The organism is Pandoraea pneumonica (assembly GCF_902459645.1).
GTDB lineage: Bacteria > Pseudomonadota > Gammaproteobacteria > Burkholderiales > Burkholderiaceae > Pandoraea > Pandoraea pneumonica.
In genome coordinates this window covers 56,914-113,035 of sequence record NZ_CABPSK010000001.1, presented here as the reverse complement: position 1 = coordinate 113,035, position 56,122 = coordinate 56,914, and the positions used below count along the sequence as shown (strand labels likewise).

At 62.7% G+C, this 56,122-nt stretch carries 53 protein-coding genes, 1 tRNA gene and 2 pseudogenes (2 of these 56 running past the window's edge); 22 read left to right on the top strand and 34 right to left on the bottom strand.

From position 1 onward, the window contains the following. The 6 genes from PPN31114_RS00545 to PPN31114_RS00520 form a co-directional block, all read right to left on the bottom strand. Window positions 1-49, bottom strand: the beginning of a protein-coding gene (locus PPN31114_RS00545; protein WP_150677586.1) for a type II and III secretion system protein family protein. It extends 1,343 nt beyond the left edge of the window; the window shows 49 of its 1,392 coding nt (coding positions 1-49); its start codon is at window positions 47-49; its stop codon lies beyond the left edge, outside the window. 89 nt (window positions 50-138) lie between these two features. Then, window positions 139-1,158, bottom strand: a complete 1,020-nt coding sequence (cpaB, locus tag PPN31114_RS00540; protein WP_150677585.1) for a Flp pilus assembly protein CpaB — start codon at window positions 1,156-1,158, stop codon at window positions 139-141. Between the two features lie 93 nt (window positions 1,159-1,251). Further along, window positions 1,252-1,710, bottom strand: coding sequence for a TadE/TadG family type IV pilus assembly protein (locus PPN31114_RS00535; RefSeq protein ID WP_281350960.1), 459 nt, complete (start codon window positions 1,708-1,710; stop codon window positions 1,252-1,254). A gap of 169 nt (window positions 1,711-1,879) precedes the next feature. Then, complete coding sequence (locus PPN31114_RS00530) at window positions 1,880-2,359, bottom strand: A24 family peptidase (RefSeq protein ID WP_150677583.1); 480 nt, start codon at window positions 2,357-2,359, stop codon at window positions 1,880-1,882. A gap of 13 nt (window positions 2,360-2,372) precedes the next feature. Beyond that, complete coding sequence (locus tag PPN31114_RS00525; RefSeq protein ID WP_246182349.1) at window positions 2,373-2,513, bottom strand: Flp family type IVb pilin; 141 nt, start codon at window positions 2,511-2,513, stop codon at window positions 2,373-2,375. A gap of 95 nt (window positions 2,514-2,608) precedes the next feature. Then, entirely contained in the window at window positions 2,609-2,794 is a 186-nt protein-coding gene (locus tag PPN31114_RS00520) for a Flp family type IVb pilin (RefSeq protein ID WP_150677582.1), read from the bottom strand. 1,133 nt (window positions 2,795-3,927) lie between these two features. Between PPN31114_RS00520 and PPN31114_RS00515 the strand changes: the two genes are divergently transcribed. From PPN31114_RS00515 to PPN31114_RS00495, 5 genes are all read left to right on the top strand, one after another. Continuing rightward, window positions 3,928-4,239, top strand: a complete 312-nt coding sequence (locus tag PPN31114_RS00515; RefSeq protein ID WP_150677581.1) for a hypothetical protein — start codon at window positions 3,928-3,930, stop codon at window positions 4,237-4,239. Window positions 4,240-4,268: 29 nt separating this feature from the next. Further along, a complete protein-coding gene (locus PPN31114_RS00510; RefSeq protein ID WP_150677580.1) occupies window positions 4,269-5,921 on the top strand; it encodes a collagen-like triple helix repeat-containing protein in 1,653 nt (550 codons plus the stop codon). A 301-nt stretch (window positions 5,922-6,222) separates the two neighbouring features. Further along, window positions 6,223-7,536 carry a collagen-like triple helix repeat-containing protein gene (locus PPN31114_RS00505; RefSeq protein WP_174987502.1) on the top strand — a complete coding sequence of 438 codons (1,314 nt, stop codon included), beginning with the start codon at window positions 6,223-6,225 and terminating at the stop codon, window positions 7,534-7,536. A gap of 97 nt (window positions 7,537-7,633) precedes the next feature. Beyond that, entirely contained in the window at window positions 7,634-8,365 is a 732-nt protein-coding gene (locus tag PPN31114_RS00500; protein WP_150677578.1) for a MarR family winged helix-turn-helix transcriptional regulator, read from the top strand. Between the two features lie 50 nt (window positions 8,366-8,415). Then, window positions 8,416-9,741, top strand: coding sequence for a collagen-like triple helix repeat-containing protein (locus PPN31114_RS00495; protein ID WP_150677577.1), 1,326 nt, complete (start codon window positions 8,416-8,418; stop codon window positions 9,739-9,741). Between the two features lie 229 nt (window positions 9,742-9,970). On the opposite strand, the gene PPN31114_RS00490 is transcribed toward PPN31114_RS00495, so the two are convergent. Next, a complete protein-coding gene (locus PPN31114_RS00490) occupies window positions 9,971-10,450 on the bottom strand; it encodes a DUF2147 domain-containing protein (RefSeq protein ID WP_150677576.1) in 480 nt (159 codons plus the stop codon). Window positions 10,451-10,731: 281 nt separating this feature from the next. Between PPN31114_RS00490 and PPN31114_RS26120 the strand changes: the two genes are divergently transcribed. Next, a complete protein-coding gene (locus PPN31114_RS26120) occupies window positions 10,732-11,925 on the top strand; it encodes a Tle-like phospholipase domain-containing protein (protein WP_174987499.1) in 1,194 nt (397 codons plus the stop codon). An 11-nt stretch (window positions 11,926-11,936) separates the two neighbouring features. On the opposite strand, the gene PPN31114_RS00480 is transcribed toward PPN31114_RS26120, so the two are convergent. Then, window positions 11,937-12,413: a DUF2147 domain-containing protein gene (locus PPN31114_RS00480; RefSeq protein WP_174987497.1), complete on the bottom strand. Its 477-nt coding sequence runs from the start codon at window positions 12,411-12,413 to the stop codon at window positions 11,937-11,939. Window positions 12,414-12,585: 172 nt separating this feature from the next. Then, window positions 12,586-13,230 carry a DUF2939 domain-containing protein gene (locus PPN31114_RS00475; RefSeq protein WP_174987494.1) on the bottom strand — a complete coding sequence of 215 codons (645 nt, stop codon included), beginning with the start codon at window positions 13,228-13,230 and terminating at the stop codon, window positions 12,586-12,588. Between the two features lie 202 nt (window positions 13,231-13,432). Between PPN31114_RS00475 and PPN31114_RS00470 the strand changes: the two genes are divergently transcribed. Next, entirely contained in the window at window positions 13,433-13,738 is a 306-nt protein-coding gene (locus PPN31114_RS00470; protein WP_150677573.1) for a hypothetical protein, read from the top strand. Here the strand turns inward: PPN31114_RS00470 and zapE are convergent, their stop codons facing one another. From zapE to PPN31114_RS00450, 4 genes are all read right to left on the bottom strand, one after another. Beyond that, complete coding sequence (gene zapE / locus PPN31114_RS00465; RefSeq protein WP_150677572.1) at window positions 13,739-14,836, bottom strand: cell division protein ZapE; 1,098 nt, start codon at window positions 14,834-14,836, stop codon at window positions 13,739-13,741. A gap of 130 nt (window positions 14,837-14,966) precedes the next feature. Then, window positions 14,967-16,397 carry a dihydrolipoyl dehydrogenase gene (lpdA, locus tag PPN31114_RS00460; protein ID WP_150677571.1) on the bottom strand — a complete coding sequence of 477 codons (1,431 nt, stop codon included), beginning with the start codon at window positions 16,395-16,397 and terminating at the stop codon, window positions 14,967-14,969. Between the two features lie 100 nt (window positions 16,398-16,497). Then, the gene (gene odhB / locus PPN31114_RS00455; protein ID WP_150677570.1) at window positions 16,498-17,763 is read right to left on the bottom strand and encodes a 2-oxoglutarate dehydrogenase complex dihydrolipoyllysine-residue succinyltransferase; all 1,266 of its coding nucleotides are present in this window, start codon (window positions 17,761-17,763) and stop codon (window positions 16,498-16,500) included. Between the two features lie 89 nt (window positions 17,764-17,852). Further along, window positions 17,853-20,714 carry a 2-oxoglutarate dehydrogenase E1 component gene (locus PPN31114_RS00450; RefSeq protein ID WP_150677569.1) on the bottom strand — a complete coding sequence of 954 codons (2,862 nt, stop codon included), beginning with the start codon at window positions 20,712-20,714 and terminating at the stop codon, window positions 17,853-17,855. Between the two features lie 554 nt (window positions 20,715-21,268). Between PPN31114_RS00450 and PPN31114_RS00445 the strand changes: the two genes are divergently transcribed. Continuing rightward, window positions 21,269-23,101: an assimilatory sulfite reductase (NADPH) flavoprotein subunit gene (locus tag PPN31114_RS00445; RefSeq protein ID WP_150677568.1), complete on the top strand. Its 1,833-nt coding sequence runs from the start codon at window positions 21,269-21,271 to the stop codon at window positions 23,099-23,101. A gap of 66 nt (window positions 23,102-23,167) precedes the next feature. Continuing rightward, window positions 23,168-24,898: an NADPH-dependent assimilatory sulfite reductase hemoprotein subunit gene (locus PPN31114_RS00440; protein ID WP_150677567.1), complete on the top strand. Its 1,731-nt coding sequence runs from the start codon at window positions 23,168-23,170 to the stop codon at window positions 24,896-24,898. Window positions 24,899-24,979: 81 nt separating this feature from the next. Here PPN31114_RS00440 and PPN31114_RS00435 read toward each other — a convergent pair whose 3' ends face one another. Next, on the bottom strand, window positions 24,980-25,357 hold the full coding sequence (locus PPN31114_RS00435; protein WP_150677566.1) for a hypothetical protein: 378 nt from the start codon (window positions 25,355-25,357) through the stop codon (window positions 24,980-24,982). 146 nt (window positions 25,358-25,503) lie between these two features. Further along, window positions 25,504-27,123 (bottom strand): methyl-accepting chemotaxis protein, encoded by a 1,620-nt coding sequence (locus tag PPN31114_RS00430; RefSeq protein WP_150677565.1) that lies wholly within the window; start codon window positions 27,121-27,123, stop codon window positions 25,504-25,506. Between the two features lie 304 nt (window positions 27,124-27,427). On the opposite strand from PPN31114_RS00430, the gene PPN31114_RS00425 reads away from it, so the two are divergent. From PPN31114_RS00425 to PPN31114_RS00405, 5 genes are all read left to right on the top strand, one after another. Continuing rightward, complete coding sequence (locus PPN31114_RS00425) at window positions 27,428-27,730, top strand: hypothetical protein (protein WP_150677564.1); 303 nt, start codon at window positions 27,428-27,430, stop codon at window positions 27,728-27,730. A 177-nt stretch (window positions 27,731-27,907) separates the two neighbouring features. Beyond that, the gene (locus tag PPN31114_RS00420; RefSeq protein WP_150677563.1) at window positions 27,908-28,540 is read left to right on the top strand and encodes a LysE family translocator; all 633 of its coding nucleotides are present in this window, start codon (window positions 27,908-27,910) and stop codon (window positions 28,538-28,540) included. Between the two features lie 265 nt (window positions 28,541-28,805). Then, complete coding sequence (locus PPN31114_RS00415) at window positions 28,806-31,211, top strand: penicillin-binding protein 1A (protein ID WP_246182348.1); 2,406 nt, start codon at window positions 28,806-28,808, stop codon at window positions 31,209-31,211. Window positions 31,212-31,441: 230 nt separating this feature from the next. Continuing rightward, on the top strand, window positions 31,442-32,185 hold the full coding sequence (locus PPN31114_RS00410; protein WP_150677562.1) for an AzlC family ABC transporter permease: 744 nt from the start codon (window positions 31,442-31,444) through the stop codon (window positions 32,183-32,185). After that, the gene (locus PPN31114_RS00405; RefSeq protein WP_150677561.1) at window positions 32,182-32,505 is read left to right on the top strand and encodes an AzlD domain-containing protein; all 324 of its coding nucleotides are present in this window, start codon (window positions 32,182-32,184) and stop codon (window positions 32,503-32,505) included. The genes PPN31114_RS00410 and PPN31114_RS00405 overlap by 4 nt, the downstream gene beginning before the upstream one ends. Before the next feature lie 80 nt (window positions 32,506-32,585). Here PPN31114_RS00405 and gshA read toward each other — a convergent pair whose 3' ends face one another. Further along, window positions 32,586-34,295: a glutamate--cysteine ligase gene (gene gshA, locus PPN31114_RS00400; protein ID WP_281350933.1), complete on the bottom strand. Its 1,710-nt coding sequence runs from the start codon at window positions 34,293-34,295 to the stop codon at window positions 32,586-32,588. 273 nt (window positions 34,296-34,568) lie between these two features. On the opposite strand from gshA, the gene PPN31114_RS00395 reads away from it, so the two are divergent. Beyond that, window positions 34,569-35,342 carry a sulfite exporter TauE/SafE family protein gene (locus PPN31114_RS00395; RefSeq protein WP_150677560.1) on the top strand — a complete coding sequence of 258 codons (774 nt, stop codon included), beginning with the start codon at window positions 34,569-34,571 and terminating at the stop codon, window positions 35,340-35,342. Between the two features lie 49 nt (window positions 35,343-35,391). Here the strand turns inward: PPN31114_RS00395 and PPN31114_RS00390 are convergent, their stop codons facing one another. Continuing rightward, the gene (locus tag PPN31114_RS00390; RefSeq protein ID WP_150677559.1) at window positions 35,392-37,080 is read right to left on the bottom strand and encodes an AMP-binding protein; all 1,689 of its coding nucleotides are present in this window, start codon (window positions 37,078-37,080) and stop codon (window positions 35,392-35,394) included. Between the two features lie 258 nt (window positions 37,081-37,338). Here PPN31114_RS00390 and PPN31114_RS00385 point away from each other — a divergent pair. Next, window positions 37,339-37,415, top strand: a tRNA-Pro gene (locus PPN31114_RS00385). Window positions 37,416-37,872: 457 nt separating this feature from the next. On the opposite strand, the gene PPN31114_RS00380 is transcribed toward PPN31114_RS00385, so the two are convergent. The 4 genes from PPN31114_RS00380 to PPN31114_RS00365 all read right to left on the bottom strand — a co-directional run bounded on the left by PPN31114_RS00380 (window position 37,873) and on the right by PPN31114_RS00365 (window position 40,528). Continuing rightward, on the bottom strand, window positions 37,873-38,838 hold the full coding sequence (locus PPN31114_RS00380; protein ID WP_174987491.1) for an energy transducer TonB: 966 nt from the start codon (window positions 38,836-38,838) through the stop codon (window positions 37,873-37,875). A gap of 25 nt (window positions 38,839-38,863) precedes the next feature. Further along, entirely contained in the window at window positions 38,864-39,229 is a 366-nt protein-coding gene (locus PPN31114_RS00375; protein ID WP_246182446.1) for an energy transducer TonB, read from the bottom strand. 106 nt (window positions 39,230-39,335) lie between these two features. Further along, the gene (locus PPN31114_RS26600) at window positions 39,336-39,626 is read right to left on the bottom strand and encodes an energy transducer TonB (protein WP_370865848.1); all 291 of its coding nucleotides are present in this window, start codon (window positions 39,624-39,626) and stop codon (window positions 39,336-39,338) included. Between the two features lie 149 nt (window positions 39,627-39,775). After that, window positions 39,776-40,528 (bottom strand): YoaK family protein, encoded by a 753-nt coding sequence (locus PPN31114_RS00365; protein WP_150677555.1) that lies wholly within the window; start codon window positions 40,526-40,528, stop codon window positions 39,776-39,778. 158 nt (window positions 40,529-40,686) lie between these two features. On the opposite strand from PPN31114_RS00365, the gene PPN31114_RS00360 reads away from it, so the two are divergent. Then, window positions 40,687-40,875 carry a hypothetical protein gene (locus tag PPN31114_RS00360; RefSeq protein ID WP_150677554.1) on the top strand — a complete coding sequence of 63 codons (189 nt, stop codon included), beginning with the start codon at window positions 40,687-40,689 and terminating at the stop codon, window positions 40,873-40,875. A gap of 106 nt (window positions 40,876-40,981) precedes the next feature. Here the strand turns inward: PPN31114_RS00360 and PPN31114_RS00355 are convergent, their stop codons facing one another. After that, a complete protein-coding gene (locus PPN31114_RS00355) occupies window positions 40,982-41,506 on the bottom strand; it encodes a GNAT family N-acetyltransferase (protein ID WP_150677553.1) in 525 nt (174 codons plus the stop codon). A 164-nt stretch (window positions 41,507-41,670) separates the two neighbouring features. Here PPN31114_RS00355 and PPN31114_RS00350 point away from each other — a divergent pair, with 164 nt between their 5' ends. After that, entirely contained in the window at window positions 41,671-41,916 is a 246-nt protein-coding gene (locus PPN31114_RS00350; protein ID WP_150677552.1) for a hypothetical protein, read from the top strand. Window positions 41,917-42,032: 116 nt separating this feature from the next. On the opposite strand, the gene PPN31114_RS00345 is transcribed toward PPN31114_RS00350, so the two are convergent. Continuing rightward, on the bottom strand, window positions 42,033-42,401 hold the full coding sequence (locus PPN31114_RS00345; RefSeq protein ID WP_150677551.1) for a hypothetical protein: 369 nt from the start codon (window positions 42,399-42,401) through the stop codon (window positions 42,033-42,035). Window positions 42,402-42,648: 247 nt separating this feature from the next. Here PPN31114_RS00345 and PPN31114_RS00340 point away from each other — a divergent pair, with 247 nt between their 5' ends. Further along, window positions 42,649-43,737, top strand: coding sequence for a helix-turn-helix transcriptional regulator (locus tag PPN31114_RS00340; RefSeq protein ID WP_150677550.1), 1,089 nt, complete (start codon window positions 42,649-42,651; stop codon window positions 43,735-43,737). On the opposite strand, the gene PPN31114_RS00335 is transcribed toward PPN31114_RS00340, so the two are convergent. Beyond that, on the bottom strand, window positions 43,708-45,270 hold the full coding sequence (locus tag PPN31114_RS00335; RefSeq protein ID WP_174987485.1) for a sensor domain-containing diguanylate cyclase: 1,563 nt from the start codon (window positions 45,268-45,270) through the stop codon (window positions 43,708-43,710). The two genes, PPN31114_RS00340 and PPN31114_RS00335, sit on opposite strands and share 30 nt — an antisense overlap. Window positions 45,271-45,361: 91 nt before the next feature. On the opposite strand from PPN31114_RS00335, the gene PPN31114_RS00330 reads away from it, so the two are divergent. Then, the gene (locus PPN31114_RS00330; RefSeq protein WP_150677548.1) at window positions 45,362-45,757 is read left to right on the top strand and encodes a BLUF domain-containing protein; all 396 of its coding nucleotides are present in this window, start codon (window positions 45,362-45,364) and stop codon (window positions 45,755-45,757) included. Between the two features lie 131 nt (window positions 45,758-45,888). On the opposite strand, the gene PPN31114_RS00325 is transcribed toward PPN31114_RS00330, so the two are convergent. The 8 genes and pseudogenes from PPN31114_RS00325 to PPN31114_RS26590 all read right to left on the bottom strand — a co-directional run. After that, window positions 45,889-46,935, bottom strand: coding sequence for an ABC transporter substrate-binding protein (locus tag PPN31114_RS00325; protein ID WP_150677547.1), 1,047 nt, complete (start codon window positions 46,933-46,935; stop codon window positions 45,889-45,891). A 91-nt stretch (window positions 46,936-47,026) separates the two neighbouring features. Further along, window positions 47,027-48,172 (bottom strand): NAD(P)/FAD-dependent oxidoreductase, encoded by a 1,146-nt coding sequence (locus PPN31114_RS00320; RefSeq protein WP_150677546.1) that lies wholly within the window; start codon window positions 48,170-48,172, stop codon window positions 47,027-47,029. Further along, window positions 48,165-49,676: an NAD(P)/FAD-dependent oxidoreductase gene (locus tag PPN31114_RS00315; RefSeq protein WP_150677545.1), complete on the bottom strand. Its 1,512-nt coding sequence runs from the start codon at window positions 49,674-49,676 to the stop codon at window positions 48,165-48,167. The genes PPN31114_RS00320 and PPN31114_RS00315 overlap by 8 nt, the downstream gene beginning before the upstream one ends. Then, window positions 49,673-50,083 carry a (2Fe-2S)-binding protein gene (locus PPN31114_RS00310; protein WP_246182347.1) on the bottom strand — a complete coding sequence of 137 codons (411 nt, stop codon included), beginning with the start codon at window positions 50,081-50,083 and terminating at the stop codon, window positions 49,673-49,675. Before PPN31114_RS00310 ends, PPN31114_RS00315 begins: the two co-directional genes overlap by 4 nt. Window positions 50,084-50,107: 24 nt before the next feature. Then, window positions 50,108-50,902 (bottom strand): ABC transporter permease, encoded by a 795-nt coding sequence (locus PPN31114_RS00305; protein WP_058378193.1) that lies wholly within the window; start codon window positions 50,900-50,902, stop codon window positions 50,108-50,110. A 40-nt stretch (window positions 50,903-50,942) separates the two neighbouring features. Beyond that, window positions 50,943-51,848, bottom strand: coding sequence for an ABC transporter permease (locus tag PPN31114_RS00300; RefSeq protein ID WP_150677544.1), 906 nt, complete (start codon window positions 51,846-51,848; stop codon window positions 50,943-50,945). After that, window positions 51,841-52,140, bottom strand: a pseudogene (locus PPN31114_RS26595) (TOBE domain-containing protein); the annotation flags it as partial. The gene PPN31114_RS00300 and the pseudogene PPN31114_RS26595, both read right to left, overlap by 8 nt. Window positions 52,141-52,232: 92 nt before the next feature. After that, window positions 52,233-52,959, bottom strand: a pseudogene (locus tag PPN31114_RS26590) (ABC transporter ATP-binding protein); the annotation flags it as partial. A gap of 298 nt (window positions 52,960-53,257) precedes the next feature. Between PPN31114_RS26590 and PPN31114_RS00290 the strand changes: the two are divergent. Further along, window positions 53,258-54,130, top strand: coding sequence for an IclR family transcriptional regulator (locus tag PPN31114_RS00290; RefSeq protein WP_150677542.1), 873 nt, complete (start codon window positions 53,258-53,260; stop codon window positions 54,128-54,130). A gap of 151 nt (window positions 54,131-54,281) precedes the next feature. Continuing rightward, window positions 54,282-54,758 (top strand): OsmC family protein, encoded by a 477-nt coding sequence (locus PPN31114_RS00285; protein WP_150677541.1) that lies wholly within the window; start codon window positions 54,282-54,284, stop codon window positions 54,756-54,758. 19 nt (window positions 54,759-54,777) lie between these two features. Here PPN31114_RS00285 and PPN31114_RS00280 read toward each other — a convergent pair whose 3' ends face one another. Beyond that, entirely contained in the window at window positions 54,778-55,416 is a 639-nt protein-coding gene (locus tag PPN31114_RS00280) for a glutathione S-transferase family protein (RefSeq protein ID WP_150677540.1), read from the bottom strand. 94 nt (window positions 55,417-55,510) lie between these two features. Then, window positions 55,511-56,122 carry the 3' portion of a DUF72 domain-containing protein gene (locus PPN31114_RS00275; RefSeq protein ID WP_150677539.1) on the bottom strand. Its footprint extends 351 nt past the window's final position, so 612 of the gene's 963 nt are visible here — the last part of the coding sequence; its start codon lies off the right edge, out of view — the gene reads right to left on this strand; it ends in the stop codon at window positions 55,511-55,513.

Genomic DNA, 56,122 nt, shown 5'->3' with positions numbered 1-56,122 from the left:
TGACACGTCTGACATCTCGTCTGGCAGTGCGAACCTGGCTTCTGATCATGGCGTGGCTGTATCGGTCACTGTTTCGATTGAACTTGAAAGCCTTGGGTCAAGCGCTTCTCTACGTCGTCTGGTCTACGATCTTGCCGCTCAGAATGCTGCCGTCGTGCGCTCTGCACCGCGCACAACCTCGATGGAACCGCCGCCACCATGCCCGCCGCCAGCAGGGCGCGGGGCAGCGGCCGGACGCACCGGCGCACCGGCCAGCCCCGTCGTGGCGATACCGGCGTAAGCCTGATTCTCCGGCGTGTCGAGTGCCGCCTTGTCGTCGCCCTTGAGCCCGGCCTTTCCGGCAAGTACCGGCGGCGGCGACGGGAAGAGCGACGTATCGGGTTTGGCGTCATCCGCCGGGTTGCGCAACGCGAGCGTGATCTTTCCTTGCTGCGTGCCGAGCACCACGCGATTGACCTCGTCCACCGGCACAGCCACGACGGCGGCGGTCGCGGGCATCGGCGGTTGCACATTCACATTGGCCGGCGGCGGCGGCGGTGCCGTGGTCGTGGCCGCTTGCACGGTCGACGCGACACCCGGTGTGGTGGGTACCGGCGCGACGTCGTCGAGCGAGGCATTGCCGTAGCTCAGCACGCGCACACGCGCCGCGAGCAACCGGGCCTGCGTGTCGTCCACCAGCCCAACGGCCGGACCGGGTGCCTGATTGGTCTTCATCGTGAAAAACACGTCGACGTAGTCACCCGGGCGAATGCGGTTGGAAACCCCCACGACTTCGGTGACCGGCAACGCGACGGCGCGCTCCCCCGGCGCGAGTTGCATGGCCAGACCGCGTGCGAGGGTGTTTTGCGTGACCGGCACCCCGGCGGCAAGGGCCACGAGCGGCACCCGGCCAACGACATCGGCGGGGTTGGTGAAAGCGCCCGGTGTCTGGGCGTCGAACTGCACGATCTTGACGGCGTCGGCGGCGATGGGCTGTCCCGGAGAAAGCGCCTTGGCCGCCACCACGGCCGGGTAGCGCTGTGTGAGGGTTTGCGTGACCGCCGACGGCGTCGCCGCCGGGGCTGGCGCGTTTTGCGTACCCAATTTCAGCGCGAAGATCGCCAGCACCACCCCGGCAATGACCAGCACGACAGCAATAATCTTGGTGGCTTTGTTCATGGCTTGAGGCCCTGCGGCCGTTCAGTCACAAATTTCGGGCGCCGGCGAGCCGGCGGCATGACAACGTCGGTCAATCCTTTCTCACGCGAACCCTTAGCTGCCGCCAAGTGTCGACGTGTCGAGCGTGACTGCGGCGGTGCCATTGATGGTCGATGGCACCAGACTCCCCAGCCCCGGCCAATTGATGGTCATCGGCTGATTCAGGCTGAGGTTGACGTGAACGATGCATTGCGAGGCGGAGCTCGTCGCGCCGGAGGCAGGGCACGGATACGTGGTGTCGGGCACAAAGCTGGTCGTCACCGCGCTCGATGCAGGCCACGCCAGGGTGTTACCCACCGCCTGCGTGGCGAAGCTCTGGCGCTGCGACAGCGTACCGGCGCGCAACATCGCCCGGCCGCCTTCCGACGCCGCCTGCGTCAGCATTTGACGCGCAAGAATGTTGATGGAGAAGCCAACGGCGACGTAGAAAGCGGGCAACAGGATGATGAGAATAAGCATGAACTCCAGAGCGGCGACACCGCGCGCGTGCGCTTGCCTCAGCCCTGATCCCATCGGTGTCCCGTACCGCTTCATGACGACACTCCCCCGTCGCGCACGGCGCTTGTAGGCCGTGTTTGGCGACGCATTGGTCCTGCCTATTCGCGCGGCGTCGCCCGCGCCTCCCGTTTTTGCGGTGCCGCTTTTTGCGGCACTCGACATACCCGTCCCACTGTTCAAACCGCTACCGCACCACCAGCGCTGCCGCGGCCAGATACGCCCCGTAAGGCAACCCGATACGCCCGGCCCGCCATCGCTCCACGCGTTGCCACGTGGCGGTTGCCGCCATTCGCTCACGCCATCGCTTGAGCCATGCGAGGCGCCCTGTCAGCAGCACAAGGGCATGCACACCTGCCGCGACGCTCGCCAGACACCACACCGGCAACAGCGCCGGGTAGCCGGCAATCAAACCGATCAGTGCGAACAACTTGACGTCGCCCGCCCCCATCACACCGCGCCACCAAAACGGTAGTAGTACGATCAATCCGAGCAGCGCACCGAGACCGTGAACCCAGAGGACGCGAGGCTCTCCCTGCCACGCCCGCCACCCTATCCACGCCAGTGCAAGTGCGCCCACCCACAGCAGCCAGACGTTGGGAATGCGGCGTGCGATCAGATCGGTGACCATAATCGGCACGCAGAGCAACCACAGCAAGGTGAGCACGATGGCCCTCGTTTCAGTGCGAAATCACCGAGATGGCGGCCGACGACATGGTGCTGAATAACGACGTCATCACCCCACCCAACTGGGTATAGACGGTCGTCCCGATGATCAACACCACAATCGCGGCGAGAAGGCCGTATTCAAGCGCCGTCACCCCTTTCTGTCGTCGCGCGCCAGGCCGCCTTCGGCTTCGCTGCACGGCCTGTAAACGCCGCATGTGTCCCATACGCCGTCTCCAGGACTAAACGATCAAGTGCCGGCAGAAGTGATGACGGACTGAACCTTGCTGAAAATCTGCGTAAAGGTAGTCGTCAACGACGAGGAAACTGTCACCCCAATCACCACGGCGACAATGGCGGCCAAAATGCCGTACTCCAGCGCAGTTACGCCACGTTCATCGCGCGCAAACAGTCGAATACGATTGCCGAGTTTCATCTCACCCTCCCTCACTATTAAGGCGATTTTCGCCCGTTGGCATACACAGCGAGTCACACTCAGGCGCAAACCTGAAAGGCGCAAACCCGCCATATCGCTTATCAACTCTTGACTTCGACCCTGGGTTCGATACGCAGCAAGGCTTCCGAACCTCTTTTACTTTGTACGCCATTATTTCCCAGCCTGCCGAAGTAACCGTTGGGACGGCGCACTATTTTTTTTCGATGCTAATTTAAACTAAAACGCAAAAACTAGAGCACTTCTACCAATCGCCGCGGAGAATGTAAGAAAACGTTACACGGGTTGCTCAAACAATACTCCAAAACTAAGCAATGCAACACCGTCGAGGGAAAACCATGATTCTGTGCGTGTGAGCGAAACAACGCTTCAAATGCAGCGGACATTTAAATAACTTTTCATCCATCCGCCAGCACCACATCGCAACACCCTCATTGCGCCTCATCTTCCGCCGATGACTTCGCAATCCTTGCCAGTTACGGCGTCAGGCGATATCTGACACTTCCACCGCCATCCGCGCAACCATCTAATCTTTCGAAATCTTTCGCCATCCGTGGCATTTCCATACTGCCCGAATTAGCGCGTCGAATTCCATCCGCATTACCTCCTATTCGCCTGCGGCAAGCCCCCTTTTCCAGAGCGGCAATCACCTTTGCCGCAGCGAGCAGCGCATCGCATTGCGAACGGCTTGCGTAACGTGATTTCGGAAAATTACCTCGTATCGCCAAGTACTCCGGCGGCGCCTCACGAGAATCGATCGCAATTGCGTTTACGCATATGGGCGGCCCCTCTTTATCCGCGTATTTACCCGGACAAACACGGCACGACGTTACGTAACGTTACCCGTAACGCCCCTCGTAACGGGAACAGTTATTCGCCACATTTCGTCGCCATTTCACCTTTTCCCGATCTCGTTAACCCTGATTTTTGATCAGGCGTGCCAGTCGTCGATCTCTCGATCCAAAAGATTCTTGTTTTCCGAAACGCAAATAAATACAGGCTTTCGCGGCTATCGATCGGAAAACTAGAGCGATTACTCAACCCCGGATTTAGAGGTTGGCACACCTCTTGCGCATATCCCTGCATCGCAACGCTAAAGATCACCGGGGGACACCATGATCATTGGCATTACCAAACAAACGACGCTCAGCACCGCAGGCCTTACGGCCTCGCAGCAACGCGTCGGGGCCATGCAGCGCAGCGCTGCCGCCCAAGACGATCGTAGAGGCGCAAGCCCAGGGAGGAGCGGTGAGGACGGCGGTGGCGTACGCGCCACCGCCACACCGTTCGACACGGCTGGCACCCAACGCACGAATCAGGCCCTGGCGATGACGGGCCCCACCAGCGCAGCTGTCGAGGCGCTTCTGTTCGCACTCATCGCACAACGCATGAACACCCGACTGGCAGCGCAAGAAGCGCTCGCCTGATCACACACAAACGACCAGAGGACACCATCATGAACAGCATCCAACGCAACCTTATCGCTTCGGCCTGCCTTCTCGCACTCGTCACCATGACCGGTTGCGCCAGCTCCGGCTCGGGCGGCACCAGCGGCTCGCTTGGCGGCGGCGGCACCAGCGCCGGCTCGAGCGGCGGTGACGGCACCGGCAGCGGCGGCGGTTCGGGCACCGGCACGGGTACCGACGGTAGCAGCAGCGGTGGTAGCAGCAGCGGCGGTAGCAGCAGTGGCGGCAGCAGCAGCGGTGGCAGCAGCAGCGGCGGTAGCAGCAGCGGCGGTAGCAGCAGCGGTGGCAGCAGCAGCGGCGGTAGCAGCAGCGGTGGTAGCAGCAGCGGTGGTGCCTCCACCAACCCGATCGGCACGGTGGCCGGTACGGCCAGCACGGGCGTCGTGACGCAAGTGGGCAAGACGGTCAGCGACCTGGGCACCACGCTCGCCGGCACGCAACTGCCGCTGGTCAGCACGCAAACGCAAAGCGGCCTGTCCGGCGCGGTCGTCTCCACGGGCAACGCCGTGCAAACGCTCGGCAACGGCCTGACGAACGGTCTGGGCAAGCTGGGTTCGGTCTCCGACCCGCTCAACCCCACGCTCGCCAGCGTCGGTGGCGTGGTCTCGAACCTCGGCACGGCCGGCACGCAACTGGGTAGCGCAGTGGCTGGCCTCGGCCAAACCGGCCCCTTGGCCAACACCCCGATCAATGGCGTGACCACGCTGCTCGGCGGTGTCGTCACGGCAGTCGGCAACGGCGGCGTCGCAATCGGCAACAGCCTCACAAGCACGATCACGAGCGCACCGGTGCAACAACTCACGACGGGTCTGTCGTCGGCCATCACCCCGATCACGAACGTCGTCACCAACACCACGCAAACCGTTGGCAACGCCACGGGCCTGGGCACGCCGGTCGCCGGTCTGCTGGCTCAAGTCGGCGGCGGCCTCGCCGGTGTGGGCACCAAGGTGGCATCGCAACTCAACAACCCGATCGCGACCGATGTCGGCGGCCTGGTGGCGGGTGTAGGCAACACGGTGGCCAGCCTCGGCGGCCTCGTGCACGGCACGCCCACGAGCACCAACCCGCTCGCTCCCATCACGTCGGCCCTCGGCGGTCTGGGCGGCCTCGGCGGCGCAGGCGGCAGCGGCCCGCTTGCCCCGGTTACCAACCTCGTCTCGGGCCTGACCGGCGCACTCGGCGGCGCAGCAGGTGGCACCTCGGGCAGCAACCCGCTTGCCCCGGTCACCAACTTGGTCTCGGGCCTGACCGGCGGTCTCAGCGGCGCAGCAGGCGGTGCCTCGGGCAGCAACCCGCTCGCCCCGGTCACGAACCTGGTTTCGGGCCTGACAGGCGGTCTCGGCGGCGCAGCCGGCGGTGCTTCGGGTAGCAACCCGCTTGCCCCGGTCACCAACCTCGTCGCCGGTCTGACGGGTGCGCTCGGCGGCACGGCTTCGGCAGGGGCAGGCGGCTCGGCCGGTTCGGGCGGTGCCTCGGCAGGCGCGGGCGGCTCGGCTTCGACGGGCGCACTCGCCCCGGTGACCAACCTTCTCGGCGCGGTAACCGGTGCCGTGGGCGGTGCCACCGGCTCGGCAGGCGCCAGCGGCGGTGCACTGGCTCCTGTGACCGGCTTGCTGGGCGGCCTGCTCGGCGCCAAGAAGTAAGCGCAGATCGCGAACTGGAGCGCCAAGACCATGACCCGTGCGATTCCCCCACCCGCCTGCGATCGCCGCGATCCGGCCCTCCTCCCGATGTCCGCACATCGGGTCGAGAAGGTCCGGGTCCGGCCCGCCCCGAACGCGGCTCGTCTCAACTGTGCCAACCGTACATCAAGGCTTCAACGGTTACAGAGCGAACGGCCCAGGTTTCTGAAATGGAAGTAACCGAGCAACCGAAGACATAACCACAGAACGTCACTGCGCGGCTCGCCGCCGGGACACAGGAAAAATCAGGGAGATGAACATCATGTCGAACGCACTGCAACGTACGCTTTTCGCCTCTGCCGCCATCGGCGCCATCGCTCTCACGGGCTGCTCCAGCGGCGGTGGCGGCAGCGGTGCCACCGCCTCCGGCACCACCGGCACTCCGAATGCGGTCGGCACGACGGCCACCGGCGCAGGCGGTGTGGTGAGCTCCACGGGTAACGTGGTCAGCGCCCTGGGTAATCAGGTCGCCAGCACCAACCTCCCGCTGGTTTCGCCGCAAGCCACGCAAGGCATGGGCAACGCCCTCGTGCAGACCGGCAACGCCGTCACCGATCTGGGCAACGGCGTGAGCAGCGGTCTCGGTCAGGTCGGCGCCTCGAAAGACCCCGTCGGCACCACGCTCGCCAGCACCGGCAACGTCGTGACGGATCTGGGCAACGCGGGTGTGTCGCTGGGCAGCGGCGTCGCAGGCATCGGCAAGAGCGGCCCGCTTGCGGGCACGCCTGTCGACACGCTGACGACGGCACTCGGCAACGTTGTCGGCACCGTCGGTCAGGGCGGCATCGCTGGCGGCGCGATTCTCAAACAAGCCTTCAGCGGCGGCCCGCTGGTGACGGCAACGACGGCACTCTCGTCGGCCATCACCCCGATCACCAACGTGGTCTCGGATACGACGCGCACCGTGGGTAACACCACGGGTCTGGGCGGCCCGGTGCAGAACCTGTTGACCACGCTGGGTAACACGGTCGGCACGGTCGGCACGACGCTGCGCGGCGCTTCGTCGAATCAGGTGGTCTACGCACTGGGCGGCACGGTCATCGCCACCGGCAACACGGTGTCTGGGCTGGGCGGCTTCGTGAACGGCTCGACCTCGACTGGCTCGTCGAACCCGTTCGGCTCGCTGCTCGGCAACCTCGGCAATACGGCCGCTGGCGGCGGCACGTCGGGCAACCCGCTCGGCTCGGTGACGGGTCTGTTGGGTGGTCTGGGCGGAGCGACGGGTGGCAGCAGCCCGCTGTCGTCGGTCACTGGTCTGCTGGGCGGTCTGGGCGGAGCCAGCGGCGGCAGCAGCCCGCTCGCGCCGGTGACCAGTTTGCTCTCCGGTCTGACGGGTGCCGCAGGCGGCACGGGCGGCAGCAGCCCGCTCGCTCCGGTGACCAGCCTGCTGGTGGTCGTCACGGGTGGCGGCTCGGGTTCGGGTAGCAGCAATCCGCTGGCCCCGGTCACGAATCTGCTCTCCGGCGTCACCGGCGCAGCTGGCGGCAGCACGGGTTCGGGCACGACGGCAGGGCTGGGCAGCTTGCTCGCGCCGGTCACCAACCTGCTCGGCAGCGTGGGTTCGGTTGCCAAGTAACGCGTAGTAAAAGCGCGTAGTGAACGCTTAAGACATACCCATCGCGCAACGGCAACAGACACCGATGCTTTGCGCACTTGATCGATAAGGAGATGCCATGGCCCGCTTCATTCCCGACACCGGCCTTTTGATGCGCGGCCATGGCGAGTCCGCCACGCAAATGACCGAACCGGCAGCAATGCGCGAACCCGGCAACGGTACGTTTTCGAGCCACTTGCACAACACCTCCGGCACCGACCACGGTGCCGCTTACGGGGCAACGTCTTCTGCCTCTCAGCTCAACGGAACGCACGGCACCATGAGCGACCGACACACGAATCGCAACGACCTCGTCGCCGGCATCGTCCGCTCGCTCGGACGCCGGCTCGCCGTGTACACCGCGCTCTATCACGCGGCGCTCGCCGAACAACTCGGATTGAACGTCACCGATCTGAACGCGCTCGATCTGATTCTCGAACTCGAATCGATCACCGCCGGGCAACTCGCCGAACTCATGGGCGTGAGCTCGGGCGGTATCACCACCGTCATCGACCGGCTCGAGCGCGCGGGCTTCGTCGAGCGCGAGAAGAACCCGCACGATCGCCGCATGGTGATGATTCATCCGATCGAATCGCGCTGCGCGCAAATCGAACAGTTCTTGTCGTCGGTGTCGCGCGAACTCACTGCGGTGAGTGCCGCGTACGACCACAACGAACTCGCTGCCATTCACGACTTTCTGGTGCAGAGCATTCGCACGCTCAAGAGCGAGACGTTCCGTCTGCGCTTCGAAGCGGATCAGGACATCGCCGGACTGGTTTCGACCGGCCGCCCTGCCCCGGTACGCGGCTAACGCTGCACGACGCGTTGCCCCTTTGCGCTGCCCCTTTGAGGAGACATCTCATGTCGAAGCTTTTGCGTCCTACCCTGCTCACCGCGCTCGTCGCCGGTGTCGTGGGCGTGACCGGTTGCTCCAGCTCGGGAGGCGGCAGCGGTGCGACCGCCACCAACCCGACGAACCCCACCAATCCGACAAACCCGACAAACCCGACGAATCCGACCAACCCCACTAACCCCACCACCAGCAGCAACGGTGTCGTGAGCTCGGTGGGTTCGGTGGTGAGCGCGGTCGGCAATCAGGTGTCGGGCACGACGATTCCCGGCGTCTCGCCGCAAGTGAATCAAGGCTTCGGCGGCGCCCTCACGCAAACGGGGAATGCCGTGACCGATTTGGGCACCGGGGTCGGCAACGGCCTCGGACAACTCGGCAAATCCGGCACCGACCCGGTGGGCACCACGCTGGCCAGCACCGGCAACGTCGTCACCGATCTGGGCAATGCAGGCGTATCGCTAGGGAGCGGTATTGCGGGCATTGGCAAGAGCGGACCGCTTGCAGGCACGCCGGTCGATACGCTCACGGGCGTGCTCGGCAATGTGGTCGCCACCGTCGGTCAGGGTGGTGTGAAGGGTGGCGCGGTGCTAACGCAGGCGCTCACCAGCGCACCTGTCGTGCAGGCCACGACGGCGCTCTCGTCAGCCGTCACACCGATTACGAATGTCGTGGTGAACACCACGCAAACCGTGGGTAACACCACGGGATTAGGCGCGCCGCTCTCCGGCCTGCTCGGCACCGTGGGTGGCGCATTGAATTCGGCAGGACTGCAAGTCAAGGGCGCCGCACCGAACGCGGTCGTCGCGAGTCTCGCGAATCCGTTGATGGCACTGGGTAACACCGTGACCAGCGCAGGCGGTTTGCTGACCGGCAGCACCAGTGGCTCGAGTGCGAATGCGCTCGGCACCGTGCTCGCCAACGTGGGCAACACGACGGTCACGCCGACGTCTGCCAGCGGCACCAATCCGCTGGGCGCGTTGACCGGGTTGCTGGGTGGACTCGGCGGGGCGACAGGTTCAGGCGGCTCGACATCGGGCAGCAATCCGTTGGGGGCCGTCACAGGTCTGCTTGGCGGGCTGTCGGGATCGAGTGGCTCGGGCGGGTCGGCAAGCAATCCTTTGGGTGCCGTCACGGGCTTGCTCGGGGGCGTAACGAATGCCGCGGGTGGATCAAGCAGCGCGAGCAATCCGCTAGCACCCGTCACGACGTTGTTGGTTGCGGTGACCGCGCCGCTCACGTCTGTTGCTGGCACCCCCTCGGGTGGTGCGGGCGGTGCCGGTGGGCTGCTCGCGCCGGTGACCGGACTGCTCGGCGGACTGGGCGGCTTGGCGAAATGAACAACGAAGTTGGCAGGGCCGGTAGTGCGTGATTCGCGAGAGGAAGCAGTGCTGGGGGTGTGAAGGGCGTGGAGGGTGTAGAGAGTTGTGGCAGGGCTAGGGTGGGCGGCGAGCCCGGACAGTGTGGCGACACTGTCCGGGCGTTGTCGTTGGCGAACATGCATAGGTCAAAACAAAACACCCGCCGTAGCGGGTGTTTTTGTTTCGTCTCGCGAATCGCGCTGACGACTTATTGCTCACGAATCCACGTTTGTGTGCGGCCCAGCAGTGAGATGCCGATGTAGCCACGCACTTCCATCTTCTTACCGCCGTCGAGCACGGTCATCTTGCAGCGGTATTCCTTGCCGTTCTCAGGATCGAGAATCTTCCCGCCGTCGAACCCTTCGCCGTCTTTGCGAATGCCGCTGATGATTTGCAGGCCGAGCATCTTCTGCCCCTTGCGGGCGTCGGTACATGCGGTGCAAATGCGCTCGGGATCGTCGTTCTCGCCGAGGCCCTTGGTAATCGTGCCGACGTATTCACCGTCTTTCTCGGTGATCGTCACGAGCGCCTTCGGCTTGCCGGTGTTGTCGTCGATCGTCTTCCAGACCCCCGCCGGACTCATCTCGTCGGCGGCCATCGCCATCGCGGCACCTCCTAGCAATGCCACCGCTACCAGTGCACGGGCACCCAAACGTCGCCACGACGTTGCGTTCGAAATCTGCATCATGATTGTCTTCCTCCCAGATACGGAATTGATTCTCATAGGGCCCACTCGCCGGCAAGTCTCATGCTGCCGCACGCGTCAGCCGTTTTGAAGAGTACGCCAAAGCCGTGACGTCGTGCTGAGGAAGTCCTCTAGCGGTTTCCTCACTTTGTGAGCCATTTCTACATTTCTTCCCGCGCTCGTCCCCACACACTTTCTCCTCACGCGACCCGACGCCTCACAAGGCGCGTCGAACGCGAGCACACAGCGTTACACGTCGTTCCTTCACCGAGATACACATCCCCATGATCGGCACCCTAAGCACCCTCACCGGCACAGTGCAGATGCCGAAATTTCCACAGCCAGCCGCTGCCGAGTCGCGCAACGAGACGTGCGTCACGTGCGCGCCGGATGCGCCGGATGCGTCTGCCAAGTCGCGAGACGAATACAGCGAGCAAGACGCCCCAGCGTCGAATCACTGGCAGACCTATGCACGCGAACAACGCTTACGAAGCGATCTCCGTCGCGCGTTTATGAATGCTGTTCCCGCTGCGCAGGCGTACCACAGCGCCTACACACAGATGCGCTCACTCGTGGACGAACCCGAGGCGACCGCCTATGCGTATCAAACATCGCAGTTGGTGCCGATTGCGCAACACCTCGACTCAATCGATGGCTCGCCCGACACCACGGATGACGCCGCGAATGATGCGTCGTTGCAGGACACGCGCACGGCGCTCACCGCTGCGCTCGTCAATCAAGATGTGTACTTCGACGAATCGATTCCGCAGATTCTGCCTAAGCGTGTTCGCCGTGTCGAAACGAACGACGACAACGGCCCGGGACAATCTGGGTTTTTCGGCGCACTTTATTCAGATGAGAAAGCTGGCAACGTCTTTGCCGCAAATCGCGGCACTGAAATGGGCATTGCCGGCAGATCGGGTGTCGACTGGAAGCAAAACGTGCGGCAGGCGTTGGGGTTACGCGCTAGCCAGTATGACCATGGCATTGAGTGGGCCGAAGCACTGTCGCGACGATACGCCTCACCACGTCTCATCTTTACCGGCCATTCGCTGGGAGGTGGCCTCGCCTCGGCAGAAGCCGCCGTGGTGCCGTCGGCACGTGCGCTGACGTTCGATCCGGCAGGCGTTCACGTCAGCACAGTGGCACGGCACGACGCAGCGCTTACCGATAGTAGGGTGACGGCGTATCACGTGGAAGGCGAAGCGCTTTCGGTCGTGCAAATGTGGGTGCAGTCCGCTGCGCGCGTTGTGTCGGAATTGCCGATCATTGGCGGCGTCGTCAAACCATGGGTCGACGCGAGCATTCCGCGCAAACTCGGACAGTCGATCGCATTGCCGCCATCGCCACCGCCCTCCCCCGAGGCAAAGGCCTCGGATTGGCAACCACCGTCAGGCATTCGCGGCGCCATCGAGCGTCACGGCATGCATCAGATGATTTACGCGTTGTTTGCTCGATTGAGAGGTGCGATCGCCTAGCGTGACTAGCGTTACTCTTCGCGCACCCACGTCTGGGTGCGGCCCAGCAGGGTCACACCCAGATAACCGCGCACTTCGAGTTTCTTACCGCCGTCGACCACCCGCACCTTGCAACCGTATTCGGTGCCGCTGTCCGGGTCGAGGATCTTGCCGCCGGTGTATTCGTCGCCCTCTTTGTGCAGGCCACGGATGATTTGCAGGCCCTGAAGCTTGTGACCTTTGCGCCAATCGGTGCATGCGCTGCACACGCGGTCGAGGGCATCGTGACGCCCCAGACTGCGCGTCAGCGCGCCGACGAATTCGCCATCTTTCTCGGTGATGGTGATGAGCGCCTTGGGCTCGCCCGACTTGTCGTCGATGATCTGCCAAACCCCGGCAGGCGTCGTGCCGTCGGCATGAGCGGCTTGCGCCGCACCGCCCAAGAGTGACATGGCCAGCAGCGCTCCCGCGCCCAGTCGCCGCCATGACGTCGTGTTCAAAATCTGCATCAGACTAACCTTCGTCCCACTGAAGGGATGTTCCTTGTGCTACCCCTGAGATCGCGCGCCATCGGGAATTCCGTTGGCCGAAACCAGGCATTGTCACCGCATTTTGCGTCGTTTTTATTTCCGGCGCTTACCAGGATTGCGCGATCGAAGGGTGGCAGCCCTACAGGAACCGTTACAGCGGCGGAACGGCAATCGCCGTCAAACGCCACTGCACAAGGTTTCGACGCGTGAGCGTGAAGGTCACCACGCGCTCCGGACGATCGCTGCGCGAGACGTGCACGAGGAAGTGATTGAAGTCCTGAAACTCGGTGCGAGTAAGCGTGCGCGGGCTTTCGCTCGCGGGGGCTGCCCCCGAAGCCCCCGCGTCGGCGCTGCTGGGTGCGGGCGCGGTGGGTGTGGCCGGGGCGGCAGGTGCCGCCGAGCCAGCGTCATTGGCGGCATTCGGCGGCGTCACGTCCTGCGGGGCGGGCGCGCCGGGCGCGGGCGGCAGTCCGGTGCTGTCGCCGCGCAACATCGCTGCGACGGCCTCCGGCGTCAACAGCGCCTCGACCACCCGATCCGACACCCAGCCACCTAAGGCCATGGCCAACGCCCCCAAGGCGTTGCCGCGCTGTTTGTCCATTTGGCGCGCAAGTTGGTCGTGCAGGCTCGATTTCAAGCTCTCTCGCACGGCCGGATAGTCGACATACGAAGAAAGCGTATCGGCGTCGCGCGCGTTCGCCGCGTCGCGTGCACGCCACAACGTGTAATACGGCGTGCCGAACAGCAGGCCCAGCACCACCACCAACGCCACTAGGGCAATCCACAACTTACGCATTGGGAAAACTCCGACCATAAACAGGGCATGGTACGTAGCACATTACGTCATGTGCGTACCGACTTACATTGCTTTACAAATCTTTACAGCAGCCGGGGCGCAGCCCTCTTACTCTCGAAGCGTGGCCGCACTATCGAGCACATCCGACGGTGCGCTAGAACACAACATCGTGCGGCAACTTCACCGACAAGGAGGTGGCAACATGCGTCACACCCGACTTGTCCCGATACTGTGTTTTGTCATGCTGGCCGGTGTTTCGATGGGCGCAACGGCGCAATCGAATGGCCGCTTTTTTGCAGGCTGGTTCGCGCAAGGCAGCGAGCGGCCGGACGGACGCGGCAATGGCAACGGCGGCAACAACGGGGCACGCCCCGCACCGCCGCGCTCGCAGCCGCAAGAGGTGCGCCCGCAAGGCGACCTGCGCGGCGATATCTACAATCACATTCGCGAGCAACGGCAGGCGCCGCCCCCGCCACCGCCGCGCGAGCGGGGCAACCGCAACCGCTGATCAGGTCAGCGACGTATCCACCACGCGACGCGGCGTCTCTAGATACTCGAGCGATTGCATCTCGACCAGACGCGACACCGTGCGCGTGAACTCGTTGGCGAGCGTCCCTTCGGTGTACAACTGCTCGGGCGGCACGGCCGCCGACATCAGCAGCTTCACTTTGTGGTCGTAGAACACGTCCACGAGCCACGTGAAGCGGCGCGCTTCCGACGCCATACGCGGCGTCATCTGCGGCACATCCGACAGCACCACGGTGTGAAAACGATTCGCTAGTTCGAGGTAATCGTTCTGCGAACGCGGGCCGCCGCACAGCGTATGAAAGTCGAACCACACCACCCCGCCAGCACGGCGCAGCGCTTTCAACTCACGTTGTTCGATGTGCAGTAACGGGCTTTCGTCCGGCACCCCGGCAATCTCGGCAAACGCCGCGCGCAGTGCGCGGTTCGCCTCGTTACCCAGCGGATAGTGATAGACCTGCACCTGTGCCAGCGTGCGGCGGCGATAGTCGATGCCGGCGTCGACGTTCATCACATCGAGCTTCTCTTCGAGCAACTTGATCGCAGGCAGCACGCGGTCGCGATGCAGGCCATCGGGATACAGCGTGTCGGGGCGATAGTTCGACGTCATCACGAACTGCACGCCGTTCTTGAACAGCTCCGAGAGCAAGCGATGCAGAATCATCGCGTCGGCCACATCGGAGACGTGAAATTCGTCGAAGCAAATCAACCGATACCGCTTGGCAATGCGCTTGGCCAATTCGTCCAGCGGATCGGACAGGCCTTTGAGCGCCTGCAACTGGTGATGGACTTCGCGCATGAACTCGTGGAAGTGCAGACGCGTCTTGCGCTGCAACGGCACCACCGAGTAGAAGCTGTCCATCAGGAAGCTCTTGCCGCGCCCTACCCCGCCCCACAGATACACGCCCTTGGGCAGATCGGGGTGCACGAGCCATTTCTTGAGCGTGTTCGAGCGTTTGGCCTTATACGCCGCCCATTCGTCGTAGCATTGTTGCAGGCGGTCGACGGCACGCTCCTGCGCTTCGTCGGGCTTGTAGCCGCGCGTGGCCAATTCTTGTTGGTAGTATTCGCGAACGTTCATGCGTACAGCGCCGGGAGGCGGGCAGAAAGCGGGGCAGAAAGCGGGGCAGCAAGCGCCACGTGGATCGGGATTCGGGAAAAAACAAAGGCGAGTTACCTCGCCTTTGTTCTCACAACTTAGTGCAACTCGCTTACTTGTTCAGCGCGCGCTTCTCGACGTCGAGGGCGGCTTCGCGCATCACTTCGGACAGCGACGGGTGCGGATGGCAGATACGGCCGATGTCTTCCGACGCGGCCTTGAACTCCATCGCCACCACGGCTTCGGCGATCAGATCCGAAGCGTTCAGGCCAATCACGTGCACGCCGAGGATTTCGTCGGTCTTGGCATCGGCCAGCACCTTCACGAAACCGTCCGACGAGCCCATACCCAGTGCGCGGCCGTTGGCGGCGAACGGGAACTGCCCCGGCTTGAACTCACGGCCTTCGGCCTTCAGTTGCTGCTCGGTCTTACCGACCCATGCGATTTCCGGCGAGGTGTAAATCACCCACGGAATGCAGTTGTAGTCGATATGCGGCTTTTGGCCCGCGATGACTTCGGCCACCAGCACGCCTTCGTCTTCGGCCTTGTGTGCGAGCATCGGGCCACGCACCACGTCACCGATCGCGTACACGTTCGGCAGCTTGGTGGCGCAGTGGTCGTCCACCGGAATGAAGCCGCGCTCGTCGGTCGCCAGACCGATGTTGCCCAGACCCAGATCGTCGGTGTTCGGCACGCGGCCCACCGACACGATCAGACGATCGACGACCAACTCGTGGGCGTTGCCGTCCTTGTCGGTGTAGTTGACCGTGACGTTGTCCTTGCCGGTCTTCACTTCGCCGACCTTCACGCCGACGTTGATGTCCAGACCTTGCTTCTTGAACTGCTTGGCGGCTTCCTTGGCCACGCCTGCGTCGGCGGCAGCCAGGAATTCCGGCATGGCTTCGAGCACGGTCACTTCCGCACCCAGACGACGCCACACCGAACCCAGTTCCAGACCGATCACGCCAGCGCCGATCACGCCCAGCTTCTTCGGCACGGTGTCGAACGAGAGCGCACCTTCGTTATCCGAGATGAGCTTGTTGTCGACCGGCATGCCCGGCAGGTGACGGGCCTTCGAACCCGTGGCGATGATGATGTTCTTGGCGTTGACCGATTCGCTGGCCTCGCCCGTCACGTCGATCTGATAGCCAGCGTCGTTCTTGGCGATGATCTTGCCGTGACCCTTGAGCCACGTGATCTTGTTCTTCTTGAACAGATACTCGATACCGCCCGTCATCTTGTCGACGATGCCTTGCTTGCGCGTGAGCATCTTGGCGATGTCGATCTTCACATCCGACGTGGTAATGCCATGGTCGGCCAGGTGATGACCGACCTTTTCGAACTCTTCCGACGAGGCGAGCAGTGCCTTCGACGGAATGCAGCCCACGTTCAGGCACGTACCGCCCAGCACCATCTTGCCGGCCGGGTTGGTCCACTTCTCGACGCAAGCGACCGAGAAACCGAGTTGGGCAGCGCGGATCGCGGCGATGTAACCGCCGGGGCCGGCGCCGATAACGACGACATCAAATTCTTTGTTTGCCATTTTGAGACTCAGTGAGGTTGACGGCAGGGGGAGGCGCGGTGCGCCGGCCTAACGCACGTCGTGCGTCGCCGGGCAAACACCGCGCAGTGCGCGCTAACGCTTACAGGTCGAGCAGCAGGCGCGCCGGATCTTCCAGCGCTTCCTTCATGGCGACGAGGCTCAGCACGGCTTCGCGGCCGTCGATGATGCGGTGGTCGTAGCTCATGGCCAGATAGTTCATCGGACGGATGACGATCTCGCCGTTGACCACGACAGCGCGTTCCTTCGTGGCGTGCACGCCCAGAATGGCCGACTGCGGCGGGTTGATAATCGGGGTCGACAGCATCGAGCCGAACACACCGCCGTTCGAGATCGAGAACGTACCGCCGGTCATTTCTTCGATCGACAGCTTGCCGTCGGCAGCCTTCTTACCGTACTCGGCGATCTTCTTCTCGATGTCGGCCAGGCTCATCTGGTCGGCATTGCGCAGAATCGGCACCACCAGACCACGCGGCGAGCCGACAGCGATACCGATGTCGAAGTAGCCGTGGTAGACGATGTCGTTACCGTCGATCGAGGCATTCACGGCCGGGTACTTCTTGAGCGCGTGCACAGCAGCCTTGACGAAGAACGACATGAAACCCAGCTTCACGCCGTGTTCCTTCTCGAACTTGTCCTTGTACTTGTTGCGCAGGTCCATCACCGGCTTCATGTCCACTTCGTTGAACGTGGTCAGAATGGCGTTGGTCTGTTGCGATTGCAGCAGGCGCTCGGCAATACGGGCGCGCAGACGCGACATCGGCACGCGCTGTTCCGGACGGCCTTCGAGCGACGTGTCGCGGCCAACGGCGGCTGCAACCGACGGCAGCGCGGCGCGTTGCGCCGGTGCCGGAATCGACGACGCGGCAGCAGCCGGCTTAGCGGCGCCAGCGGCCAGGGCGTCGCCCTTGGTCACGCGGCCGTCGCGGCCCGAGCCAGCGACGTCGGTCGCCGACAGGTTCTTCTCGGCCAGCACCTTAGCGGCGGCCGGGCTGGCGATGCCACCCGATGCGCCACCGGTAGCAGCAGCGGCAGCCGGAGCAGCGGCAGCGGCCGGTGCGGCTTCTGCCGGCTTGGCGGCGACCGGTGCAGCGGTGCCTGCCTTAGCTTCGGTGTCGATCTTGGCGATGATTTGTTCCGACGTCACCGTGTCGCCAGCGTTGGCGCTGACTTCGATGAGCACGCCAGCAGCGGGGGCCGGCACTTCGAGCACGACCTTGTCGGTCTCGACTTCAATGATGGTTTCGTCTTGAGCGAATGCTTCGCCGACTTTCTTCTTCCAGTCGAGCAGCGTGCCTTCGGAAACCGACTCGGAAAACTGGGGGACTTTGACTTCAACAATGGCCATTTCTGGATCCTGGATTCGATAAACGTTCAATTCGGAAATACGGCAGCGGCCGTCCCTGGGGGAGGACGACCGCTGTAAGACCTAACCGGTTACTGCACCACGGTCGCGCCCTTGAGGCGACCGAAAGCCGTGTCGAGCAGCTGCTTGAGCTGTTCGTAGTGCTTGGCGTAGTAGCCCACCGCAGGCGAGGCCGAGGCCGGACGGCCGGCGTAAGCCAGCTTTTGACCGGCGCTCATGGCTTCGAGCAGGTGGTGTTCGATGTAGAACCACGGACCCTGGTTTTGCGGCTCGTCCTGGGCCCACACCACTTCGGCGAGGTTTTCGTACTTCTTCAGCTCGTTCTCGAACGCCTTGTGCGGGAACGGGTAGAGCTGTTCCACACGGACGATCGCGGTGTCGGTCGACTTGTCTTCGCGACGGCGAGCAATCAGGTCGTAGTACAGGCGGCCCGAGCAGGCGACCACGCGCTTGACCTTCTTCGCGTCGATCGATGCATCGGTTTCGCCGATCACCGTCTGGAAGCCGCCCTTGGCGAGTTCCGACAGGTCGCTCACAGCTTCCTTGTGGCGCAGCAGCGACTTCGGCGTGAACACGATCAGCGGCTTGCGCAGCTGGCGGATCATCTGACGACGCAGCAGGTGGAAGATCTGAGCCGGCGTGGTCGGCTGGACCACTTGCATGTTCGTATCGGCGCACAGTTGCAGATAGCGTTCGATACGTGCCGACGAGTGCTCCGGACCTTGGCCTTCGTAGCCGTGCGGCAGCAGCATCGTCAGGCCCGACACGCGGCCCCACTTCACTTCACCGCTCGAGATGAACTGGTCGATCACGACTTGAGCGCCGTTGGCGAAGTCGCCGAACTGGCCTTCCCACAGCACCATCGTGTTCGGCTCAGCCGTCGAGTAGCCGTATTCGAAGCCGAGCACGGCTTCTTCAGACAGCACCGAGTCGATCACCGTGAAGTTGGCTTGACCTTCGGCCACGTGTTGCAGCGGCACGTACGTACCGTCGTTCCAACGTTCGCGGTTTTGATCGTGCAGCACCGAGTGGCGGTGCGTGAACGTGCCACGGCCCGAATCTTGACCGGTCAGGCGCACTGCGAAGCCCGACGAGACCAGCGATGCGAAAGCCAGGTGTTCGCCCATACCCCAGTCGAGCGGCTGCTCGCCCAGACCCATCTTGCGACGGTCGTTGATGACCTTCTCGACGAGCGGGTGAACCTTGAAGTTTGCCGGAATCGTGGTGATGCGCTCAGCCAGACGCTTGAGTTCGGCCAGCGGCACGGCCGTATCGGCCTTGTCGGTCCACGCCTTGTTCAGGAACGGGACCCAGTCCACTGCGTACTTGCTCTTGTAGTTCGAGAGCACCGGATCGATGGTGTGATGACCGTCGTCCATGGCCTTGCGGTAAGCAGCAACAAAGCCGTTACCTTCTTCGGCCGTGATCACGCCTTGCGTGACCAGCTTCTCGACGTACAAAGCGCGCGTGCCCGGGTGTTGGGCAATCTTCTTGTACATCAGCGGCTGCGTAACAGCCGGGGTGTCTTGCTCGTTGTGACCCAGCTTGCGGTAGCAAACGATGTCGACCACGGCGTCCTTCTTGAATTCCTGACGGAATTCGAGGGCCAGTTGCATGGCCAGCACGACCGCTTCCGGATCGTCGCCGTTCACGTGCAGCACCGGCGCTTCGATCATCTTGACCACGTCCGAGCAGTACGTCGTCGAGCGTGCATCGCGCGGGTCCGACGTCGTGAAGCCGATCTGGTTGTTGATGACGATGTGCACCGTGCCGTGCGTGCCGTAACCGCGCGTTTGGGCGAGGTTCAGCGTTTCCATCACGACGCCCTGACCTGCGAAGGCCGCGTCGCCGTGAACTTGCACCGGCAGCACGCTGGCAGCGTCAGCTTCGCCGCGGCGGTCCATACGGGCCTTGGCCGAACCTTCGACCACCGGGTTCACGATTTCCAGGTGCGACGGGTTGAACGCCAGCGACAGGTGGACCGGGCCACCGCTCGTCGAGACGTCGCTCGAGAAACCCTTGTGGTACTTCACGTCACCAGCCGGCAGGTCGTCGACGTGCTTGCCTTCGAATTCGGCGAACAGGTCCGACGGCATCTTGCCGAGGGTGTTGACCAGCACGTTCAGACGGCCGCGGTGGGCCATGCCGATCACGATTTCTTGCACGCCCTTAGCACCGGCGTGGTGAACCAGTTCGTCCATCGCCACGATGAACGATTCGCCGCCTTCGAGCGAGAAGCGCTTCTGGCCGACGAACTTGGTATGCAGGTAACGCTCGAGGCCTTCGGCGGCCGTCAGGCGTTCCAGAATGTGCTTTTTCTTTTCAGCGGTGAAGTTGGGCGTTGCACGCACCTTCTCCAGACGCTCTTGCCACCAGCGCTTTTGCACCGGATCGCTGATGTACATGTACTCGGCGCCGATCGAGCCGCAGTACGTGTCGCGCAGCGATTTGAGGATGTCGCGCAGGCTGGCTTGTTCAAAACCGAAGTACGTGTTCTCTGCCGAGTACACGCTATCCATGTCGGCTTCGGTCAGGTCGTAGAAGGCCGGTTCCAGTTCCGGAATGGCCGGACGTTCCTGACGCTTAAGCGGATCGAGGTTGGCCCAGCGGGCACCCAGGAAGCGGTAAGCGGCAACGAGCGACTGCACGTGAACCTGCTTGCGGGCCACAGCCATGTCGGTAGCGCCGGCACGCGGCAGGAAGGCATTGGCCTTCGCGCGCTGGGCGAACGACTCCACGATCGGGGCATGAGCCACGTCGTTGGCGTTGGAACCATCAACAGCGGGAACGTTTTGCAGCGCGTCGAAATACTGGCGCCAGTTGTCCGGCACAGAAGCCGGATTATCAAGATACGACTCGTACAGTTCTTCGACGTAGGGGGCATTGCCGCCGAAGAGATACGAGTTCGCTTGGAATTGTTCCATCAAACTCATTTTGCGCTCACCTTTTCTACGAGTATCTCGAGAAATAGCGGGTTACGAAACCTTCCGCGACACGGCCTGACCGGATAGCGGATTGCGTGAATCAAGTGGTGCTTGGAAGGACCTGATCAATCACGGCGAGGAGCATAGCACGTTTTCCCCGCAGTCATCGGGCTGGAAAGCCGTCACACGGGGCTGACCGGCGTTACCGCACATTACGCATCCGGGCACCCCCGTCAGCGCCGCAAACGGCCGTTTGACGCGTCCACGTCCCGCGACTGACTGCCGCTATCCGACCCCGATATGGCGGCACCTCCCCTCGAATGCGTCGTCAACATGCCGTCATCACGCATAGGACGGTGACGCCACGGTTCCTTGGGAAACGGCTTGCGCTTTATGCTCATATGGAAATTGGATATATAGAAATTAAATTTTATTATTTTAATTTCTAATCAGTGACCGATATCGTGTCGACTATCCCCTTGCCGGTCCATCTTGGGGGTGGCTTGACGGGTCAGACCCGCCCGGGCTTCCGCGCTGGTCCGGCCCCTGGAGCCAACAACGATATGCAAGAGACGACGCCTCTCACCGCCCAGCAGGCCCAGTTGCTCAGCCAACTGGTCCAAGGCCTTTCCACCGAACAGCTCGCGTGGGTGCGCGGCTTTCTCGCGGGCATCAACCACTCGGTCAAGCAATCCGGCGCTCAGGCCCCGGCCGCTGCTGCCAGCGCCGCCGCCCCGCAACTGACCATTCTGTACGGTTCCCAGACGGGCCACGCGCAGGAAGTGGCCGAGCATGCGAAGGCACGCGCCGTCGCCGCTGGCTTCAAGGTCGACCTGTTCGCAATGGGTGACTATAAAGCGTCGCGCCTGAAGAACGACAAGCTGCTGCTCGTGGCTGTCTCCACGCAGGGCGAGGGCGAACCGCCCGACGACGCCCGCGATTTCTACGAATTCCTGCACGGCGAGAAAGCCCCCAAGCTCCAAGGCACGCGCTTTGCCGTGCTGGGTCTGGGCGATTCGAGCTACGAGAAGTTCTGCCAAGCCGGTAAAGACTTCGACGCCCGCCTCGCCGCGCTGGGTGCCGAGCGTCTGGTGAACCGTGTCGACAGCGATGTCGACTACGACGCCCCCGCCGAGCGCTGGATTGAAGAATCTGTCGAAGCGCTCAAGCGCGTGGCCGCTCCGGTGGCCGCTGGCGCAGGCAGCGCTGCGGGCAACGACGGTTTCAGCCTCGCTGCCCTCGCCAGTGGCGTGGCTCCGGCGGCTACCGCCAGCCAATACAGCCGCAAGCATCCGTTCGAAGCGACGGTGCTCGAGAACATCAAGCTCTCGGGCCGTGGCTCGTCGAAGGAAGTGCATCACGTCGAACTCTCGCTCGAAGGCTCGGGCCTGACCTACGAACCGGGCGACGCGCTGGGCGTAGTCGTGAAGAACGACGACAAGCTGGTCGACGACCTGATTGACACGCTCGCCCTCGACCCGCAAGCGACCACCACCACGCAAGACAGCACGCTCACGCTGCGCGACGCCTTCCTGCGCGCCTACGACATCACCACGCTCTCGCGCGCTTTCCTCGAGAAGTACGCGGCACTGGCCGAGTCGACCGAACTCAAGGCGCTGCTCGCCGTGGGTAACGAAACGGCCCTGCGCGACTATTTGTATGGCCGCGACGTGCTCGACGTGGTGCGCCAGTTCCCGGCCCGCAAGGTGAAGGCAGCCGAATTCGTCGGCACGCTGCGTACGCTGCAACCGCGTCTGTACTCGATTGCTTCGAGCCTCGCCGCCAATCCGGAAGCCGTGCACATCACCGTGGGTGCCGTGCGTTACGACAGCCATGGCCGTGCGCGCCGTGGCGTGGCATCGACGTACCTGGCCGACATCGCCCGCGAAGGCGAGACGGTGCCGGTCTACATCGAAGCGAACCGCAACTTCAAGCTGCCGAGCGATACCAACGCCCCGGTCATCATGATCGGCCCGGGCACTGGCATCGCCCCGTTCCGCGCGTTTGTGGAAGAGCGTCAGGCGCTCGACGCACCGGGCAAGAACTGGTTGTTCTTCGGCGATCGCAACTTCCGCACCGACTTCCTGTATCAACGCGAATGGCAGCGTTATATGAAAGACGGCGCACTCAGCAAGATCGATCTGGCCTTCTCGCGCGACACGGAAGACAAGGTCTACGTGCAGCACCGCATGCGCGAACAGGGCAAGGAGCTCTATTCGTGGCTGCAAGAAGGCGCGCACCTGTACGTGTGCGGCGACGCCGACCAGATGGCCCGTGACGTGAACACCGCGCTCATCGACATCGTCGCCGAGCATGGCGGCCTGGCAGCGGATGCCGCCGCCGAATACGTGAAGACGCTGCAACGCGAAAAGCGCTATCAGCGCGACGTGTATTGAGCGGCACGCCGCCCACATGTCAGTAGCCAGTGCCCCACAGACAAGACAAGTAGACTAGCAGCCCACATGACGCAGACCATTATTCAAGCAGGAAGCGACGTGCCGGTTTCGGCGCGCAATGACGTCGAGAAGCTCAAGGACGTAACCAACTACCTGCGCGGTACCATTGCCGAAGGGTTGGCCGACCCGCTCACCGGCGCTATCTTCGAGAAAGATGCGCAGCTCCTGAAATTCCACGGCTCGTACATGCAGGACGATCGCGACCTGCGCGCCGAGCGTCAGAAGCAGAAACTCGAACCGGCCTATCAATTCATGATCCGGCTGCGCATGCCGGGCGGCGTGTGCACGCCTGAGCAGTGGCTCAAGCTCGACGATCTCGCGCAAAAATACGGCGGCAACACCATTCGCCTGACCACGCGCCAGACCGTGCAGTATCACAACGTGCTCAAGCATCAGCTTCGCCCGCTCATTCGCGGCATCGACGAAGTGGCCATGACGAGCATTGCCGCGTGCGGCGACGTGAACCGCAACACGCTGGTGTCGAACAACCCGCACCTCTCCCCGGCCCACGCGGCCGCGCTCGACTGGTGCCTGAAGATCGACCAGCATCTGCTGCCGCAGACCACCTCGTACCGTGAAATCTGGCTGGGCGACAAGCGTCTGGGCGCGGGCAAGGAAGATCACGAACCCATTTACGGCAAGCACTACCTGCCGCGTAAGTTCAAGATCGCGATTGCGATTCCGCCGAACAACGATGTCGACATCTACGCCAACGATCTGGGCTTCATCGCCATCGTGAATAAGGACGGCGAGCTCGAAGGCTTCAACGTGACGGTGGGCGGCGGCATGGGCATGACCCACGGTGACGCAGCCACATATCCGCGCACGGCGTCCGTCATCGGCTACACGCCGGCCGATCGCGTCGTGGACGTGGCCGAGAAAGTGCTGTTGGTGCAGCGCGACTTTGGCGACCGCACGAACCGCAAGCATGCACGCCTGAAGTACACCATCGACGATCGCGGCGTGGAGTGGTTCAAGGAAGAGCTCAACCGCTATCTGGGCTGGAATCTCGAGCCGGTGCGCGAATTCAAGTTCACGACCAACGGCGACCAGTACGGCTGGCTCAAGGGTGCCGACGATTTGTGGCACCTCACGCTGTTCATCCAGAATGGCCGCGTGAAGGACTGGGACGACTATCGCCTGATGACCGGCCTGCGCGAGATTGCCAAGGTGCACGACGGCGATATCCGCATTACCGGCAACCAGAACCTGATCATCGGCCGCGTGAGCGACGCGAACAAGCCGCAGATCGAAGCGCTGGTGAAGGAATTTGGCCTGCTCGACGGCAAGCAACAAAGCGCGCTGCGCATCAACTCGATGGCTTGCGTGGGCTTCCCGACCTGCGGTCTGGCATTGGCAGAAAGCGAGCGCGCATTGCCCGAACTCGTGACGCGTCTGGAGAAGGTGCTCGACGACACGGGTCTCGCTGGCGAGCCGATCACCATTCGTACGACCGGTTGCCCGAACGGCTGCGCACGCCCGTATCTGGCGGAAATCGGTCTGGTGGGTAAATCGACGGGCAAGTACAACTTGTATCTGGGCGCGGGCTTCCACGGCCAGCGTCTCAACAAGCTGTATAAAGAGTCGGTGAACGACGATCAGATCGTGGCAGAGCTCACGCCCCTCTTCCAGCGATATGCCAAGGAACGCGAGGCTGGCGAGAAGTTCGGCGACTTCCTCGTGCGGCAAGGCGTGGTGAAGGAAGTGGTCGAAGCCCGCGAGGACTTCCACGGCTAATCGCCACGAAAGCTCGGTTGAAAACAAAAACGCGACGGTTGCCCGTCGCGTTTTTTGTTGGCTCGAACGCTTGCGCGTCGATCAGTCGTTGCTGCCCGAGTAAGGCACCATGCAGCGCTTGACCGTGTTCTCGTAGTCGCGCGACAGGTTGCTGCCCGGCGTCTCGTAATACTGCACACGGGCGCCGAACCCGCCTTGCATGATGTCCACGTACGGGTTGTAAGTCGCTTGGCCGTTGGCGTCCGGTCCGCGATAGACGCGCACGCGGTCGGCACCCTCACGCGCATAGCCCGTCGAATCGACGTTCGGCGCCAGTTCGCTCCAGCCGTGATAGATGCAGTTGAGCACCATGAAGCGATCGGCCGACGTCCCTTGATCGAGCAACCGCCCTGCCGCCGGATCGGGCCGGGACATCTGGTTGATCGGACCGCAACCTGCCAGGATTGCTACTGCCGCCATCAGCGCCATTCGCTTCATACCTCGACACCCTCAACTAATCAAAAGATGCCGAATGTTACCCGGTTCGGCGCGCCACCGCCACGAAGCCACCCAACAGCGCGCCTAACCTTGCCCCTCGTGCGCATGCCGATCGCACCGCTACGCCGTCACGCGGCCAGCGTCAGCGGCGACGTCTGCACCGCGTGCAATGCCGCGCGCCGTGTCGTGGCGGCATGACTTTCATCGCCTAACCGGAAGCGCGCCATCTCGCTGCGCAACGCACTCGTCTGGTCTTCCAGCGACGCGGCGGCCGCCGCTGCTTGCTCGACCAGCGCCGCGTTCTGCTGCGTGACCGTATCCATTTGCGTGACGGCCTGATTGACCTGCTCGATGCCACCGCTCTGCTCGTCGGACGCTGCCGAAATCTCGCCCATGATGTCGGTCACGCGTTGCACCGCATGGACGATATCGTCCATCGTGCGCCCCGCCTCGGCCACCAGCGACGAACCATCGGCCACCTTCTGTGCCGACGCTTCGATCAACGCCTTGATCTCGCGCGCTGCCGTGGCGCTGCGCTGTGCCAACGTGCGCACTTCGCCTGCGACGACGGCGAAACCGCGTCCTTGCTCCCCGGCTCGTGCGGCTTCCACCGCAGCGTTGAGCGCCAGAATATTCGTTTGGAATGCAATGCCGTCGATCACGCTGATGATCTCCACCACCTGCGACGAACTCGTCGAGATGCCGTGCATCGTGTCGACCACGCGCGCGACCACCTGCCCGCCGCGCGACGCGATATCCGACGCATTCACCGCCAGTTGGCTCGCCTGTCGCGCGTTGTCGGCGTTTTGCTTCACCGTCGCGGTCAACTGTTCCATCGACGACGCCGTCTCTTCCAGCGACGCCGCTTGCTGCTCAGTGCGTGCCGACAGATCGGTATTGCCCGCGGCAATTTCCGCCGTCGCGGTCGCCATGGCATCGCAACTGCGGCGCACGCCGCGAATCGTGCCCGCCAGTCGCGACTGCATGGCGTCGACACCGCGCATGAGCAACGACATCTCGTCCTTGCCGCGCACTTCAATCTGGTTGTCGAGTTGGCCCGCAGAAATCGCTTCGAAATGGGCAAGCGCGTCGTGCAACGGCCGCATGATCGCGCCGCGCAGCGAGAAGTAGCAGGCAATGGAGAGCAGCACGCCCAGTATCGTCGCCCCCACGCTCACCCAGCGGAAAATGGCGAGTTCGGTCATCGACGCTTCGTACGTGTCGTGCCCGAGCTTCATCTTGTAGGCCGCCAGCGCATCGCTGACGGTCGTGAGCGCGGCGTAGTACTTGGGCAGCGCGTTCATGGTGATGTCGTCCATGGCAACGCGATCGCCCGCGTTGATGGCCGCGATCATCGGGTTCATGCCCTTTTCGAAGAACGTAGCGCGACGGGTGGCCACTTCGTCGGCCATGCGTTGCTCTTCAGGGCCGCGCGGCAAGGCCAGATAGGCGGCCCATGCGGCGTCGGCGTCCTTGAGCATGCCCTGTGCCCGGCTGACCACTTTGCCCACGTCGGGAGAATCGGGGTGAAGCACGACCCGGTCGAGAATGGCCCGGGTGCGGGCCAGCGTGGCGTTGTCTTTGCCGAGTGCCACGGTTGCCGCTAGATGACTTGCGTACGTCTCGCGCAGCGCATCGCCCGTGCGTGTCATCCCGGCGATACCCAGCGCGCCCATCAGAATCAACAATGCCGCCAACAACGCCATGGTCAAGCCAAGGCGTGCCTTAATCGAAAAGCTACGCAACATGCTGTCGTCTCCGTCTTTATCATGGGTGGCCTATGAGTGGCCGTTCTCCCTGTCCGGCCTCTAACGGGCCGGTCATACTTGTGACATCGGCGCGGCCCGCCCCGGACTTGAGCATCCTGCGGGTTTACGTGCCTACGCGCCTAGCCGTTGGCACGCGCCGGGATTGATGCAAATCAACCGGTGACGCTTGCCTGGCTTCCGTGCGGCCGTCTTGCGCATCGAAACAACGAAATGTGTCGACAGACCGAAAAAGCCGGCCTGATGATATGTCATATTTTATATATCAACATAATTTATTCGAATCATGATCGAAGGACTCGAGAAGTTGCTGGCGGCGGGCAAAGACAATGCGTTGCTTCGGTTTGGCTTAGGCAAGGCCTATCTGGACGCGCAAAACTTCGCCGTGGCGGCCGATCACCTGACGCATTGCGTCGCGTTCGACCCCAAGTACACCGCCGCGTGGAAGCTGCTGGGCAAGGCACGACAAGGCGCGGGCGACATTGAGGGCGCCCGCGACGCGTGGACGCATGGCATTGCCACCGCGCAAGCGCACGGCGATCGGCAGGCGGAAAAAGAGATGACGGTCTTTCTGAAACGGCTCGGCTGAACCCCGTTTTGGAGAGAGGGAAATGCTCTCCCCGCACGCCGCCAGCCCCCTGGCGTCACCCAACCGGCGTGCACGCCATTGACGTGGTATCTTGCAGCTTACGTTTTTGGCCTGCTGGTTTACCCACCCGTCGGCCCTGTGCCCTCCACTGCACCGACTGAATCTTCGCCACCCCACATGCCTTCCATCGCCACTTGGTTAGCCTTCGCGCTCGTCGCTCTGGGCATGGCCCTGACGCCCGGGCCGAACATGATGTATCTGATCTCGCGCTCCCTGTGTCAGGGGCCCGCAGCGGGGCTGGTGTCGCTGGGTGGCGTGGCGCTCGGCTTCGTGGTCTACATGATCAGCGCGGCGTTCGGCATTACCGCCCTGCTCTTCGCGGTGCCGTTCGCGTACGACGTGCTGCGCTTCGGCGGCGCGCTGTATCTGGGCTGGCTGGCCTGGCAAGCGCTCAAGCCGGGTGGTCGTTCGCCGTTCGAAGTACGCGCACTGCCGCGCGACAGCAATCGTCGATTGTTCCTGATGGGCCTGTTCACGAGCGTGCTCAACCCCAAGATCGCCATGCTGTATCTGGCGCTGTTGCCGCAATTCGTGCATCCGGAACACGGCAGCGTGCTCACGCAGTCGTTGCTGCTGGGCACCACGCAGATCGTGCTCAGCGTACTGGTCAACAGCAGCGTGGCACTCTCGGCGGGGGCCATCTCGAAGTTCTTCGCGCAACGTCCTGCCTGGCTGCGCATTCAGCGCTGGCTGATGGGCGGGGTACTCGGCGCGCTTGCGCTGCGCATGGCGACAGAAGCCCGCCGTTGAGCGCCCCCCAGTTTTTAGAGGATGCCCGCCCCGGCGTGGCATACTTCTCCGATTTCCCAATTTCGCCGCGCGGCGGGGATCCACGCAGCGCAAGGCCGGCCGGCCTGTTCCCATCCTGCAATTTTCGTTGGGTATGTCCTTGAAGCATTATTTGCCGCCTCGTGCGCCGTCTGATCCGGTGCCCAGTACTTCCCGTACTTCCATTACTGCTCCCACTCCCGCTCATTCGGCGCGCACCAGACGCACGGCTCGCCCGTCGGGCGCGATGCACCGCCAACGCGGCTTCGGCACGATTGCGGTCATCCTGACGGCACTGGCCGGTCTGGCCGTTATCGGGGCCCTGCTCGTCGGCTATGCGCTGATCGTCATGCGCCCGAACCTGCCGCCGCTCGACGTCATTACCGACTACCGGCCCAAAGTGCCGCTGCGCGTGTACACGTCGGATAACGTGCTGATCGGCGAGTTTGGCGAGGAGCGCCGCAGTCTGGTCACCATCGACCAGATTCCCGACGTGATGAAAAAGGCCGTGCTCGCCATCGAGGACTATCGCTTCTACGACCATGGCGGCGTCGACTTCATCGGCATTCTGCGGGCGGGCGTCTCCGACGTGATTCACCGCGGGGCCGCGCAAGGGGCCAGTACGATCACCATGCAGGTCGCGCGTAACTTCTTCCTGTCTCGTGAAAAGACGGCGACGCGCAAGATCTACGAAATGCTGCTCGCTTACAAGATCGAGTCGGCACTTTCCAAAGACCAGATTCTCGAGCTGTACATGAACCAGATTTATCTGGGGCAGCGTGCGTACGGCTTCGCGAGTGCGGCGCGCATCTATTTCGGCAAGGATTTGAAGGACATTTCGCTGGGCGAAGCGGCCATGCTGGCCGGGCTGCCCAAGGCACCGTCCGCGTACAACCCGATCGTGAACCCGAAGCGCGCCAAGATTCGTCAGGAATACATCCTCAAGCGCATGCTCGATCTGGGCTACATCACGCGCAATCAATACGAAGACGCTTTGCACGAGCCGATTCGCACGCGCACGGCGGGTAACGAATACAACGTGCATGCCGAGTACGTCGCCGAAATGGTGCGTCAAGCGGTGTACGACCAGTACAAGGACGAGGCGTACACGCGCGGCCTGACGGTCATCACCACGCTCGACTCGAAGAAACAGCAGGCGGCGTACGACGCCGTGCGCATGGGCGTGCTCGATTACGAGCGCCGCCATTCGTACCGTGGCCCGGAAGGCTTCGTCGAGTTGCCCGCGCCGATGCCCGACCGTCAGCAATCGATCGAAGACGCCTTGCTCGAACACCCCGACAACGGCGATCTGGTCGCGGCGGTCGTGGTCGCGGCGAGCACGTCGCAAATTACGGCGATTCCGCTCTCGGGCGACGCGGTGACCATCAGCGGTGACGGCATCGGTTTTGCCGCCCCCGCCCTCTCGGCCAAGGCCAACGAGAAAGTGCGCATTCGGCCGGGCTCGATCATCCGCGTGATGAAGGACGCGCGCGGCAAGTGGCGCGTGACCCAGTTGCCGGAAGTGCAAGGCTCGCTCGTGTCGCTCTCGCCTGACGACGGCGCCATTCGTGCGCTCGTCGGCGGCTTCGACTTCAACCAGAGCAAGTTCAACCGTGCGACGCAGGCATGGCGTCAACCGGGCTCGACGTTCAAGCCGGTGGTGTATTCGGCAGCCATCGAAAAGGGCGTGAGCCCCGCCACGATGGTCATGGATGGCCCGCTCAATCTGCCCCCGGCACAAACCGGCGGACAGGCATGGGACCCGCATGATGACGACGCCTTCAGCGGTCCGATGACCGTGCGCGAAGGTCTGCAACGCTCGAAGAACTTGGTGGCAATTCGCTTGCTGCAATTTGCGGGCACGCAGTTCACGCAAGACTTCGCGACGCGTTTCGGTTTCGACGCCGACAAGGTGCCGCCGTATCTGCCGATGGCACTCGGCGCGGGTCAAACCACGCCGTTGCAACTGGCCGGAGCGTATGCCGTGTTCGCCAACGGCGGTTATCGCGTAGCGCCCTACTTGATTAGCGAAATTCGCGATGCGCGCGGCAATGTGCTGAACAAAGCCACGCCGGTGATTGCGGGCGTCAATGCGGCGCGTGCGATTTCGGCCCCGAACGCGTACATCATGAACAGCCTGCTGCAAAGCGTGGCGCAGCGCGGTACGGGTTCGGGCACGAACGTGCTCAAGCGCAACGACTTGGCGGGCAAGACGGGGACGACCAACGATGCGCTCGACGGCTGGTTTGCCGGGTATCAGCATTCGCTGGTGGCCGTGGCATGGCTTGGCTTCGATCAGCCCAAGACGCTGGGCAGCCGCGAATTCGGTGCGCAACTGGCTCTGCCGGTGTGGACGAAGTACATGGGCGTGGCGTTGAACGGTGTGCCACAACAACAGATGACGATGCCAGAAGGCGTGAGCGTCGTGAACGGCGAGTTGTATGAAACCGAAAAGCTGCCGGGCAACGGCTTCGTGGCGAGCATCGGCATCGACGACAACAGCGGCGGCGGTTTCTCGCTGCCGTTCTTCGGCAGCAATTCGCCGTCGCCCGCCCCGGCTGCGCCGCCCCCGACAGCCGGTCAGCCGCCGTCGCCTGGGGGCGTCGACGCCAGCGAGAAAGCGCGCATTCTCGATATGTTCAAGCATCCCTGACAGGCACCTGCCAAAGCGCACGATGGCTTTGGCAGCGATGCAAGTCCGAACGGCCGCCTCAGGGCGGCCGTTTGTTTAGGCGCGGGCAACCTATTGGCTTCCGGTTTTCGGCGACGAGCCTCGCACGCCCGCCCCATGCGCAAGAACGTACAAGTCAGGCGCACTGACAACGCGTTATGCTCGCAGCCATCCGCAACCGTTTTTTCGCGTTATTCGAGGTCCGCACCATCATGTCCGCCCCGTCCCGCGCGGCCAGCTTCACGGCTGGCGTCCGCGACACCTTCCCGATGATTGTCGGCGCTGCGCCCTTCGGCCTGATCTTCGGCGCGCTGGTGGCCACCACGCCGATGGCCACATGGCATGGTCAACTCATGTCGCTGACCGTGTTTGCAGGCTCCAGCCAGTTCATCGCGGCCGGGCTATTTGCGACGGGCGTGGGTTACGTGGTGCTCTGGGCAACGACGCTGATCGTGAATCTGCGCCACATGCTTTACGCAGCCAACTTGCTGCCGCATGTGCGGCACCTGAACTTGCGTTGGCGCTGCCTGCTCGGCTTCACCCTGACGGACGAGACGTTCGCGGTGACGAGCAGTCATTTCCACAAACATCCGGACGACCCGATGGGCCATTGGTATTTCCTTGGCTCCGGCGTGTCGATGTATTTGAACTGGCAACTCTGGACGCTGGCCGGGCTGCTGTTCGGCGCGGCCTTCCCGCGCCTGCAAACCCTCGGTCTCGATTTCGCGATGGTGGCGACGTTCATCGCGATCATCGTGCCGCAGATGGCCCGCATGCCGTGGGCGGTTGCCACCGTCGTCGCGGGCACAGCGGCGTATCTCTGTCAGGGGTTGCCGTACAAGCTCGGGCTGCTCGTCGCGGTGACGCTCGGTATCGTCGCCGGGATGATTACGCTGCATCTGCGCCGCCGAGGCAATGGCTTGACGCAGGGGTCGACGCCGGGAGGTGCACGATGAATTATGTGATCGCGATTCTCGGCATGGCCGTCGTGACCTTCGCCGTGAAAGCGGGGATCTTCGTACTGGGCGACCGCGTGCGTTTTCCCGAATGGCTACGTGAAGCGTTGTCGTTCGTGCCGGTGACGGTGCTCACCGCGATCATCGTGCCGATGACGCTGGCGCCGCACGGTAACGGCCTGGAATTGACGTGGCGCAATCCGCAGTTGGCGGCAGCACTCGCGGCCATTGCCGTGTGCGCCGCGACGCGCCATCAGCTACTCACGATCGGTGTGGGCTTGGGCGTGTTCTTCGGCTGGCAGTTCGGGATCTTGGGCTGACGAAGCCGCCATTGCGCGGCCGCTTACGGTCATAAAAAAAGCGCCCTTTCGGGCGCTTTTTGCTTTGCATCGAGACAGGATCAGACCGTCACCGTCCCCAACGTGCCTGCGCGATACGCTGCGACAAACGCGTCGAAGTCACCCACTTGGGTGCGCTCCAGTTCCGCTTGCGTCTCGAGCGACTTGCGGGCGAGCGTTTCGAAGTGCTCGACCACTTTATCGTCGAGCGGCATCTCGCGCAGCGTCTGTGCGTGGCGCTTGCTCTGCGCCAGCGAGAACGCTTGAAACGCGCCGCCAGCGGTGCCGCGCAACGGTTCAAGCGCCGCCATGACACGGGCCGACGGTGTGAGCGTCACGTCTTGCACCTTGGCGCGCTGCACGGCCATGGTGTGCGCGTAGCGCGCGCCACCACGCTGGGCGTCGAAGGCGGCGGCCGCGCGATCGATACGGTCGAGCAGTTGCTCGGCCCAGTCGAACAGCGTGATCGCCTCGCCGCCACGGCGCAGCGCCAGCCCGGGCTTGCGGCCTTCCTTGACCACATGCGCGAAGTTGTCGCGGTTTTCCATGTTCTCGGCGTTCGAGCACGACGGGCTGTCTTCGAGCGCGCAGAACAGCATGAAGGCGTCGATGAAGCGTGCCGTATCCACGTCGATACCGACCGGCAGGAACGGGTCGATATCCACGCAACGCACTTCCACGTATTGCACACCGCGACGTGCGAGTGCCTGCACCGGGCGCTCGCCGCTGTAGGTCACGCGCTTGGGGCGAATCGTCGCGTAGAACTCGTTTTCGATTTGCAGCAAGTTCGTCGAGAGCTGAATCCACTCGCCATCGCGCTTCGTGCCGAGGGCTTCGTACGGCGGATGCGGTTGGCTGACGGCTTGCGTGAGCGCATCGATATAGCTCGGCAGGCAGTCGTAGCACGGCGAGACTTCCGATTGCGCGCTGTTCTGATAGCCCAGATCGCTCATGCGCAGGCTGGTCGCATACGGCAGACCGAGCGTGCCTTCGTCGAACGATTCGAGCCCGTGTTGGCGGCCGCGCAGAAACTCGGCATGCAGCACTGGCGACGCGCCGAACAGATACATCAGCAGCCAGCTATAGCGGCGGAAATTACGAATCAGCGCCACGTAGCGGGCCGATTGATAGTCGCGTGCCGACGTGTCCGTCACCCCTTCCTGTTCGCGCAGCAGTTCCCAGACGGGCTCGGCGAGCGAGAAGTTGTAGTGAATACCGGCGATGCATTGCATCGGCTTGCCGTAGCGAAGCGCGAGGCCGCGACGGTACACGTGCTTGAGCATGCCGATATGCGACGTGCCGTAATCGGCGATGGGGATCATGGCTTCCGGCGGCAGCGCGGGCGGCATCGAGTCGCTCCAGAGCAGTTCGGTGCCGAGCTTGCGGTAGGCGAACTGGTGGATCTCGTCGAGGCGGGCGATGACTTCGGCGGCGTCGTGCTGCGGCGGCGTGATGAACTCGAGCAGCGCTTCGGAGTAATCGGTGGTGATTTCTTCGTTGGTGAGCGCCGAGCCCAATGCGCGCGGGTGCGGCGTCAGGGCAAGTGCGCCGTCGGCTTCGACGCGCAGCGTTTCGCGCTCGATACCGGACAGGCCCTGCCCGAGCAGCGCGCGATGGGCGGGCTGCATGATGAGTGCGAGACGCCGATCGAGCACGTCACCGGCGGAGGACGCATCGCGTCGTTCGTTTTGGCAATTCTTGTTTTCCAACTTCCATCCCTCTGGTGAGGCGCGATGCTGTACGGCATGGCTGTCGCCGCCGGTGCCTGTCATAGCGAAGCCATGAGCGGACGAGGGCACGGCAGGCGTACGGTGGTCTACGGGGTGCCGATGGCCTGCGGTGGGTTCGCCGGGAGCGGTCTCCGGGAAGCACTTCAGGCGCGGCACGGCGCGAATTTGGCCTGAGCATAACTGAAAACGCCAAAGCGCGTCGGACGCCGCCTAAAACCCCGCCATCGCGCGTCAAAAGAGCCTCAGCGTCAGGCTGAGTGCCCCTGTGCGAATGCCACATTGGCGATGGGGTCATGCGCACCGATACTGGGCAGCATGATGAATACACAACACTTGACCGATCTCATTCGCCTGCTCTCGCTGGGGCTCGTTACCTTTTTGCTCGCTGGCTTTGTGAAAGGCGTGATCGGGCTGGGTTTGCCCACGGTCGCCGTCGGGTTGCTCGGGCTAGCCATGCCGACGGCTGAAGCAGCCGCGCTGCTGATCGTGCCGTCGCTTGTGACCAACGTTTGGCAATTGCTGGCCGGCCCGCGTTTCATCGCGCTGGCGAAGCGGCTCTGGCCGATGCTCGTGGGCATTTGCATTGGCACGTGGGCGGGCGGCGGCTGGTTGGCGAGTGGCGGCAATACCCCCGGTATTGCGTTGGGCGTCGCGTTGTTGGCGTACGCCGCGATGGGACTCGCGGCAGTGCGTATGCGCATTCCGGCGGGCTGGTCGAGCGGGAGAGTCAGCGCGCTCGGGGTCGGCATCGGCGTGGTGACGGGACTCGTCACCGCAGCGACCGGTGTCTTCGTGATTCCCGCCGTGCCGTTCCTGCAAGCGTTGGAACTCGACAAGGACGATCTGGTGCAAGCGCTCGGGTTGTCGTTCACCGTGTCGACAGTGGCGCTCGCCGCGGGGCTGGCACGCGACGGCATCTTCCACGGTCATGCGATGGGTGTGTCGTTGCTGGCACTGGCACCGGCGCTGGGCGGGATGTTCTTCGGGCAGTGGGTGCGAGGACGCGTGAGCGCACCGGTGTTTCGCCGCTGCTTCTTCGTTGGGCTAGCGATGCTGGGCGCTGAATTGGTGATTCAGCATTTGCGATGAGACGGTCGCTGCGCGGGTGTGGTGACGTGAGGGCGCCGCCCTCACACCATCACTTCAAGTCCGTGAAATCAACATCCCAGAACTCAAGTTCGCGGCGGGCGTCGAGATTTCGCCCTTCTTCTGTGCGGCGCAGTTCGACGCGTCGGATTTTCCCGGAAATCGTTTTCGGCAAATCGCAGAACTCCAATCGGCGAATACGCTTGTACGGCGCGAGGTGATCTCGGCAGAAACGCAGAATATCGAGCGCGAGTTTGTCGTCGGCTTTGAAGCCGGTGCGCAGTGAGATAAACGCTTTTGGCACAGCGAGCCGAACAGGATCGGGGCTTGGCACAACACCAGCTTCGGCCACGGCGGGGTGCTTGATCAGTTCGCTCTCGAGTTCGAACGGGCTGATGCGATAGTCCGACGCTTTGAAGACGTCGTCCGCGCGCCCGACATAAGTGAAGTAGCCGCGGTCGTCACGCATCGCCACGTCGCCCGTGCGGTAGTAGCCATCGCGCATCACGTCGGCGGTTTTCTCCTGATCGTCTTCGTAGCCTTGCATCAGGCCGGTGGGCCGTGGCGAGATCACGAGCGCGATTTCCCCTTCGTCGGCGGGCACGCCATCGTGATCGAGCAGCACGACACGGTAGCCCGGCATCGGCCGTCCCATCGCTCCGGCTTTGACGGGTTGGCCGGGTGAGTTGCCGATCTGGCAGCAAGTTTCAGTTTGTCCGTAGCCGTCGCGAATGGTGATGTTCCACGCGCGCCTCACCTGATCGATGACTTCGGGATTGAGCGGCTCCCCTGCCCCGATCAATTCACGAAACTTCACTGGATGCCGCGTGAGGTCTTCCTGAATCATCATGCGCCAGACGGTCGGCGGCGCGCAGAGCGTGGTGACACCGCAGCGCGCGGCAGTCTCGAGGGCGGCGCGCGCGTCGAAGCGCGAGAAGTTATAGATGAAGATCGTCGCACCGGCATTCCATGGGGCGAAGAAGCAGCTCCATGCGTGCTTGGCCCAGCCGGGCGAGCTGATGTTCCAGTGCACGTCGCCGGGTTGGAGGCCGAGCCAGTACATCGTGGCGAGGTGACCGACGGGATAGCTCTGATGCGTGTGCAGCACGAGTTTCGGACGCGAGGTCGTGCCTGACGTGAAGTACAGGAGCAACGGGTCGGTGGCGAGCGTGGTGCCTTCGGCGGAGAAGGTATCGGGTTCGGCGTAAGCGGGTGCGAGCGAGGTCCAGCCTTCGGGCGTGTTGTCGCCGACGGCGATGCGTTGGTAGTTGCCCGGGAGGTTGGCGAACTTGAGGGCGTCGCGTGTGGTGGTGACGACGTGGCGCACGCGGCCGCGCTCGATGCGATCGACGAGGTCGGCGGCAGCGAGGAGCGTGGTGGCGGGAATCATGACGGCGCCGAGCTTCATGCAGGCGAGCATGAGGTCCCAGAGTTCGACCTGATTGGGCAACATGAGCAGGACGCGGTCGCCACGGGCGACGCCTTGGGCGCGCAGGAAGTTGGCGACTTGGTTCGAGCGTGCCGACATTTGCGAGAACGAGAGACGCGTGTCGGCACCGTCTTCTTCTACGACCCAGAGGGCGGTGGTGTGATTGTCTTGTGCTTGCGGATCGAAAAAGTCGAGGGCCCAGTTGAAGTGCGTGAGTACGGGCCAGCGGAAGTCACGGTACGCCACGTCGTAGTGGGCGCGCTGCGCGAGCAAGAGGTCGCGTGCGGCCTCGAATCCCTGGATATGCGGCATCGCTTGTCTCCAAGCCTCGATAGGCAGGATTCCATTATGGTGAGGCCCCCCGAATACGACATTCGGGATAACCATCATGGGGTTTGCGGGTGCGATTGCGGTGGGTGCGCGATCGGTGCGTGGTGGGAGGCAAGATGGATGCGCGGTGTAGGCGGAAGAAAAAATATGCGGAGAATGCGCGCAGACGCTTTCATTCCTGCGAAAAGCTCTGCTATAATCGCCTGCTTTCGAGCGATGCATTTAACGATGCATCTCTCACGGGGCGTAGCGCAGCCTGGTAGCGTACCTGCATGGGGTGCAGGTGGTCGGAGGTTCAAATCCTCTCGCCCCGACCAGAATAGAAAAACCCGCACAGTCTTTGGCTGTGCGGGTTTTTTCGTTATTGGCCCAAGTGCGGTGTGCGTCACACCGACCGGGTTAGCAGTTACCCTTCTTCGCCTGTCCCGGCGGGCAGAAATCATTGCCAGGACCGCCTCGCCCACCGCGAGGACCGTCATCGGGAACATACACGGCACAGCTCGCAAGCAACATCGTGCACGCAAGGAATAGGAACGTCAGTTTGCGCATTTGTCAGATCCCCCAAGGAATGCGGATACGAGACACGAATCTTCGAACTCAATGTCGATCGGTTCTCGCAAGGGTATCTGATTCACTCAGCGCCCGTCGCGGGCTTATTCAACTCACCTGTCTTGCATCCACTCAAACAAGCAATAGCGATCGCCAACACACCATTGCTTATCAACCACTGGCTCAAGTGATTCTTCCTTCGCATCTGTAGCGCCTCTTGCAGACTCACTCGGAAATGAATGGTGCTTGGACCCGCATTCCTATCAGTGCTGGATTCGGTCGGCACTGCGCATGCTTGACCACCCTGACGGCGCGCTCGTTGAGCCTGTCGTTGCCCGACGACGATGCTAATTGGGCATCCGTTAGCGAACCCTCAGCGTCCAACACAAAATCGACCGCCGCTTTTCCTTGCAAGCCGCGCCGGCCGCCACTACCACCGGGCAAACTGTCGGCGAAAGGGAGAATACATTTGACCTCTCCCTTAGGCGTTACCTGGGACACGCGCGACGCAAGCCCCTCCCCAACCGCACTCTCCAAGGCCATCCAACGCTTTTGCAGCCATACCTGGCGCATTTCGCTGCGCATATTGGCAGGGTCAGACAGCAAACCGAGATAGGCTTCCGCCTTGCGAAGGCTGAGTCGGCGGCCCATCGGCACTGCGGCACCGTCTGGCGCGACTTGGCTCTCAAGGAGTTGGGCGGCTTGCTTGTACTGGCCGCTCAGGAGCAGCGCATCGGCAAGCCAGGCAACCGTCTCAGCGCGTTGCTTATCATCCAAGGCATCAGGACCAAACGACAGTGCTCGGGTCAACGGCGCGATCGCGGCCTGAGGCGCCTTCTCCAACATCAATGCCGAGCCCAGATTCATGTTGATCCCGGCCAAGCGCGCATTGTCCGCGGGGGGCGTCTCCTGTAGCGCCCGATCGAGGCGCTGCTGCCAAGCCGCCGCCGATTGCGATAGCATCGCGGCCCGGACCACATCCAATGCCATGTAGACACCGGGCGCAACACCCGCCTCTTTCAAGCGCCGCACCTCTTGCTCGCACACGTCGCTCATCGTGTCGTAATGCTTGGCATCGATTTCACGCCGGCAGTCCGACACAAGTTTGCTTGCGTCCTGAGGTGCTTCGACCGACTGCGCAAAAGATACGGTGCTAAAAAGCACCGTGATGGATAACGCGACTTCGACCAACTTCCGTGTGCTGCGCATAGATGTATTAGTTCGGATTAAGGGCAAACGTGGCCGACTTGGAAAACGCGATCATGCTATCTGGTGAGAGTCCCTGTGCATCCACCTTGCATTGTGCAGCCCGAAAAGCTTTGAGCGCCGCATTGTCTAGCAACTGATGACCCGATGACCTTTGGAGTTTAAGGTCGCGAACTCGGCCCGACGAATCGATTGTCGTTTGAACGACAGCGGTTCCCTCAAGACCAAGTCGCCGCGCTTGAGCAGGGTACTCAACGTTCGTGAACGTACAATCGATCGTCACTGGCGTGCCCCCAACATCTATCGTCGCCACGTCCGCATTTGCTTGCGTTGCAAGTACCACGGTGGCCAGCGCGCCTGCGAATTTGGTCCACATATTCAAGTGAATTTTCCGTTTCGTTGAGTTGGCGCTACGGTGGCTCGCAAGCGCTTATTTATGGAAATTCGGCTGCGTCATGCGCCGCCTTTGCGCCCTCAGGCGCTCACTCTTTTAAGCTAAATACAAAAGGAAATTCCACGCCAATGCCATCTTCCGTCGGCTTACCCGTGGATTCGATAACGCACTTCGTTTCTCTGACTGAGTTGAGCGCCACCTCGTCGAGTGTTTGCCATCCCGACGATTTCACAATGACCGCTGATTCAGTCCGGCCTGACATGTTGATGACAGCCCGAACATTCACCGACCCCTCGAGTTCATGGTCTCTGGCGACCGCCGGGTAAACATGCGGACCCAGCGTGCATTTGAATTTGATGACCCGATCAGCGCGTCGCACCGTGCCCGAGTACGTCGTTCCATACGCGTTCAGACAAGTGAGTGCAAACACCAGTACCCCGATTCCCCTAGACCACTTTATCAAGTGATTTCTCCGTTCTTATTTTGGCGCGCAATCCTAGCATGCGCGGCCTATGCACCCGCACGATGTCACCTCGTCGTTCGATGCGAAATATCGTCGAGCAACGGCACAATCGCCAACAGGATGAGTATCAACGCCAGTGGAATCGTCGATACAAATCCGAGATGTTTAAAACCAAGCGCTCCCACCACGCCGCCGAGAAAAAACATCCCGAGCAACGATGCTAATAGGCGCAACTTCGCTTGATCCGCTGTCACCCGTTGCGGTTCAGCTAAAAGTCCCGGCCGGTTCCAGTAGATCATCTTCCCCAGCTCAATACCGATATCAGTGACCAGCCCAGTCACGTGCGTCGTGCGGATTTCGGCCTTGGATATCTTCGTGATGATCGCGTTTTGCAGCCCCATCACGTAACACAGCAATGCCACCGTCGCAGACGCGAATAACCATCGATGGTGTTCCAAGTTCGTTCCGACCAAACCGAAACACAGCAACAACACCGCTTCCAATAGCAGCGGCGCGGCGTAAGCACTATGCGTCTGATGCCGTCGCCCCCAATTGATGAGAATTGCGGACGTCGCAGCACCAAAGAGAAATGCAAGCAGCGCGCTCAAACCGGCAAACACATACACCAACTGCCCCAATACAAGGTCGTCGGACAGTGACGCAACAATGCCCGACATGTGCGACGTGTATTGCCCAACCGCCAAGAATCCACCGGCGTTCGCAGCGCCCGCAACGAACGCTAAAGAACACCCCAATCGGCGGTTAGCCGCATCCGTGCGCGCTGGTTGGGTAAAACCCCGCAAGTAATTGATCGGCATGGCGAGACTCACTAAGAGCACGATAAAGGCACGAGGGAATCGGTTTGCCAGCCAATTCTAACGGCTCGGAATGCGACGCCATTTGATTCGAATAAACCGCGCTTGCGCCGCACCGTGTCACAATCCCGACTCTCATCACAACATCGGAGCCAAATATCATGGCGCTATACGATCTGCCTGAGGCTCGGCAAATTGCAAGAACCTTCGTCCAAGAACTCATCAAGGCGCAAGGCATCCCTCTGACGGGCTCGAAAGGCGTGACCGACCCGGCCGCCTCGGGTGAACGCGACGCCGCATATCTGCACAGTCTTCTCGAATCACTGACCAAGAAACTCTCGGGCAGTTAAAACAGACGAGCCCGTACAACGACGGGCTCTCAACTACGGCTCGCGGCGTTTCAGTTTCTCGTCGCCACACGCGCCCGCAAACACCGATCCTTGCGCTTCACCTCGTCTACCCATTGCGCTCGCACACGAACGCAAACACGTCCCGGTCGACGAGCGCACCCAGCTTGTTGAAGCTCTTACGCAGCGTCCCCTCGTGCACGAACCCGCACTTGGTCAACACACGGGCGGACGCCACGTTCCATGAGAACACCGTCGTCTCGACCCGCACCAGCCCCATCGTGTCGATGCCATGCGACAGCGCCTGCCTGAGCGCCGCCGTCGCAATCCCCTGCCCCCAAAACGCCTCGCCAAGCCAGTAGGAAATCACCCCGCAATGCGACGCAGCGCCCGATAGCCTGCGCAATCCGATGCCACCCGCCAACTGCCCATCCGCCTCGATCGCCCAAGCCGGACGGTTCGGGTCGAGCAGCGGCGCACTCACCGTCGCGACCCATCGCTGGGCGTCCTGCAATGTGTAAGGCGACGGAAACCGCTCGGCCATATTCGCCGCCACGCGCGGGTTGTTGGCCAGCGCAGGCAACGCCTGCACGTGATCGTCGCGCCACGAAACGATGTGAATCGAATTAGCCATGATCGGCAGAGCGAGAGGTGGGGAAGCACGAGGAAAAAACGAGGAAAAATGAAACAACGAACGAAGCACGCTAAAAAATCACTGTACATTTAAACATTACTGTTTTTTTGTACAGTGTCTTGTGCTACATTTCCTTTCACCAAAGTTCCTTGGGGAGAGGCATCGTGAGTGATCCGAAATCTGTCAAATTTATCGTCGTGCCCTATCGCAAGAATAAGGACGGCGCGTTGCAACCCGGCGAACTTCGTCAGGCCAGTACCGAGTTCGGCGCCGTGCGCATCGCACAAGCCATGGCCGCCGGTTTTGCCGGTATCGCCGCCTATGAAGTGCTAGTCGACGACGAGTCCGGCACGATGGATTCGCCGCGCGTTCTGTTTCAGGAGGGCGCGATTCCGGCACTCGCTGAATAGTCGGCCGCAACACCGATACACCGATACTTCGATATCCAGAACAAATTCTGAATGCCAAATATCGCAGCCGTGTGACGCGCATCACACGGCTGACGTTGTATGCCTAACCGATCGAATTATTCAGGCCGCGACGGACGCGCAATGGCATCGAACGTGCGCGTCTGACGCGGATGCTGCAAGTCGCGCGTATCGAGCGCCCGTTGAGTTGCGGCGACATCCTGTGCGCTCGGCCCCGGTTGCGCGCCATTGCGCTCGTTCGCCACACGGTTGATGGCCGCGCTGGCCGACTGCGCATCAGCGACAGGCGCCGAAGCCACGAGGCCCGTCGACGGATGCAGCGAAGGTGCCGCCTGATTCGTCTGACGAATGCTACTGAGGTCGCCCGAGCCCAGATACGACTGCGCGCTCGCATGGCCTGCGAAGAAAGTGGCGAAGCAAACGGCTGCCGTGCTCAGGCAGACTGCAAGGAAATTGGTACGGTTCATGTTGGCCCCCGTTTGAGTTGTCAGTTGCGTCGAAATCCTCTGTGGCAGCGGTTTCGACATGGCTGCATTGTCTCAGCCGACATGCCCTTTGTCGCCCGCACTAATCACAGTTGACGGTGCCTTGCCGGGGTATCTCGGGGTATCCCGAAGTATCGCTACCCCCTCTCATTTTCGGCAGCCCGTTCTGCTACACTGCGCAAAAAATGGGCCACAGGCCCACGGGATAGCAGGTCATACGGGGGATCCCATGTCGGACGACATCAGTTTTCGACGGGCGTCGGATGCCGTGCAGGCGGTCGGTGCCGGACAAGCAGACTGGCTCGACGTCGTAAAGACGGCACGCGATTTTCTGGGCGCGGAAGCCGCCACGTTCCTTTGCCACGACAAGCAAAGCCGCTCCGTGCGTTTCATCGAACAGTCCGGCCACGAAGACGGCCTGATTCAGGAATACGCACAACACTACTATCAGTACGACGACTCGACCCGGCGCTTCTGGGACGCGCCCGCCGGTACGTGGTACGACTCATCCGTCGCGCTCAAGCACGAATCGCCTAACGACCGTGTCTTCTGGAACGAATTCATGCGCCCGTACCAGTTGCAACAACTGGTCGGCGTGGTGATCTGCAACGACAGCGACGTGCTCACCGCGCTCAGCATTCAGCGCATGCACGTGGTCGAACCTGACTTCGCGCACGCGGCCCGCATCGCCGAATACGAACGCATGCTGGCCGCCGCGTTCGCCGCCCGGCGCGCCGCAACGCGCATGAGCCTCGACGCCCTCGGGCAAATGCTCGACCCCACCCGTGAAGGCTTTCTGATTGTTTCGCCCGACGGCTGGATGCTCGACGCCGCAGGCGGTCTCGACGTTTTACTCGGCAGCGACGACAGCCAACTCGTGCTCAAGCAGCGCCGCCTCACGCACCGGCAGTCCGACTGGCAATCCCGGCTGGAGGAGACGCTAGCGAAAGTGAGTGCTACCGGGTTGGCGGCGTCGCTGGTCGTCCCCGACTCGTGGGGACACGCGTATCGCCTGACGTTGCGCCCACTCGCCAACAATATGAACCACGGCTTGCGCTCGGCAGTGGGAATTCGCGTGGAGCGGCGCAGCATCTTCAACGTGCCGACCGAAGCCGCACTGCGCGAACATTTTGCATTGACGCGAGCCGAGGCGCGGCTGTTTCATCACCTCGTCGCGGGATTGACCATCGGCGAATGCAGCGACGTGCTGCAACTGGGCACCAGCACGCTGCGCACCCAGTTGTCGGCCATCCTACGCAAGACCGGCTGCCATCGTCAGGGCGAGCTGTTACGCCTCGCTGCCATGCTCGCCCCCTGACGCAGCCACCAGTACCGTGGCGCGCGTGCGGTTGCGCCCTGCCTGCTTAGCCTCGAAGAGTTGCTCGTCGGCCGCGCGCAAGATCGCGTCAGCGCTTTCGCACTCGCTGGCAGCCCCCGTGGCCGCCCCGACGCTCACCGTCAACGTGCCGACGTCGCTGCCGATATGGGCAATGTGCAGCCGTTCGATACCCAGCCGAATCTGCTCGGCCATCTTGGCCGCCCCGGCTGCTGGGGTGTCGGGCATGATCACCGCAAATTCTTCACCGCCGTAGCGCGCCGCCATGTCGGTATCGCGCCGGACATGTCCCGCAATGTGCTGCGCGACCGCTTTGAGCACGTCGTCCCCCACGGCATGACCGTACTCGTCGTTAAAACGCTTGAAAAAGTCGATATCGATGAACAGCACCGAGAGCGGCCCGCCCGTGCGCTGCGCCCGTCGCCACTCCATCGCGAGCTTGCTGTCGAGCGAGCGGCGGTTGTTCAAGCCGGTCAGGCCGTCGGTCACCGACAGACTGGCCAGCCGTGTCATGGCAGCGGCGCGCATCCGAATGGCCGCGACGAGCAGCCACGACCCCGCGATCAGCGTCGCCGCGCATGCCAGCGCGATCGAGCCGAAGGTCGCCACGTTCCAACGCCATTCGCGCATCGTGCCAACGGTCAGCGGGGTAATCACCACGAACAACGACGCGCCCGGGACACGCACTGACCGGTAATCGTGCGAACGCGCCCCGGCGGGAAACGACAACGCCGTAATCAGGTTGCCATTGCGCGTGGCATTGCCGGGCAGCTTTGCCACCGTCCCCGGCTGTACATCGCCACAAGGGGCGCACGCCAATACCGTGCCCTTGTCCTCGATGATTTGGATGGTCTTGATGTCTTCCGACTCGACCTCCGCCACCAGATTCTGGAAATGATCGAGACGCAGCGCGATGACCGCCACGCCCGCAAACGAATGGTCCGGTGCGCTCACGCGACGGGTGAGTGCCACCGACAACAGACCGCCGTGCAAGCGCGATTTGTAGGGCTGCGAGATATACAAGCCAAGCGATGGGTTGCCCAAATGCGAGCGGAAGTAGTCGCGGTCGGAGACATCGACGACCCTGTCGGAATCCGGGTGCAAAGGCGCCGCAATCTTGCCTGTGTTGTCGACCACATAAGCGTCGTCGAGAAAGTCGCGGCTCAGCATCTGGCCGAAGCGCACGCGATCGCGTACCCGGTCGGTGAACATCGGCGTGGACGGGTTTTCGGCGTCCCGCACCATGTCTTTGAGCAGCGTGTCGTAGATGGCGATGTTGCCGCCCAGACTCGTGGCGACCACCGTCGCTGCGCTCTGCGCCCGGTCGAGCGTCGATTCTATCCTCGCTTCACGATTGTTCTCTAGCGAGATGGCCACACCAATCAGAATGGCCAGCGCGATGGCGGTGCCGACAAGGCCGACCATGACCGGCCGGTGGTCGAACTTCTCGACCATGACCCGCAGGCGCTTGCCCGCCCAGGTGTGGAGACGTTGGGTGCCCGAACGCGTCGACATGCCCATGATTTCCTCGCGAGAAGTTGATGTATTCTAATGCGCGTCGACCCAACTAACACTGCCCTTTATTACCGCCTCCCGGACCTACCCTATGACCGAGTGCTACGCGTACCTGAGCCGTGCCCTGCCCGACCTCGATCCGCTCATGCTCTCGAAGATCATCGTCAATTCCCGGGGCTTTAATGAAACGTACGGCATTACCGGTGTGCTGCTCTACGACGGCGTCACGTTTTACCAATACATCGAAGGCCCAGCCGAGCCGCTTGCCGATGCCCGCCAGCGCATCGAAGCGTCACGCCACCACTCCGACATCCGGGTGCTGCTCGACGGCACACCGCGCACGCCCGGCGCGTTCCCGACGTGGAGTCTGGGCTATCTGATGCTCGACGAACCCGCCCACACGCTGCGCGCTTTCGTCATGCCCGCCGATCACGCCGCCCTGGTCGCCGCGTTCGCCGCGCTCGCCGAGAAGTCGGACGCGATGTAGCCCGATGTAGCCCTTTCCTGCCGCAAACGACAAAACGCCGGGCAGCCTCCTCAGAGGTGCCCGGCGTTTGACATTCGACCCTAGGGACCGCGTGGGCGTTACCGAACGGCAACCCCACCGCCCCGGCTGTCTTACCGCTCGATTTGACGATTCCAGCGCTGATCCCACTGCGCGCGGCGCTGGTTGATCGCGTCCCAATCCACGGTCTTGATGTCTTTGACCAGATCGTCGATCTTGCCCAAGCGCTTTTGCATCGCCGCGGGCACGGTGGCCTGCGGGTTGGTCGGGATGTACGCACCGGCGGCGGCCGCCAGCGTCTGACCGCGTGCCGACAGCAGGTACTGGGCAAGCTTCTGCGCCATCGCGTTATCGGGGCTGTTCTTCACCACGCACAGGTCGACCAGCAACTGCACCGCGCCTTCCTTCGGTGCGACATAAGCCACCGGAATGTTCTTGTCCTGAAGGTCGCTCACCGCCGTGGGCGTCAGCGGGAAGATGGCCGCTTCTCCGGTCTGAATCATTTCGGAGAGCTTGGCCGAGTTCGGGATGTACTCGACGACGTTCGGGCCAACGGTGCTCGCCCATTTGGTGAAGCCCGGCTCGACGTTGGTCTCGCTACCGCCCCAGATGCGGTTCAGCGCCAAAAAGCCGTGCAGGCCGAACGTGCTGCTCGACGCCGACTGGAACACCACCTTGTTCTTGAACTTCGGATCGGCGAAGTCGGTCCACGAGGTCGGTGCCGCCCAACCCTTTTCCTTGAACACCTTCGTGTTGTAGCCGATACCGGTCATGCCGAGTTGCACACCGGCGCCCATGTCGTCTTTCACACGCGCGAACGGATACAACTCTTTGAGTACCGGCGAGTCGTCGAGCTTCTGGCACACGCCCATGCTGATGGCGCGCGCCATCACGCCGTCGTCGAGAAACACGACATGCATCTGCGGGCTGTTACGGTTGGCCAGCAACTTCGCCAGCACGTCGGACGACGTGCCCGGCACCACCACGACCTTCACGTTGTTGGCTTTCTCGAACTCGGGAAAGACTTGGCTCGTGTAAGCCTTTTCCATCGGGCCGCCGTTCATGCCGATGTAAAGCGTTTTGCTCTGCGACCAAGCGGCGCTGCTCGCGCCCAGTGCCAGCGCCGCAGCGCACATGACGACCTTCTTGGATAGCTTCATCGTGGTTCTCCTTGCGTTTCGAGAGGTAAGGAACGTGTGAGTGACGTTTTTTGACGTTGAGTGATGACGTAATTCGTAATGGCGCAACGCTTCAAGCGAGCGCGGTATTCGACGGCACTTGCGAGAAACGGTCAATCGAAAAGGCATCGAGCGGTGTGACGGTCTCGCCCTGCGTGACGAGGTCGGCGAGCACTTCGCCAACGCCCGGTGCCAGCAGAAAACCGCCGCCCGAAAAACCGAACGCGTGCAGCAGACGCGGCGTCGTACCGCTCGCGCCGATGATCGGGTTGTTGTCGGGCGTCTCGCCTTCTACTCCGCTCCACGTGCGAATGAGCAGCGCGTTGCGCAGCGCAGGTACCAGCGAGCAGGCTTCACGCATGACGGCGCGCGTGGTGTCCGCCGAGGGTTGCGCGTACTCGCCGTTGCCGGTGCCGCGTCCGCCGCCGATCACGCAATTGCCCCGCTCGACCTGACGCGCATAGACGCCACCGCCATACACGCCGAGGTTGTGGCCGATGCACTTCGGCAACGGCTCGGTGACCCACATATTCGGGTAGATGGCATGCATCGGCACCCGCTCGCCGAACGTGCCCGCGATGTGATTTGCCCATGCGCCCGATGTGTTGAGTAACCAGTCGGCGCTCACTCGCAACGCGTCGCCCTCAAAAGGTTGCGCCGTCAATTGAAAACGCACGCCGTCGTGCGCAATGGCGGTAATCGGGGTGCGCTCGTGCACATCGGCACCGAGCGCCCGAGCCGCACGCGCAAAGGCGGGCGAGACAAGGCGCGGGTTCGCATGGCCGTCACTCAGGCAAAGCGAACCACCTACGGCACCGTCGCCAAGCCACGGAAAGCGGTTGCGGAAATCCGCACCGCGCAACACTTCCGTCTCTAACCCATGCGTGCGCGCCATCGCCGACCACGCATCGAGCGGCTCAAGATCGCTCTCACGGCGCGCGAGTCGCAGATGGCCCGAGCGCACGAACTCGCCGTCGATGCCGATCAGTTCGGGCAAGCGGTCCCACAGGCGACGCGCCCGCATGGCGAGCGGCAATTGCTCTTCGGGGCGGCCCTGACAGCGCACGCCGCCATAGTTCACGCCGCTGGCCTGTGCGCCGCAGTAGCGTCGCTCGAAAAGCGCCACGCGCAGGCCTCGCTCGGCAAGCGCGCGGGCCGCCGATGCGCCCACCAACCCACCACCGGCCACCACCACGTCGTAGTGCAAGGTGTCACTCATCGCGCGCCTCCTCGGGAATGGCGGCGACGTTGTCGTCGAACAGCATCGGTGCAATCGGAATCGGTTTGATCGGCGCCTGCGCGCGCAAGCGTCCCACTTGGGCGAGCTTCTGCCCACTCGCTTCGGCCAGCAGATGACAAGCCGCCTCGCCACACATGCGCCCCTGACAACGGCCCATGCCCACGCGAGTGAGTGCTTTCAAACGATTGATTTCGCTAACGCCGTCAAAGCGTACGCATTCGCGCAATGTGCGCGCGTCGATCTCTTCGCAACGGCACACCAGCATGTCGTCGGGCCACTGGGCCGATGGGTCCGACGGCGGCGCAAACGCCTGCTCGATCCCCACACGAAACCGGTGGATGCTTGCGAGACGCCGCTCAAGCGTGGCGGCGTCCGGCGCGTCGGGAAGGGCTGGCGCGGCAATGCCAAGGTCTTCGAGCATCGCGAGCGCTGCACGACGACCGGCCATCTCGGCGGCATCGGCCCCAGCGATACCTGCACCGTCACCGGCCAGATACACGCCTGCCTGCGAACTGCGGCCCGCTGCGTCACGCTCGGGTAACCAGCATTGGTTCAATGCATCGAAAACGAAACGGCAGCCCGCGAGGTCGGCCAGTTGCGTCTCGGGACGCAAGCCGAAACCCAACCCGAGCGCCGTGCACCCCAGTGTGTGCTCACGTCCATCGCGCTGCCAACGAACGGCGCGCACGCCAGCCGTGCCATCGATCCCCGCGAGCGTCACCCCGTGTTCGATGCGCACACCATGCGTGCGCAACCACCCGACGTAATACAGCCCCTTCGCAAACGTGCCCGGTTGATTCAGTAGACGCGGCGTCGCCTTCACTTGTGTAGCGAAGTCGCTCGTGTCCAGTACGGCCACGACGTTTGCCCCGGCTTTTTTGTATTGATAAGCCACGAGGTAAAGCAATGGCCCCGTGCCCGCGAACACCACGCGCTCGCCGATGGCGCAGCCTTGCGATTTGAGCGCTACCTGCGCGCCGCCCAGCGTGTAGACACCCGGCAGCGTCCAGCCCGGCACAGGCAGCACGCGGTCGGTCGCGCCGCTAGCGATGAGCAGATGCGTGAACGGCACCGCCGTCTCACGGCCCGCGTGCATCGTGTGCAGTCGGTATCGATGGCCCGTCGCGCTCGTTGGCCCCGCGATGCCTGCTGTGCCTGAGGTGCCCGTCGTGCTCGCGATATCTGCCGACGTACTCACCGGGTCGCACGCCCACACGAGCGTGTCAGGGCGATAGTCGATCTGCGGCAGCAATGCGGCCATGGTGGCGTGCACGGCATCGGCTTTCTTCGCTTCGAAGCCGTAGAGCGTCTGTTTACTTCTTGCGAAGCCTGCATCGGCTGGCGGCTGGCGGTAGATCTGACCGCCCCAGCGCGCGTTCTCGTCGAGCACGATCGGGCGGATACCCGCGGCCACGAGCGTCTGTGCGGCGCGAATCCCGGCAGGGCCAGCGCCGACGATCACCACTTCCGGGCGGGCGCTCATGCTTCGCCCCCGTAATAAACGCCGTCGCTGCTTATTTGCGGCGCGGCCGCTGCGCTGGTGACGATGCGCATCCCCTCTCGCACGAGCGTCGAGCACGCGCGCAGTCGCGTGAGTTGCTGCCCTTGCGGCGCAGCGCTATCGGCTTCTACCGCATCGCCCCCGGTCATTTCGCAGCGCACCCAGCAGTCCTGACACGCGCCGATCAGGCAAAAGCCCGCGCGCGGCGCACCGCTGAATTCGCTGATGCGCACATGCCGCTGGTGCATGAGAATCGCGGTGAGCAGCGTGTCGCCGGTGAGTGCTTGCACCGGCGCACCATCGAGATAAAACGTCACCGGCGCGCGCGCGGTTTCTGCCAGACGCGCCAGTTGTGGAGAATGTTGCAGATCTTGCATGAGGCGGGCCATGAAAAGTCTCGTGTGAGCGCTCGCTCAGTGCTGACCGATCAGAATGCGGTTCAGGCCGTAGACGCGGTCGAGCAGCAACATCGCGCCCAGCGTGATGACGATCACCAACGCGGAGACCGACGCCATCATCGGGTCGATCGACTCGGTGGCGTACATGTACATGCGCACCGGCAACGTGATCGTCTGCGGCGACGTGATGAAGACCGACATCGTCAGTTCATCGAAGCTATTGATGAACGCCAGCAGCCAGCCGCCCGTGATGCCCGGCAAGATCATCGGCATGGTGACGCGGCGAAACGTGGTCCACGAGCCTGCCCCCAGCGACGCCGCGGCATGCTCGACGCTGCGATCGAGCCCGCTGATCGACGCGAGCACGAGCCGCATGATGAACGGCGTGATGACGATCATGTGCGCGAACGTCAGCGCCGCAAACGAGCCGGTCACCCCGAGCATCGCGAAAAAGCGCAACAGCGCGATACCCAGCACCAGCCCCGGGATCACCAGCGGCGAAAGCAGCAGGCCGTTGAGAAAGTTGCGCCCCGGAAAGCGGGCACGGCCGATGGCCAGCGCTGCGGGCAGCGAGATCAGCAGCGAGAGCGTGGCCGACAAAAACGCAAGCTTCAAACTCGTGAAGAACGAGGCGATGAAGTCCGGATAGTCGAGAATCGCGCGGAACCAGCGCAATGAAAAACCGTGCGTCGGCAGCGAGAGAGTTTCTTCGGGCGTGAAGGCAACCAGCGTCACGATGATGAGCGGCGCGAGCACGAAGAGGATGACGAGCGTGTGGAACGCGAGCGCCAGAGGACTGTTTTTACGCATGATGGCGGCAGTAGAGTTCGGTTCTGCGGTGACTGGCGGCTCAACCCATGCTGCGCGCGTAACGGCGCTCAAGCACGCGGTAATACGTCAGCATCACGATCAGGTTCGCCACGAGCAGCAGCACGGCAATCGTTGCGCCCAGCGGCCAGTTCAGCGAACTGAGGAACTGGTCGTAGACGGCGGTAGCCGCCACTTTCAGACGGCGTCCGCCCAGCAGACTCGGAATCGCGAACGCGCTGGCCGACAAGCCGAACACCATCAGGCTGCCCGACAAGATGCCCGGCACGAGTTGCGGCAGCACAATGCGGCGCAACGTGGTCGCGGGCGAGGCCATCAGCGAGAGCGCGGCGTTCTCCGTTTGCGGATCGAGCCGTTGCAGCGACGTCCACACGGGAATCACCATGAACGGCAGCATCACGTGCACCAGCGCCACGACGATGGCGAAGTTTGTGTACTCCATCTTGTACGGCCCCATGCCGACGAACGCGAACGCCTGATTGATCAGGCCGCCCGAGCTCATCAACATGCTCCAGCCGAATGCGCGCACGACGATCGAAACCAGCAGCGGCGAGAGAATCACCAGCAGGAAAATCGAGCGCCACGGGTCACCCATGCGCGAGAGCACATAGGCTTCGAACGTTCCCACGACCGCGCAAACGGCGGTCACCGTCAGCGAGATGCCGAACGTGCGCAAAAAGATCGTGTGGAAGTAATCGTCGAACAGCACTTCGGCGTAGTTGCCGAACTGGAACGCCGCGATCGGACCGCTCGCCGGATCGAACTGATAGAAGGTGAGCGCTAACGTCATCAGCAGCGGGATAAGCACCAGCGCCGTGAACAGCAACATGGCCGGAGCACTCATCACCCACATCGGCAGATAGGCGTGCCACGGGGCGCGCGCTCGCGCGGCCGGTGCCGCCTGCGTCACTTGCAGGGTTTCAGCCATGAGCCCGGTCTCCTGCTGCCGCCGGTGCGATGAAACGCACCGCTTCGGCGTGCCAGTCGAGGCCGACCGGTGCGCCTTCCGTGAGCGGTTCGCCGCCCTCGTTCTGGCAGCACACCAGCACTTCGCCCAGCGCGCTGTCGACGCGATACAGCCATTGGCTGCCGAGGAAGAAGCGGCTCGTCACCGTAGCAGACACGCGGCCCGCGTTCGGCGCACACAAGCGCACTTTTTCCGGACGCAGACACAAGGTGATGGCGTCGCCCACGGCCACGCTGCGCTCGCGCGGCGAGAGGTCGGCCAGCGGTGCGCGTTGTGTGATTCGGTCTTCAATGCGCGGGCCGTCGAGTTCCACATGCAAATGCTCACCGTCGCGCGCAGACACGCGCCCGGCCAGCATGTTGGCCTTGCCGATGAATTGCGAAACGAACTGGTTTTCCGGGCGCTCGTAGGCGCGGTACGGCGTATCGACTTGCGTGATGCGGCCAGCTTCCATCACGACGACACGATCGCTGATGGAGAGCGCCTCCGATTGATCGTGCGTCACCATGATCGTCGTCGTGCCGATCTTGCGCTGGATCGAGCGCAGCTCGAATTGCATGTCTTCGCGCAGCTTGGCGTCGAGGTTCGACATCGGCTCGTCGAGCAGCAGCACCGGCGGCGCAATGACGACAGCGCGCGCAATGGCCACGCGCTGACGCTGGCCGCCCGACAACTCGCGCGGGAAGCGATGCCCCAGTGCATCGAGCCGCACCAGTGCGAGGGCTTCGCGAATGCGGTCCTTGCGCTCGGCCTTGTCGACGCCGCGCATCTCCAGACCAAAGCCGACGTTGTCGGCCACCGTCATGTGCGGAAACAGCGCGTAGCTCTGGAACACAATGCCCAGCCCGCGCTTGTTGGGGCGCATGTTCGTGATGTCACGCCCGTCGAGCGTGATGCGCCCGGTCGTCGCTTCGACGAAACCGGCAATCATCTGGAGCGTGGTGGTCTTGCCGCAGCCCGAGGGGCCGAGCAGCGAGACGAACTCGCCCTTCTCCACCGAGAGATTGACGTTCGAGACGGCATTCAATTCGCCGAACGTTTTGGAGACATCCGTCAGAGTCAGAAAAGACATGGTCACTACCTTCGGGCGCGTAAGCACCGCATCTGATGCAATTGCATCGAACAGTAGCGAGCCAAATTCCTTGCCGCAAGATAACGATTCCATGAAACGAGATAAATTTTATGATTATTTCGTTTGACGGAACACATGAATGAAAGCGCATGCCATTCGTTTCGCGACAGCGTCTCGGGATAATCCCTAAGTTATGATGATTATTCAGTGTTTTCGCGTGTTTCGGCGCATTGCGTCTGTTTTCAACTCATATCGGCTTGCGCTAGTATTCCGTTTGACGGAATAAATAGAGACACTCATGCGCACTTCCGATTCACCTCGCGACGCTAATGCCCCGGCAGCCGCCGATGCCGCAGGCGCGGGCATTCTGCAACGTACTTTCGCGGTCATTCGCGCCCTTGGCGTGGCCAAGCCCGAAGGCGAGCGCGTCACGCATATCGCCAAGGCGGTCGGGCTGAGTCAGGCGACCGTTCACCGCATCCTCCATGCCCTGATCGCCGAGCAGGTGGTGGAACAGGACGAGACCTCCAAGCTGTATCGGCTGAGTGTCGACTTCTTCGCCATGGCCGCACAGGCGGGCAACCCGAGCGGTATGCGTACGCTCTGCCGCCCTTCGCTGCTGCGCTTATGCGCCAGCCTTGGCGACACCATCTTCCTGCTGGTGCGCAGCAGCTTCGACGCGGTGTGCCTCGACATGTGCGAGGGCCCGTTTCCCATTCGCTCGTTCACCGGCGATATCGGTGGGCGCGTGGCACTGGGCGTCGGTCAGGGAAGTTTGGCGATTCTGGCGTTTCTGCCCGAGGCTGAACGCGAGGAAATTATTCGCTTCAACGTGCCGCGCTTGCGCGGTTATGGCGTGCTCGACGAAGTGTATTTGCGCACGGAGATCGAACGGGTGCGGCAACTCGGCTATGCGGGCAGCAACAGTGGTGTGCTCGAAGGCATGGCAGGCGTCGCGGTGCCGATTTTCGACCGCACGGGGCATGCCGTCGCTGCACTGAGTATCGGCACGCTGGCCGCGCGTCTGTCGCAAGACCGTCTGCCGATGGTCGTCGAGTTGCTGCGCCGTCAAGCCGAACTGATCGGCCCGCAGACCAATCCGTTCGATGTCGCCATGCGTAGGCCCATGCATGGCCTCACGCGCGCCCTCACGACAGAGCCGATTGCCTGAGCGGGTTGTGATCATCGGCCATCGGGTACCGCGGAGAATTTGATGGCCGAAAATGGCGAGCGGCCAAGACGCGCGCCTGCAAGAATGTCGCGCGGCGCGGCTGACGCGTCGCGCCACCTCCCCCACATCTTTTCTCGCAGAGAGACACGTCATGGCATCAGGAGAACACCAGTACCGCGTTCGCATCGAGTGGATCGGCAATCAGGGCACCGGCACGTCGGGCTATCGCGAGTACAGCCGCAACCATGTGATTGAAGCCAACGGCAAGCCCGAGATTCCGGGGTCTGCCGATCCGGCCTTCCGGGGCGACGCCGCGCGCTGGAACCCCGAAGAGTTGCTGGTCGCTTCGGCCAGCGCCTGTCACAAGCTCTGGTATCTGCACTTGTGTTCGGACGCTGGCATTCGTGTCGAGGCGTACCAAGACGATGCGCTCGGCACCATGATCGATACGCCGCAGGAGGGTCGGTTCACGCGCATCGTGCTGCGCCCGCATGTGACGCTGCGCGCGGGCAGCGACGCCAAACTCGCCGCCGAGTTGCATCACGAAGCCCATGCCAAGTGCTACGTCGCCAACTCGGTCAACTTCCCCATCGACTGCGAGCCGCACATCGAGGTGTTGCCCGACTAACGGCGAGAACGCGCTTGGCTCAGGGGGTAAGGCTTTTCGCCAGTTCGGCGTCTCGCGCGTGCCCCCGTTTCACCGAGTCGCGTTCGCGAAAACGTTCGACGTAGGCTGAGATCGCCGGGGTAGCGGGCACCATCTTGACGAGCGTGAGGAACTGCATTGCATTGCCCCACAGTGCGTCGGCGGCAGTAAAGGATTCGCCCAGCCACCATGGCCCAGGGTTATGGGTCAGGTGGCGTTCAATCGTCCACATGACTTCGTCGTAATCGCCGTAAGGCGAGCGCGAGTGTTCCATCACGGGGCGTGCCAGCGCCTTGTCGATCACGGCAGGTTCGACACACGAGCCGTAGAAGACCATCCATCGCAAGTAGGCGCCTCGGCGCGGATCGCCCGGCGGCGGCGACAACCCCTTCTCCGGATAGAGTTCGGCGAGATACATATACACCGCCGCTTGCTCGGTAATCACCGCGTCGCCATGACGAATGGCGGGGACTTTGCCCATCGGGTTGATGTCGAGGAATTCGGCACTGCGTTGTTCGCCGGTAGCGAAGCGCAAGAGGTGCAGGTCGAAGTCGGCCTGTAGTTCGTCGAGCAGCACCAGCACGCCGGTCGAGCGCGTGTTGGGCGCGTGAAAAAACGTGACTCTCCGGTCGATCGTCATGTTCGCCTGCCTCCAAGGTTGAGCACATGTTGCGGCTATCAAAACATGTTACTGCGTCAAAAATTGTCAGCATTGCAAATAGCGCCCCGCCCAATCAGAGAAGCGAAGCTGAAGCGCCAAGCGGCAGAGACTCTGGATCGTCGCCTGGCAATGCGGCGAGATCGCCGAGCAGGTTCATGAGGACAAGCGCATTGCGTTGCCCTTGATCTTCATAGTTGTTGTTGAAGACCACGTAGACACGGGCGACTTCTTTGGCGATGACACGTATCGGGTCGATGAGCGCCGCAAGTTCGGCTTCGCGATAGTCGTAATTGAAACGATCCGACGCGGCGGTGGCATCGCGCACGTTCCACGTTTCGTGATTGCGCCCGTGCAAGCGCAGGACGGCGGCACGGGCCGTGGTGCTCGCCCACACCGTCGGAATGCTGTTGGTGAAGCCTTGCGGCTCGTCGACGATGGTGTTGACCCAGCCTAGCTCGCGCAACCAAGCGAGCGTGGCGTCGCGGTGGGCATCGTCGAACCAATGGCGATGCCGGAACTCGGCGGCAACGCCATATGCCGTCATGCGTTGCGCACACATCTCGATATGCGCGCGGCTCGCGTGGTCGCCAGTGAGCCACGGGGGAAATTGGAAATGCACCAGACCGAGCTTGCCCGCACGCCCGAGCGGCGCGATGGCTTCGAGATAGCGCCGCCATATCTCGTC

What these genes read in the sequence shown, in the direction of transcription:
- cpaB (WP_150677585.1), bottom strand. Translation starts at nt 1,158, where the DNA reads ATGAACAAAGCCACCAAGATTATTGCTGTCGTGCTGGTCATTGCCGGG.
- PPN31114_RS00535 (WP_281350960.1), bottom strand. Translation starts at nt 1,710, where the DNA reads ATGGGATCAGGGCTGAGGCAAGCGCACGCGCGCGGTGTCGCCGCTCTG.
- PPN31114_RS00520 (WP_150677582.1), bottom strand. Translation starts at nt 2,794, where the DNA reads ATGAAACTCGGCAATCGTATTCGACTGTTTGCGCGCGATGAACGTGGC.
- PPN31114_RS00515 (WP_150677581.1), top strand. Translation starts at nt 3,928, where the DNA reads ATGATCATTGGCATTACCAAACAAACGACGCTCAGCACCGCAGGCCTT.
- PPN31114_RS00510 (WP_150677580.1), top strand. Translation starts at nt 4,269, where the DNA reads ATGAACAGCATCCAACGCAACCTTATCGCTTCGGCCTGCCTTCTCGCA.
- PPN31114_RS00505 (WP_174987502.1), top strand. Translation starts at nt 6,223, where the DNA reads ATGTCGAACGCACTGCAACGTACGCTTTTCGCCTCTGCCGCCATCGGC.
- PPN31114_RS00500 (WP_150677578.1), top strand. Translation starts at nt 7,634, where the DNA reads ATGGCCCGCTTCATTCCCGACACCGGCCTTTTGATGCGCGGCCATGGC.
- PPN31114_RS00495 (WP_150677577.1), top strand. Translation starts at nt 8,416, where the DNA reads ATGTCGAAGCTTTTGCGTCCTACCCTGCTCACCGCGCTCGTCGCCGGT.
- PPN31114_RS00490 (WP_150677576.1), bottom strand. Translation starts at nt 10,450, where the DNA reads ATGATGCAGATTTCGAACGCAACGTCGTGGCGACGTTTGGGTGCCCGT.
- PPN31114_RS26120 (WP_174987499.1), top strand. Translation starts at nt 10,732, where the DNA reads ATGATCGGCACCCTAAGCACCCTCACCGGCACAGTGCAGATGCCGAAA.
- PPN31114_RS00480 (WP_174987497.1), bottom strand. Translation starts at nt 12,413, where the DNA reads ATGCAGATTTTGAACACGACGTCATGGCGGCGACTGGGCGCGGGAGCG.
- PPN31114_RS00475 (WP_174987494.1), bottom strand. Translation starts at nt 13,230, where the DNA reads ATGCGTAAGTTGTGGATTGCCCTAGTGGCGTTGGTGGTGGTGCTGGGC.
- PPN31114_RS00470 (WP_150677573.1), top strand. Translation starts at nt 13,433, where the DNA reads ATGCGTCACACCCGACTTGTCCCGATACTGTGTTTTGTCATGCTGGCC.
- zapE (WP_150677572.1), bottom strand. Translation starts at nt 14,836, where the DNA reads ATGAACGTTCGCGAATACTACCAACAAGAATTGGCCACGCGCGGCTAC.
- lpdA (WP_150677571.1), bottom strand. Translation starts at nt 16,397, where the DNA reads ATGGCAAACAAAGAATTTGATGTCGTCGTTATCGGCGCCGGCCCCGGC.
- odhB (WP_150677570.1), bottom strand. Translation starts at nt 17,763, where the DNA reads ATGGCCATTGTTGAAGTCAAAGTCCCCCAGTTTTCCGAGTCGGTTTCC.
- PPN31114_RS00450 (WP_150677569.1), bottom strand. Translation starts at nt 20,714, where the DNA reads ATGAGTTTGATGGAACAATTCCAAGCGAACTCGTATCTCTTCGGCGGC.
- PPN31114_RS00445 (WP_150677568.1), top strand. Translation starts at nt 21,269, where the DNA reads ATGCAAGAGACGACGCCTCTCACCGCCCAGCAGGCCCAGTTGCTCAGC.
- PPN31114_RS00440 (WP_150677567.1), top strand. Translation starts at nt 23,168, where the DNA reads ATGACGCAGACCATTATTCAAGCAGGAAGCGACGTGCCGGTTTCGGCG.
- PPN31114_RS00435 (WP_150677566.1), bottom strand. Translation starts at nt 25,357, where the DNA reads ATGGCGGCAGTAGCAATCCTGGCAGGTTGCGGTCCGATCAACCAGATG.
- PPN31114_RS00430 (WP_150677565.1), bottom strand. Translation starts at nt 27,123, where the DNA reads ATGTTGCGTAGCTTTTCGATTAAGGCACGCCTTGGCTTGACCATGGCG.
- PPN31114_RS00425 (WP_150677564.1), top strand. Translation starts at nt 27,428, where the DNA reads ATGATCGAAGGACTCGAGAAGTTGCTGGCGGCGGGCAAAGACAATGCG.
- PPN31114_RS00420 (WP_150677563.1), top strand. Translation starts at nt 27,908, where the DNA reads ATGCCTTCCATCGCCACTTGGTTAGCCTTCGCGCTCGTCGCTCTGGGC.
- PPN31114_RS00415 (WP_246182348.1), top strand. Translation starts at nt 28,806, where the DNA reads ATGCACCGCCAACGCGGCTTCGGCACGATTGCGGTCATCCTGACGGCA.
- PPN31114_RS00410 (WP_150677562.1), top strand. Translation starts at nt 31,442, where the DNA reads ATGTCCGCCCCGTCCCGCGCGGCCAGCTTCACGGCTGGCGTCCGCGAC.
- PPN31114_RS00405 (WP_150677561.1), top strand. Translation starts at nt 32,182, where the DNA reads ATGAATTATGTGATCGCGATTCTCGGCATGGCCGTCGTGACCTTCGCC.
- gshA (WP_281350933.1), bottom strand. Translation starts at nt 34,295, where the DNA reads ATGACAGGCACCGGCGGCGACAGCCATGCCGTACAGCATCGCGCCTCA.
- PPN31114_RS00395 (WP_150677560.1), top strand. Translation starts at nt 34,569, where the DNA reads ATGATGAATACACAACACTTGACCGATCTCATTCGCCTGCTCTCGCTG.
- PPN31114_RS00390 (WP_150677559.1), bottom strand. Translation starts at nt 37,080, where the DNA reads ATGCCGCATATCCAGGGATTCGAGGCCGCACGCGACCTCTTGCTCGCG.
- PPN31114_RS00375 (WP_246182446.1), bottom strand. Translation starts at nt 39,229, where the DNA reads ATGTGGACCAAATTCGCAGGCGCGCTGGCCACCGTGGTACTTGCAACG.
- PPN31114_RS00365 (WP_150677555.1), bottom strand. Translation starts at nt 40,528, where the DNA reads ATGCCGATCAATTACTTGCGGGGTTTTACCCAACCAGCGCGCACGGAT.
- PPN31114_RS00360 (WP_150677554.1), top strand. Translation starts at nt 40,687, where the DNA reads ATGGCGCTATACGATCTGCCTGAGGCTCGGCAAATTGCAAGAACCTTC.
- PPN31114_RS00355 (WP_150677553.1), bottom strand. Translation starts at nt 41,506, where the DNA reads ATGGCTAATTCGATTCACATCGTTTCGTGGCGCGACGATCACGTGCAG.
- PPN31114_RS00345 (WP_150677551.1), bottom strand. Translation starts at nt 42,401, where the DNA reads ATGAACCGTACCAATTTCCTTGCAGTCTGCCTGAGCACGGCAGCCGTT.
- PPN31114_RS00340 (WP_150677550.1), top strand. Translation starts at nt 42,649, where the DNA reads ATGTCGGACGACATCAGTTTTCGACGGGCGTCGGATGCCGTGCAGGCG.
- PPN31114_RS00335 (WP_174987485.1), bottom strand. Translation starts at nt 45,270, where the DNA reads ATGTCGACGCGTTCGGGCACCCAACGTCTCCACACCTGGGCGGGCAAG.
- PPN31114_RS00330 (WP_150677548.1), top strand. Translation starts at nt 45,362, where the DNA reads ATGACCGAGTGCTACGCGTACCTGAGCCGTGCCCTGCCCGACCTCGAT.
- PPN31114_RS00325 (WP_150677547.1), bottom strand. Translation starts at nt 46,935, where the DNA reads ATGAAGCTATCCAAGAAGGTCGTCATGTGCGCTGCGGCGCTGGCACTG.
- PPN31114_RS00320 (WP_150677546.1), bottom strand. Translation starts at nt 48,172, where the DNA reads ATGAGTGACACCTTGCACTACGACGTGGTGGTGGCCGGTGGTGGGTTG.
- PPN31114_RS00315 (WP_150677545.1), bottom strand. Translation starts at nt 49,676, where the DNA reads ATGAGCGCCCGCCCGGAAGTGGTGATCGTCGGCGCTGGCCCTGCCGGG.
- PPN31114_RS00310 (WP_246182347.1), bottom strand. Translation starts at nt 50,083, where the DNA reads ATGGCCCGCCTCATGCAAGATCTGCAACATTCTCCACAACTGGCGCGT.
- PPN31114_RS00305 (WP_058378193.1), bottom strand. Translation starts at nt 50,902, where the DNA reads ATGCGTAAAAACAGTCCTCTGGCGCTCGCGTTCCACACGCTCGTCATC.
- PPN31114_RS00300 (WP_150677544.1), bottom strand. Translation starts at nt 51,848, where the DNA reads ATGGCTGAAACCCTGCAAGTGACGCAGGCGGCACCGGCCGCGCGAGCG.
- PPN31114_RS00290 (WP_150677542.1), top strand. Translation starts at nt 53,258, where the DNA reads ATGCGCACTTCCGATTCACCTCGCGACGCTAATGCCCCGGCAGCCGCC.
- PPN31114_RS00285 (WP_150677541.1), top strand. Translation starts at nt 54,282, where the DNA reads ATGGCATCAGGAGAACACCAGTACCGCGTTCGCATCGAGTGGATCGGC.
- PPN31114_RS00280 (WP_150677540.1), bottom strand. Translation starts at nt 55,416, where the DNA reads ATGACGATCGACCGGAGAGTCACGTTTTTTCACGCGCCCAACACGCGC.